This is a genomic window from Amycolatopsis benzoatilytica AK 16/65 (genome assembly GCF_000383915.1).
GTDB lineage: Bacteria > Actinomycetota > Actinomycetes > Mycobacteriales > Pseudonocardiaceae > Amycolatopsis > Amycolatopsis benzoatilytica.
Map to the genome: position 1 here is coordinate 1,810,287 of NZ_KB912942.1, position 56,009 is coordinate 1,866,295.

Genomic DNA, 56,009 nt, shown 5'->3' on the forward strand with positions numbered 1-56,009 from the left:
GCGCGGCATCTCGCCCCGGCAGCGCGCGCCGGCGGCCCGCTGCCCGATCACGTACTGGCCGCGGTCCAAGCCGAGCGCGAACCGGCGGTCCGCCAGGTTCAGGCCGCGCAAGTGCGCACCGAAAAGCGTGCCGCGGCCGCCCGCGAGACCGGACGGCCGATCGTTCCGGCCGGGTTGCTCAAGATCGTCACGATGCTGCCGGGTATCCGTCGCCGAGCCGCCAAAGCGAACGCATACGGACCGGTCCCTCCGGCACTCGCCCCGGAGATCTTGCACCGCGCGGAGACAGGAGGTCACGACAGTGCCGGCTACTGATCTGCGGGCTGCCACGGACGAGCTGCTGGACGTCCTCGCCGACCGCAGCGTGCTGATCGGCTACAGCAGGCTCGGCTACCGGCTGCGCAGCCGTACTTGGCCCGCCGACGACCCGGCACCCGGTTCGCTGGCCGGGCGGACAGCCGTCGTCACCGGGGCCAGTTCCGGGCTGGGGCAGGCCACCGCCGAGCGGCTGGCTTCGTTGGGCGCCCGGGTCGTTTTGCTGGTGCGCAACGAAGAGCGGGGACTCCGTACCCGCGAAGCCATCCGGCGCGCCGTGCCAGAGTCCACAGTGGACATCGAATGGTGCGACGTGGCGGACCTGCTCGACGTGGACCGGTGCGCGGCGCGCATGGCGGCCCGCTTTCCGGTGCTCGACGTGCTGGTGCACAACGCGGGGGTGCTGCCCGCTGAGCGCGCGGAGACCGCGCAGGGCCACGAACTGACCTTGGCCACGCACGTCCTCGGCCCGCTGCGGCTCACCGAACGGCTTCGCCCGGCGCTGGCCGCGAGCCGGGACGCGCGGGTGATCTGGATGTCGTCCGGCGGGATGTACACCCAGCCGCTCCCCGAAGACCTCGAGTACCGCGACGGCCGCTACCGCGGGGCAGTCGCGTATTCCCGCACCAAGCGTCTGCAGGTCGCGTTCGCCGGAGTGCTCGCGCGCCGCTTCGCCGCGGACGGGATCGGCGTGCACACCGTGCATCCAGGCTGGGCCGACACCCCCGGCGTGGCCGAGTCCCTGCCTGGCTTCCATCGGCTGCTCGGAGCGCTGCTGCGCACTCCGGCCGAAGGCGCGGACACCGCGGTCTGGCTCGCCGCGACGGCACCCGCCCCAGAGCCCGGCCGGTTCTGGCACGACCGCCGTCCGCGGCCGGTCTACTACCTGCCCTGGCAGCACGACGATCCGGACCGCCTCCGGCGAGCCTGGGACCGCTGCGCTGCCGCGGCGGGCCTGTCCGGCGACGGTCCGCGATCCTGAGCATCCGGCTCCTCTTTTCCCTCGGCAGCAAGGAGAATCCATGCGGTGCGTGGTGTTCGGCGCCACCGGGTACATCGGCGGCAGGCTCGTCCCGGCCTGTTGGAGGCAGGGCACCAGGTCCGGGTCGTCGCGCGCAGCCCGGCCAAACTCGCCGACGTGCCGTGGCGCGGTCCGGTCGAGGTGGTGCGCGGCGACGTCACCGACCCGGCCGAGGTCGCCGCGGCGCTGGACGGGCAGGAAGTCGCCTACTACCTCGTGCACGCCCTGCACCGGCCGGATTTCGTAGCGGTCGACCGGGCCGCCGCGCACACCGTGGCGGACGCCGCTCGCGAGGCCGGGCTGTCCCGGCTGGTGTACCTCGGCGGGATCACCCCGGCCGGCGACGAGCCGCTGTCGGACCACCTGGCCTCCCGTGCCGAAGTCGGCCGGATCCTGCTCGGCTCCGGCGTGCCGACCTGCGTCCTGCAAGCCGCGGTGATCATCGGGTCCGGCTCCGCGAGCTTCGAAATGCTGCGCTACCTCACCGAACGGCTGCCGGTGATGATCACCCCGCGCTGGGTGCGCAACCGGATCCAGCCCATCGCCGTCCGCGACGTCGTGCACTACCTGACCCGCGCCGCCACGCTCCCGGAGGAGGTGCACGGCGCGTTCGACATCGCCGGTCCCGACGTGCTGACCTACCTGGAGATGATGCGCCGCTACGCCGTCGTGGCCCAGCTGCCCCGGCGGTTCGTGCTGCCGGTGCCGGTGCTGACGCCCTGGCTGTCGGCCCAATGGGTCAACTTCGTCACCCCGGTCCCGCGCAGCATCGCGGTCCCGCTCATCGAGTCGCTGGTGCACGAGGTGATCCGCCGCGACGACCGCATCGACGCCTGGATTCCGCCGCCGCCGGACGGACCGCTGCACTACGAGCGCGCTCTCGAACTCGCGCTCGCCCGCGTCCGCGACGCGGACGTGCCGACCCGCTGGTCGGACGCCGCCTGGCCGGCCGCGCCCTCGGATCCGCTGCCCACCGACCCCGAATGGTCGGGCGGCACTCTCTATCGCGACGTGCGCGAGCACCCCACCGCCGCGGACCCGGAAACGCTCTGGCAGGTCATCGAAGCCATCGGCGGCGAACACGGCTGGTATTCGTTCCCGCTGGCCTGGACGGTGCGCGGCTGGGCGGACCGGCTCGTCGGCGGAGTGGGCCTGCGCCGCGGCCGCCGCGACCCGCGCCGGCTGCACGCGGGCGAAGCGCTCGACTGGTGGCGCGTGGAGACGCTGGACCGCCCCCGGCGGCTGCGCCTGCGCGCGGAAATGAAGCTTCCCGGCCGGGCCTGGCTCGACCTCATCGCCGAACCGGACGGGACCGGCGGTGCCCGCTACCGTCAGATCGCCCTGTTCGAACCGCACGGATTCGCCGGGCACCTCTACTGGAAGGCCATCGCGCCGTTCCACGACGTCGTGTTCGGCGGGATGGCCCGCAACATCACCGGCGCCGCCGAACAGCAGTCGAAATCCGGCGCTGCCCAGCCGTGAGCGCCGGCCGCTCGTCGAGTGGCCGGCGGCGGTGCGAATCAGGAGCAGCTCTCCGGACGGGATCGGCCACGACGCGCTGGACGGCGATCGCGGCGAGGGCGATGTCGACGGAGACGAGTTGCGGCACCGGAATGCTTTCGACGTCGCGTATCCACCTGGCGAACAGAGCGTCGAGCGTGGTGTCGGTGTCCATTGGCCACCCTGCCTTTCCCCGCTTGAGTCGGCGTCCTGGGCTGCTCGTTACGAGGCGCGACCGGGCGCGCTCCGGCCCGCAGGGGAGAAGGACACGTCGCGCGTCGGGAACCTCAGCGGCGGCCGGACCGGCGCCATGGCCAGCCCGCGAACCGGGAGGTGGCGGCCCGCGCGGCTCGCAGGCGCTCCGTCCGGAGGGTCGTGACCTCTGGCAGGTCCAGTGGTTCCAGCGGAGTGCCGAGTGCCCAGCCGAGCAGCAGGTCCGCGAACGCCGGGTTGCGCGCCAGCACTGGGCCGTGCAAGTAGGTCGCGGCGATTCGGCCGGCGACGGCCCCGTCGGTGCCGTCGCCGTTGCCGACTCCCGCGGTGACCGTCCCGAGCGGCCGGCAGCCCGGGCCGAGACGGGTGCTGCCGCGGTGGTTCTCGAACCCGGTGAGAGTTTCGAGCCGGGCGCACGCGGGCGGTTCGACGACGATCTCGCCGACCGCGCGCCGTTCGGCCGGCGCCGAGGTCAGGTCCAGCAGCTCGAGCCCAGGGTGCCGGCATCCCCCGACAGCGGTGAAGTCCGTGCCGAGCAGTTGCAGGCCGGCGCAGACTCCGAGCACGGTCGCGCCGCGGGCCGCCGCCCGGTGCAGACCGCCGTCGGCCAGGAGGTGCTTCGCCGCGAGTTCCTGCGGGTCGTCTTCGCCGCCGCCGAGCAGGTAGACGTCCAAGGAGGCCGGCACGGGCGTCCGGTGGTCGATCGAGGTGACCTCGGCGGGGATCCCGCGCCAGCGGAGTCGCTGGGCGAGTACGACCGCGTTCCCGCCGTCGCCATAGGTGCCGAGGATGTCCGGCAGAACGAGTCCGATGCGGACAGTCGATTCGCTCATTCCGGCCAGCACCTCGGAGAAGCAGACTGCGGCGTGCTTGCTCCCGTCACGTTGCGTCGTTCACGGTAGCCGCTGAGGAAACGCGCGGTAAAGGACAGGCTAGCTCAGCCGATGCCCCGCCGCTCGCATTTCCCGGTCGCGCCGAGCCTGTGCCAGCGCGCTGCGTCGTCGGGTACGGAAGGACGCGGCTCGCGATCACGGCTGCGCGCTGTAGCCGAGAATTTCTTCCGGCGACAGCGCGTTGCGCACCAGCATGGTCGCGATGGTGCTGATTTTCTGCTGTTCGCGGCGGCAGTAGCCGCGCAGCAGTTCGAACGCCTCGTCGACGGAAAGCTGGCTGGCTTGCGAGAGCAGGCCCTTGGCCTGCTCGATGACGACTCGGGTGCTGAGCGCGGTCTGCAGCTGGGCGGTCAGCCGCCGGCATTCGCGGATCTCGCGTTCGTGCACGATTCCGATGGCGGCGATATCGGTCAAGGCGCGGGCCTCGTACAGTTCCTCCGGCGGCAAAGTGGTGGTATCGCGGCCGAACAGGGTGAGCACGCCGACGGCGTGTTCTCTCAGCCGAAGCGGGAACGCGTACACCGACTGGAATCCTTCGGCGAGTGCTTCCGCGGTGAACAGCGGCCACTTCGCCGCAGTGTGCCTCAGGTCGTCCACGCGGATCGGCGCACCCAAGTGGTGGGCCTCGACCGACGGTCCGTGCTCGCTGTGCTGCTGCAGAAGGTCGAGTCGCCGGGCACCGGCGTCGGAGGCGGCAGCCGCGGTGAGCAGCCCGTTGCGGCCGGCCAGCATCAGGGCGGCCGCCGAGGTGCTGAACAACGTCGCGCACGCCGCGGCCAGGTAGTCGAGCCTGGCCGCCGCGTCGTAGTCGTCGGCCAGCGTGTCGGCCATGTCGATCAGTACGCGCAACAGCGGAGGCGGCTCGCGTGGCGGTGTTTCGAGAGTCGGCCGTCGGTTACTCCTCATGATTCCTGCCCCTCGCCTCAGTGTGCGGTCCTCCGGATTCGCCCGACGGGGTGATCCGCCTTTCCGGTCTGAAATCCTCCGTGCTGTGCTTCGCCTCGCCACGGAAGAATCGTTCCGCGGCAATGTTTCGCTACCCGAAGTTGTCCGTTCTGCGCTGATCGGCCGCTGTGGCGGTCCGCCGTCCGGGCAGGCGGACCCCGGACGGTTTCGCGGCGGGCGGCGATGCTGTTCATGCCTCTATCCGGTTCAGCCGCCAGGCGGTCAGGCCGATTGTCAGCACCAGCAGCGCGGCCATCACGGCGACCGCGCCGGTGTCCCAGCCGAGGCCGAGCCAGGGGCCGCGGAGCGCACGGGCCGCGTAGGTCAGCGGGACGGCGTCGGCCAGCCGGGCGAGCGTCGCGGGCAGGACCTCCTTGGGCGGTCCAGCGCCGCCGAGCATCATGAAGACGAAGAACAGCAGAACGCCGAGGCCCTGTGCGGCGCGTGCGGTCCGGAGCAGGATGCCCAGCAAGACGCCGAGCGCGGCGAACGCGATGCTGACGAGCAGGAACGCGAGGACGGTGCCGGGCCAGTCGTGCGGGAGGGCCCCGCCGTAGCCGGTGGCGGACAGAACCGCGATCAGGATCGCGCCGGTCACGCCCATCAGGAGAGCCACGAACACGTGCGCGGCCAGCAGCGCCGCCGTCGGAAGCGGGGAAGCTCGGAACCGGCGCAGTACGCCGCGCTCGCGGTAGGCGGCGAGGTGGACCGAGACCGACAGCACCCCGGCAGTGGCCGCGACGAGCGCGACGTAGGTGGGGGTGTAGAAGTCGATGGGGCCGAGCCCGTTGTAGACCCCGGCGCTGGTGCGATTGCCGAACACGCCGTTGAGCACGTAGAGCACGATGACCGGCAGGATCAGCACGAACAGCACGGTCAACGGCTCGCGGAAGAACAGCTTCAGCTCCACCCAGCAGAGTTCTCGCAGGCCGCGCATCGCTCACCTCGCAACCGGATCGGACCCGGCCGCGGCGGACACGCCGGTCAGCGCCAGGTAGGCGTCTTCGAGGGACGGGAGCTCTACTCGCAGGTCAGGCGGTGCGATGCCGTGCTCGACGAGGGAGTGCGCGACATGCGCCAGCAGCGCTCCGTCGCCGGTGACGCGCACCCGGTCGCCGTCCAGCGCGACCTCCCGAACGCCCGCGACGCAGTGGAGAAAACCCAGGCCGGCGGCCGGTGGCCGGCTGAACCGGACGACGGTGCCGCGAGTCTGGCCGGCCACCAGCTCGGCTGGGGTGCCGGTGGAGACGACTCGGCCCGCGGACAGCACCGCGACCCGGTCGCAGAGCCGCGCCGCCTCGTCCATGAAGTGGGTTACGAGCAGCACAGTGGCGCCCTGCTCGCGGACGGCGGCGACGAGATCCCACGCGACGCGGCGGGCGGCCGGGTCCAGCCCGGTGGTCATCTCGTCGAGGACGACCAGCCGCGGGCCGTTGACCAACGCCAGCGCCACGAACAGCCGCTGCCGCTGCCCGCCGGACAGGTCGCCGAACGCAGTGTTCCGACAGGACTCGAGACCCCATTCGGCGAGCAGCCGCTGCCACGGCGGGCCGTCCGGCGACAGCACGGAGAACAGTTTCAGCGCTTCCCGCACCTTGAGCCGTTCGGGCAGCGCCGAATCCTGCAGCTGGCTCCCGACCAGCCGGCGCACCGCGCCCGGCTCCCGGCGCGGATCGCGGCCGAAGACGTCGATGCCGCCGCCGTCTGCCCGGCGCAGTCCCTGGATGCATTCGACGGTGGTCGTTTTGCCCGAGCCGTTCGGTCCGAGCAAGCCGAAGATCTCGCCGGCCTGGACGCCGAACGACACGTCGGCGACGGCGGCCGTCTGACCGTAGCGCTTGTGCAGTCCGGAGACGCGGACGGCGAGGTCGGTCATGCCGCCTCCACGGCGGCCGGACCGAGAATCGAGGGGCGGCCGCGCTTGCGGGCCAGCAGTTCGAGCACGACCAGGACAATGCCGTGCACCGTGACCAGCGTGCTGATGACCGCGGCGAGGGCGCCCTCGGCGGCCTGGGTGCCGCCGACGGTGTTGTACACGCCGTGCCACACGACCACCAGCAGGATGCTGCCGCCGGAACGGTTGTACAGCCAGGTCAGCACCACCGCGCCGGCGGCGAGGCCCAGGAACATGCCGACGTAGGAGGCTGGACCGAAGTCGCGGTAGGTGGCGACGACGAAGAATTGCGGCAGGTGCCACAGGAACCACAGCGGGGCCAAGATCAGCGACGCGGTCAGGGCGCTGAACCGGCGCTGCAGGCGCGGCAGGGCGAAACCGCGCCAGCCGGTCTCCTCGCCGAGGCTGCCGACGAACGTGATCAGCAGCGCGACGCCGACCAGGCCGAGGGCGGGGGTTCCGCTGAAGAGCGCGAAATCGCCGGGGGCGGGCGCTGGCCGGTCGCCAGCAGCCCGGCCAGGGCGAGGGCGAGGAACGCGAGCGGGCTCAGCCCGACCAGCCACCAGCGCGGCGCGACGCGCCAGCGCGTTATCCGGGACCACAGATCGCGCAGTCCGGACCGGCCGGTCGTCCAGGCGGTGACCGCGATCGCGGCGATGGCCGGGCCGAGCAGCGCCGGGTAGTGCGTCGGCCAGCCTTGGCCGCGCTGGACGACCTGGTGGGTCAGTGCCTGGGGAATCGTCCAGGACCAGCTCAGTGCATAGGCGAGCAGGAAGAATCCGGCCAGTGCCTGCGCGTTCCGTGCGGAGCGGGTCGGCTCACGGGTCTGCCGCATTGCGGCCTCCCGCCGCTGGCACCGGTCGCGGACCCTCGGCGGGCCGCGGCGACCCGAGCTGCCAGAGGGCGACGGCGATCCAGATCAGCCAGACGAACAACAGCACGCCGTAGGCCGCGTAAGCCCAGCCGAGCACCGGCCGGAGGACTTCGGCCACGATCCCGACCACGCCCGTCGCCACGCCGAGCCAGGCCAGCTTGGCGGAGAACGTTCCGCGCACCATCAGCAGAGAGATCAGCAGCACGCCGATGGTCTGCAGCACCCCGATGACGGCCGGGACGTCGTTGAGCGCGATGAGGACTTCGGCCGCGGCGGCGAAGGGCGCTCGCGCGGCAGAGGTTGCCGCCTCGGAGTATTTGTCGCTGAGCAGGACCAGCGCGAGCGATCCGTCGCCGGTCGTCGGCCAGGCGAGCGACAGCGCCCAGGACGCGACCGAGATCAGGCCGGCGATCGCCGCGACGGACTTGCCGCGGTGGCGCAGGGCCACTGCGAGCGCGAGGAAAACGACCATCAGGAACAGGCCCGGGCCCAGCCACAGCAACTGGCGAACGAGGTAGATCGTGCGGTGCGCGTTGATGTATTCGAGCATCCGCGCGCCGTCCGAGACGGGCGGCGCTGCGGTGACGGAGAAGATGACCAATGCGGTTCCGTAGAGCAGCACAGCCAGTCCCGCGCAGACGCCCCCAATGCGGTAGAGAGAACGCCAGGCCTGGTCGTCGTCCGGCGACCGGGCGGGTCGAGTTCTCGGAGTCGGCACAATTCTGCCCTCCCCAGGCTGCCGAATCGTTGCTGGTTCCCAGTTTTCGTTCTTCCCTCGTGCACTGTCCTTTCCGGGCGCATCGGCGACGGTCCGGAACCGGACGGGCGCCGAGCCGGTGGGCGGCGCGAGGGACGAGCCGCCTGCCACCGTCGCTCGCGCACCTCGACTGCCGATAGGGACCTCCTGCCCGCAGTGGGGTGTCCGAGGTCTCTGCTTGGAGCGGGTTCCCGGCGCGAAGCAGCGACCGGACCTGGGCGCGCGAGCGGCGGCAGTGAGGACCTTCGGCTCTTCCGGCGCCGAGCGGGCGCGGCGCACGCTGCGAGGATTCTGGGAGGTGGCAGATGAGGCTGCTGGTGGCAGTGGCGAGCCGGCACGGCAGCACGCGGCAGATCGCCGAGGAGATCGGCCGTTCGGCCGCGCGTGCCTCGTTGTTGCTGGGGGAGTTCGCCGACGTGGAGGTCCGGCCGCCGGCGCAGGCCGGAGCTCTGGCGGGCTACGACGCGGTCATCCTGGGCAGCGCTGTCTACAATGGACGGTGGCTGGACGAGGCCCGGCGGCTGGCCGAGTCCGAACGCGTCGTGCTCGCGCGGTTGCCGGTGTGGCTGCTCTCGTGCGGGTTGCCCGGCACTTCAGCGGGCGAAGCGATCGCCCCCGCCGAGGCCGCGCGCCTGGAAAATCTGGTCCGATCCCACGAACACCGGGTGTTCCGGGGCAAACTCGACTGGCACGGGCTCGATCCCGGTGAACGCGAGCACGCGGTGAAGCTCCGCCTCGGCTGCGGCGACCAGCGCGACTGGGCGGACATCCGCAACTGGGCCTACACCGTGATCGGCGCGCTGCACGCGGCCGAAACGGCGGTGCCGGACCGGCTGGCCGGCTGACCCGGCCCAGCTCACCAGCGGACGCTCAGGACCAGCAGGACGACGAACAGAGCGACGACGGCGACGATGCCGACCGCGTCGCGGTAGGCCTGCCACCGGGTCACCAACGGACCCCCGGAACCGGCGTTCTGCCAGCCGCCGCAGACCCGGCAGGGCGTCGCGGGCAAGCGGACGCGGACACTGCGGCTGGCAAGCCCGGCGGCGGGGAAGAGGTCGCGGATGCCGCGCGACGGCGGACCCAGGCCGTGGACGTAGAGAGCGGTCCGTCCGGGGTCGAGAAGAGCGGTGTCGTGGGCGAGGAGCGCGGTCACTATCTGGGCCGCGCAGAGGACCGTGAGCTGGATGTCGAGTCGCGCGCCGCGTACCGCCCGCATCGCCGGCGTGGCATTGCGAAACGGGAAAGCGCAGGCGTAACAGGGTCCGCGCCGGTCGGGGGCGACCCACAGGATTTCGCCGACCTCGGCGTCGCGCACGCGTGGATCCACCCACACCGCCGGGTAGACGGCCGGAGTGCCGGCCGCGACCGCGACCTCGTTCACGCGTTGCTGGCAGCGTGGGGAGTCGGTGGCCGCGACGACGACGTCGGCCTGTTCGACGAGCCGGAGCTGTTCGGCACGGCCCAGCCGGAGGAAGTTCGCGTGGATGCCCGCGGCGTGGCACAGCGGGAAATCGCGGCGGATCCGTTCGGCCAGCGCGGGTGCCTTCGGCCGTCCGAGATCCGGCGCGCCGAGCGGGTGCCGGATCAGGTTCTCGACTTCGAGCACGTCGGGATCGAGCAGCCAGAGCGGGTCGCAGCCGGCCCGGGCGAGCTCTTCGGCGAGGAACCCGCCGACCGCGCCGGTGCCGACGACCAGGACCGCGCCCGCGCGCCGCTCGTAGCGGGCGAAAACGCGGTCCGGCGGAAGGTCGGTCAATCGAAGGTCCGGTCCGCCACCGGAACGGTCTTGCGTCGGCGGAAACGCTTCCGGCCTTCGGTGCGGTCTTGCTCCAGACGGCCGTTGCCGGGGTCAAGGGTCCACTCGGCGCCGGGGTCTTGCGCGGGCGTCTCGGCGAGGGCCGGGTCTGGACGGTGCGTTGTGACGGTCACGGGTTCTCCTCCCTGCCGGGGGATTGGGCACCTACGGTCGCAAGGCCTTCGGTCCCTCGGATAGGGCCGAAGGTCACCGCGCCGGTGGTCGCGCTCAGCCGCGCAGTTACGCGTGGTGCGGGACGCTTCCGCAGGGACTGCGGTCGAGGGCCGCCCAGCCGGTGCTCGCGCGGAACGGCAGACCGAGCCGGAATCTGGCGGACAGTGCGGCCTCGGCCAGCCTCGCCCCCGCGCGCCAGAACGCGCCGGTGCCGACGCGGTAGCGGGCGGACGACTCGTCCACGCGGCCCGGGCCGCCGTCGGCGACGAGCGGAACCTCGGCGAAGGCGGCGTCGTCGAGCATGTCCAGCACGTGCCGGACGACCGGGGCGGGACGGGCCGGCGGCGGCGTCCCGTGCAGCTCCGCCGCGATCGCGCCGGCGACCGCGTCTGCCTGGAGCATGGCCAGGAAACCCAGTTTGAGCGGGAAATCCCCGGCGTCGCCGGGTGCGTGCACCTCCGGGTGCCCGGTCACCGCGCAGGTGTCCGGAGCGCAACGCAGGAATCTTCGGTCGTCGTGCGGCAACTCGGCGCAGCCGAGGGCAGCGACCTGCGGCGGGAACGTGGCGAGCACGTCGAATTCCCGCCCGGAGCCGTCGGCGAACCCGACGGTGCGTTCGTGCGCCTCGGTCAGCGTCGTCTCGGTGCGGCCCTCGATTCCGCGCGCTGCGAACTGGCCGGCGATCAGTGCGTGCATTTTGGGGCCGAAAGCCTCGACGAAAGACCGCTCGCAGGTGTCGAAGGCGAGCTCCACGCGGTCCCGGAGCTGACGGCGGCGCAGCCAGGTGTCGAGCATCAGCGCGATCTCGTAGAGCGGGACGGTGCAGTGGTTGCCCGGCGGCACGGCGAAGAGAACGCGCTGCAAGCGGCCGTGCCGGGCGTCTTGGGCGGCCCGGCGCAGATCCGCGCCGAGCTGGTGCAGCGCCCCGGGAGCGGCGATCGAGCGCGCGTGCTCGGCGAGCCCGGCGATCTCCTCCGGGCGGGTCGCGGCCCCGGTCGCGATCACGAGCTTGTCGTAGGCCATCCGGCCGCGGGACGTGTGCACCTGGCCGCGGCCGGGGTCGATCCCCTCGACGGTGGCGATCACGGCCCCGATCCCGCGCCGGCGGAACGCGCCGGCGAGCGGAACGTGCAGCGGCGCTTCGGCGGCTCCGAACGGCAGCCGGACGGTGCCCGGGCGGGCCAGGAAATCGTCGCGGTCGGATACGACGGTGATGCCCACGGCGTCCTCTCCCGCCCTGGCCCGGAGCCGGAACGCCGTTTCGAGGCCGGCGAAACCGCTGCCGAGAACGATGACCTCGGTGGCCGCCATGAGCTCTCCCTCCCGTCGCCTCGCCCACCCTGCGCCGGACCGGACCGCGGGAGGCAGGGACGTTGGCAGGCAGGCCCGGGGACCTTCGTCCTCCCGTCGGGAACGCCGCGCTCAGCCGTTCCCGAGAGAGGAGACCGGGTGCGGCAGCGGTTCGCCGGGCCCGCGCTCCCGCGCGGCCGCCCGGACGGGTTCCGGTGCCGTCAGCCGGTATTCCGGCATCGCCGGGAACTCTCCCGGCCGGTGGGTGGCGACGAGCGCGGACCGGTCGCGGGTCGCGGCGAGCAGGTCGGCGGCGAGCGCCTGCGCGGTCGGCGCGTCGAGATGAGCGGTCGGTTCGTCGAGCACCATGATCGGCCGGGCGGACAGCAGGGCGCGGGCCACGCCGATGCGCTGGCGTTCCCCGCCGGAGACGGGCGTGCCGTGCGTGCCGAGCGCGGTGTCCAGGCCGTCGGGCAGGCTGGCGGACCACCGGCCTAGCTGGGACAGCGCCAGGGCGGCCTGGATCTCGTCGTCGGAGGCGTCCGGCCGGGCGAGGCGCAGGTTTTCGCGCAAGGTGCTGTCGAACAGGTGGGTGTCCGGGCCGCACCAGGCGATCTGGGCACGCACTGAGTCGCTGTCGTAGCTGCGGGTGTCGGCGCCGTCGAGCAGGATCCGGCCGGACGACGGGTCGAGGTATCGCATCAGAGCGGCGATGACGGTGCTTTTGCCCGCGCCGGACGGTCCGGTGAGGGCGAGCCGCAACCGGTGGCCGATAGCGAGATCTACGTCCTGCACCGCGTCGCGGGACGTGCCGGGCCAGCGAACGGAAAGCTTCGACGCGACCAGTTCCTCGGCCGCCGGGGCGCACCGCGGACTGGCCGGTTCGGATTGCGGCGCCGGCGTCGCGTCCAGCCGGGCGAGCCGGTGCGCCGCGGCACCGGCGCCAAGAAGCCGTTGCGCGGCATCGGGAAGGCCGGTCACGAGTTCGGCGGCGGCCAGCGGCGTCAGGGCCAGTACGGCGAGGGCGGGGCCGGAGATCGCGCCCGCGTGGACGGCCAGGACGCCGAGCGCCAGACAAACTACCGAGGTGAGACCCACTCCCAGTACAGCGAGTCCGCTGCCGAGACCGCGGCGCGCGGCCGACCGGCGCGCCGCGGCAGTCGCGCGGCGGTCCAGCTCGCGCAGTTCCGCGTGTCGTGCCCCGGCTGCGTCGAAAGCGATGAGGTCGGCCGATGCCTGCAGCAACTCGACCGTGCGAGCGCTGAGGTCAGTGCGCAGCCGTGCGGCCGCTCGTTCGGTACGCCGGGCAGCGACAGCGGTCACCGCGGGCGCCACTATCGCGGCGAGCGCCAGGCCCAGTGCGGCGGCGGCACCGGCCGAAGGCAGAAGGAGACCGAGCGTCACGGCTGTGCCGCCGAGCACGGCGACGGTCGACACTCCCGGGACCAGACCGCGCACAACGAGGTCCTGCTGACTGTCCACATCGGAAATCAGCCGGTGCAGCAGCTCGCCGCGCCGCTGCCGTGCGGTTACCGCCGGACCGATCCGGACCAGCTGGCTCCATACCCGCACCCGCAGTTCGGTCAGCATGCGCAGCGCGACGTCGTGCGTCAGCAGCCGTTCGACATAGCGGAGAACTCCCTTGGCGAGACCAAACGTGCGCACCGCGACGATCGCGACCATCAGGCTCAGCACCGGCGGGTGCAGCGCGGCACTCGCGATCAGCCACGACGAGGTCGCGGTGAGCGCGACCCCGCAGCCGAGCGCGGCGGTCGCGACGAGGCAGGCGGACGCCAATCGGAGCCGATGCGGGCGCAGGGCTTCCCGCAACGGCCGCCAGATCCCTGGCGAACTGTCGGCGGCGGGCTCCGCGACGGTCGTGCTCGGAGGCGGCGCGGCCGGGGGAGCGGCAGGCGCCGCCACCGGTTCGGCGGTTGGCCCGGAAACGGTGACCACCCGATCGCACAAGGCCAGCACGGCTGGATGATGGGTGACCACGACCGCGGTCCGCCCGGCCAAAACCTGGGGAAGGCGATGAAGAATCGCCGCCTCCGTCGCGGCGTCGACGCCTTCGGTGGGTTCGTCGAGCAGCACCAGCGGCCGGTCGAGCAGGATCGCGCGCGCCAAGGCGACGCGGCGGATCTGTCCGGTGGACAGTCCGGCGCCGAGTTCGCCGACTTCGACGCTGAGCGGAACGTCGAGGGCGGCCGCGGCGGAAGCGGCCCGAACCGCGGCTTCGGTCGCGTTCGGCGAGCCCAGCCGGACGTTGTCGGCGACCGTGCCGGCGACCAGGCGCGGTTGCTGAGGAACCCAAGCGATGCGGTGTCGCCACGCTTCGTGATCGAGGTCGGCCAAGTCGACGTCGCCCACGCGGACCTGCCCGCGGTCCGGGGTTCGCCACCCGAGCAGCAAGTCCAGGAGCGTCGACTTGCCCGCGCCGCTCGGGCCGACGACGCCGACGACCTGCCCGGGCCGCACCACCAGCGAAAAGCCGTCGAGAATCGCACCGGAACGTCCGGTCACCGTGACGTTCTCCAGCTGCAGCAGATTCGGTGTCGCGCCGGGCAGCACGCCGGATACTCGGCTGGCAGGTGCCTCGCCGGTCAGTTCGACGATCTCCTCGGCGGCGGCCAGCCCTTCCGCGCTGTCGTGGAAGCGGGCGCCGACCGCGCGCAGCGGCAGATACACCTCGGGCGCGAGGATCAGCACGACGAGCGCGGTCCGCAGGTCGAGGTCCCCGGCGAGCAGCCGCAAGCCGATCGACACCGCGACCACCGCGACCGACAGCGTGGCGAGCAGTTCGAGGGCGAGCGCGGAAAGGAACGCCACTCGCAGCGTCCGCATGGTCTGCACCCGGTACCGCTCGGTGATCTCCCGCAACGTTTTCCGCTGCGCCCGCGCGCGGCCGAACGCGGTGAGCACCGACAGGCCGGCGACGAGATCAAGGAAATGGTCGCCCAGAACGGAAAGCGTGCGCCACTGCCGCCGGACGTCGCGCTGGGTGAACAGCCCGATGAGGATCATGAAGGCCGGGATGAGCGGCACCGTGAGCGCGACGATCAGTGCCGCGGTCCAGTCGGCGAAGAGGATCCTGGCTCCCACCACCGCCGGCACGATCGCGGCGACGAGCAGTTGCGGCAGGTAACGGGCGAAGTACCCGTCGAGCCGGTCCACCCCTCGGGTCGCGAGCGTGGCCACCTCGGCGGGCGACCGCGTCGCCGAGCGCGGCCCGGCGCGCAGCGCGGCCCCCACGACCGCGTCGCGCAGCTGCGACAACGCCCGTGCCGACGCCCGGTGCGCAGTCGTTTCGGAAAGCCAGGCGACTCCGGCTCGCGCAAGCACCACGCCAGCCAGCGCAACGACCGGCAGCACGAGCGCGGAGAGCGCGGCACCGTCGAGAAAAGCTCGCGAAATGCTGTACGCCAGCAGTTCCGCTTGAGCCAGCACGAGCACCGCCGTCAGCCCGCCGAACGCGGCGCAGCCGAGGATGAACGGCCGTACCGCGCTGGCGAGCCGCAGCAGCCGCGGGTCCAGGGGCCGCATCAGTGCGTGCCCGGCAGCCCGGCGTCGGCCGGAATGCTGTGCCGTCCGACTCGCTTGCGGAAGACCCAGTAGGTCCAGGTCTGGTAAACGAGCACGATCGGGGTGAACGCCACCGCGACCCAGGACATGATCTGCAGCGTGTAGTGGGTCGAGGAGGCGTTGGTGGTGGTGAGGCTGAACGCGGAGTCGGTGGTGGAGGGCAGCACCGCCGGGTAGAGCGACCAGAACAGCGTCGCGGTGGTCCCGACGATCGCCAGCGCGGTGCAGAGGAACGCGAGCCCGTCGCGTCCGGTCGTCCCGAGCAGAATCCCCGCCGCGAGCAGGGCGGCCGCGGCGGCGGCGAAAACCCAGGTCCACCCGCCGTGGTCGAGTGCGGTCCAGACGAGGAAACCGCCTCCGCACAGGACCGCCGCACCGCCGAGCGGTGCGATCAGCGCCTGCGCCCGGTCGCGCACCGTGCCGCTGGTCTTGAGCGCGAGGAAAACCGTGCCGTGCAAGGTGAACACGGTGAGCGTTGCGAGCCCGCCGAGCAGCGCGTAGGGGTTGAGCAGGGTGAAGAAGGTGCCGGTGAAGTGGTGCTGGGCATCGAGCGGGACACCGTGCACGATGTTGCCGAACGCGACGCCCCACAGCAGCGCCGGCAGCGCGGACCCGACCGTGATCACCCAGTCCCAGGTATTGCGCCAGCGCGGGCTGTCGATCTTGCCTCGGAACTCGAAGGCCACGCCGCGCCCGATGAGCGCCACCAGGATCACCAGCAGCGCGAGGTAGAACCCGGAGAACAGGCTCGCGTACCAGAGCGGGAAGGCGGCGAAGGTCGCACCGCCCGCTACGAGCAGCCACACCTCGTTGCCGTCCCAGACCGGGCCGATCGTGTTGATCAGCACCCGGCGGTCGGTGTTGTCGCGGCCGAGGACGCGCAGCAGCACGCCGACGCCGAAGTCGAATCCTTCGAGGACGAAATAGCCGGTCCACAGGACCGCGATGAGCAGGAACCAGAGGTCGGTGAGGGCCATGTCGGTGCTCCGGCTCAGTAGGCGAAGGCCGCGGGCCGCGGCTCGTCGGATTCGGCTTCGTCCGCGGCGGCCGGCGGCGGCGGCCCGGCTTTGGCGTAGCGGACCATCAGCACGCCGTCGACGATCGCGAGCACGCCGTAGAGAACCGTGAAGACGATCATCGAAGTGAGCACGCTCCACGCGGGGACGGCAGGCGAGACCGAGTTGGCGGTCTTGAGCACGCCGAACACCGACCACGGCTGGCGGCCCATCTCGGTGAAGATCCAGCCCACGCTGTTGGCGAGGAAAGGAAACGCCAGCGCGATCGTCGTCGCGGGAAGGAACCAGCGGGCGCGCGGGCTGCGGCCGCGGCGGAACATCCACAGTCCGATCACCGAGATCAGCAGGCACAGGAACCCGAGGCCGATCATCAGCCGGAACGTCCAGTACGTCACCGGGATGTCCGGCCGGTAGTCGCCCGGGCCGAACTTCTGCTGCTCGGCTGCCTGAAGGTCGTTGATGCCCTCGACCTTGCCGTCGAAATGGCCGGTCGCCATGAACGAGAGCACGCCGGGAACGCGGACGCTGAACTTCTCCTGCTTACCGTCGAGCGAGCCGATGGTGAAGATCGAGAACGACGCGGGCGACACGGTGTCGTAGAGAGCTTCGGCGGCGGCCATCTTCATGGGCTGCTGCTGGGTCATCAGCCGGGCCTGCAGATCGCCGGTGACGATGACGCCGAGGCTGGCGACGAGAACCGTGACGAGGGCGATCTTCATCGACGGCCGGAACACCTCGGCGGAGCGTTTCCGCTTGAGCTGCCAGGCACTGATGCCGGCCACGAACATGCCGCCGGTGAGGAAGCAGGCGGTGATGGTGTGCGCGAACGCGCCGATCGCGGTCGAGTTGGACAGCACCGCGCCGAAATCCTTCAGTTCGGCGCGCCCGGTCGCCGGGTTCACCGCGTAGCCGACCGGATGCTGCATCCACGAGTTGGCGGCCAGGATGAAGTAGGCCGAGAGCAGTGTCCCGATCGACGCGAGCCAGATGGTGGCCAGGTGCAGCCGCTTCGGCAGCCGGTCCCAGCCGAAGATCCACAGGCCCAGGAACGTCGATTCGAGGAAGAACGCCAGCAGTCCTTCGATCGCCAGCGGAGCCCCGAAGATATCGCCGACGAAGCTGCTGTAGTCCGACCAGTTCATCCCGAACTGGAACTCCTGGACGATCCCGGTCACCACGCCCATCGCGAAGTTGATCAGGAACAGCTTGCCCCAGAACTTCGTCATCCGCCGCCAGCGTTCGTCGCCGGTGCGGACCCACGCGGTCTGCATGCCGGCGACGAGGAAGGAGAGGCCGATGGTGAGCGGGACGAAGAGGAAGTGGTAAACGGTGGTGATCCCGAACTGCCACCGCGCCAGGTCCAGGGCGTTCATGCGGGTCTCCTGCTCGCTCCGGAAGGTGTCCTGGGGATCATCGGGGCCGGAGGGCGGGTGCGGAGAGGGTCCTTGGTCATTTCGGCGACGGTCGCAGGGCCCTGCGACCGTCGCCGGACGGTTCGGGCGGCTGAAACGAGGCCGGGCTCAGCCCGCCGTGCGACGGGAACGGACGAGAGCCGGCGCGCCCAGGCCGATGGCGGCCAGTCCGAGCACTACCGCCGCACCGGCGCCGACCACGCCGTTGCCGGTGCCGGGACCGCCGTCGGCGACGGCCAGGCTCAGCACTCCGCCGAGCACGGCGACCAGCCCGGCCGACAGAGCCACGACGGCCCCGCGCCGCCCGCCGTTGCCGAGGCGGCGGCGGGAGCGGGACAGAGCCAGCCCGCCGATGACCGCGCCGGCCAGCGCCAGCAGTGCCGCGGCGGAGGCCCAAAGACGGGCCGGGGTGAAGCCGTAGGAAACCGGGTCGGCCGCTTGGGCAAGGACGTGCGCGGCCGCTGGCGCGGCTGGCCCGAAAGCGGCGGGCAAGGCGTTGAGCAGGTGATGGACGGATATGAGTAGTCCCTTCCTTTCCTCTGGACGTCGCCTGAGCATGTCCGCGGTCCCGCCGCCGGTCGTCCGGCAGCTGCGGGCAATTCGTACTGCCGCGGACGCCGCAGGATCAGCGGAACTACCGCGGGCGCGGTAGCCGGACGATGCGCCGCGGGCAGGAGGTTCCTGCGCCGATATCCGATTAGAGTCCCAGGGATGCGCAGAGAACCGATCCGGCTCCGGGACTGGGCGATCGCCGCCGGCGTGGCGGCGGCGCTGCTGGTGATCGGGTTGGCCGAGCAGCACCCGGCCGGCGGGCTCGCTCCGATGGGCTACCTGCTGCTGGCCGCCGGCGGTCTGGCACTGGCCGGGCACCGTCGTGCCCCCCGTGCCGTGCTGGCCGCGACCGGATTGTCAGTCCTGGGGTACGAGGCCGTCGGCATCGACGTGCCGGCCCTCGCGTACCTCTTCGCGGTGTACGCGGCGGTACGGGCGGGACACTGGGTGGTCGCGGTGGTCGCGTCCGTGGTCATGGTGGGGGCGCTGCCGCTCGCGCTCCTCGTCTCTCCGCACGCCTGGACGGTGAGCGAGGCGTTCGCCCACAACCGGGACGTGCTCCAGCTGGCCTGGCTGGTCGCCGCCGGTTTGGCGGGCGAGGCGTTGCGGCAGGCCGAGCGGCGAGCGGACGAGGCCGAGCGAACGCGGGAGGAGACCGCGCGCCGCCGCGCCGACGAGGAGCGGCTGCACATCGCGCGCGAGCTGCACGATTCGCTCACCCACCAGATCTCGGTCATCAAAGTGCAGGCCGAGGCCGCCGTCCACGTGGCCCGCAAGCGCGGCGAACAGGTTCCGGAAGCGCTGCTGGCGATCCGGGAGGCGGGCCGTGAAGCGGCCAGCGAACTGCGCGCGACCTTGCAGGCGCTGCGCGATGACGACCGCAGCCCGCCGCGCGGGCTCGACCACGTCCCGGACCTGGTGGCGCGGGCCCGGACGACCGGGCTGGACGCGACCCTGACGATCGCGGGAGACCTGGCCGGGCTGCCGGCCGCGGTGGACCGCACCGCGTATCGGATCGTTCAGGAGTCGCTGACCAACATCGGCCGGCATGCCGCCGCCGCGACCGCGTCGGTCCGGATCGACTGCGGCCCCGCCGCCCTGGTCATCCGGATCGACGACGACGGTGCCGGCCAGCCGGACAGCGCGCCCGCGTCGGGGGTCGGGCTGATCGGGATGCGCGAACGGGTCATCGCTCTCGGCGGCCGGTTGCGGGCTGGACCGCGCGGCGAGGGCGGCTTCACCGTGCAGGCCGAACTGCCCGTGGCGCGGCTGTCGTGATCCGGGTCCTGCTGGTCGACGACCAGCCGCTCATCCGCAGCGGATTCCGCGCGCTGCTGGACGTCGAGGAAGACATCCAGGTGGTCGCCGAGGCCGCCGACGGCAACGCGGGCCTGGCGCTGGCCAAACGGCATCTGCCCGACATCGCGCTCGTCGACATCCAGATGCCGGTCCTCGACGGCATCGAGACCACCCGGCGGATCGCCGCGGATCCGGAGCTGGCCGCGGTGCACGTGGTCATTCTCACCAACTACGGCCTGGACGAGCACGTGTTCAACGCGCTGCGGGCCGGTGCGGCCGGCTTCCTCGTCAAGGACATCGAGCCGGAGGATTTCCTGCACGCCGTACGCGTCGCCGCGCGCGGCGACGCCCTGCTCGCACCGTCGATCACCCGCAAGCTCATCGACCGGTACGTCTCCCAGCCGCTCGCCGCCGGCCGCGCCGACGCATTGCGGCAGTTGACCAACCGCGAACGCGAAGCGGTGGCATTGGTGGCGGAAGGACTGTCCAACGACGAGATCGCCGGCCGCATGGTGATCAGCCCGACCACCGCGAAAACCCACGTCAACCGTGCGATGGCCAAGGTCCATGCCCGGGACCGCGCTCAGCTGGTCGTCCTCGCCTACGAATCCGGCCTGGTCGTCCCGCGCGGCCGCTGACGTTCGCGCGCGTTTTCCTTTCCCGTTCAGGATTTGTTCCCGAACGTTTCCGGAGAGCGTTTCCTGGCTTGGGATTTCTCAGTCTCCTCACAGCGTCGCGTACTTAGCCTGCCACCGGCCAACGGACAATGCCGACGTGAGGAGCGGGCGGTCGTGATTTCAGCCGCAGACGGGAAGCATGCGCGGGCCAGGACGGCCGGAGCCGCATCCTCCCGCCGGTCCGCAGCTTGATCGCGGCGGTGCTTGCCGATTTCGGTGCCGGAGAACGAAAACGTCCGCTCCGGACGTTTTTCGCCCGTTCCGCCCGCGTTCGGCCAGTTGCGACTGATTCGCCTTCGTCCTCTCCCGAAGCCCACCGCAGAACGGAAATGTTGTGAGCGAGGATCTGTCGCTTTCCCTTGAAGACACCGCACGTTTCCGCCCGGTGTCCCGGCGTGCGCCGTTTCCGGTGCGGCTGCACGAATTCTTCGAGCGGGCGTGCGACGAAACACCGGATGCGGTAGCGCTGGAGTGCGGGCCGGACCGGCTCAGCTACCGGGAGCTGGACGAGCGCGCGAACCGGCTGGCGCACGTGTTGATCCGCGGCGGGCTCGGACCGCACCGCCGGGCGGGCCTGCTTATCCCGCGCTCCACCGACATGTACGTCGCGCTGCTCGCGGTGCTCAAGACCGGGGCCGCCTTCGTGCCGATCGATCCCGCCGCTCCCGCGGACCGCGTCGGCTACGTCGCCTCCGACGCGGCGCTCGACGTTCTGCTGGCCGCCCCCGAGCTGGCCTCTGCGACGACTGAGGTTCGCTGTCCGGTGGTCCGGCCGCAGGAGCTCGTCGCGGCGTCGGCGCGGGCGAGCGCGGCCCGGCCCCGGCTCTGGCCGGTGGACCGCGACGAGTGCTATGTCATCTACACCTCCGGGTCGACCGGACGGCCCAAGGGCGTCGCGGTGAGCCAGGCGAGCATCTGCAACTTCATCGGGGTCGTCGCGGACGTCTACCGGGTGCGCCGCACCGACCGCGTGCACCAGGGCATGACGATCGCGTTCGATTTCTCCATCGAGGAGGTCTGGCCTACCTGGGCGGCGGGCGCGACGCTGGTCGCCGGTCCGGGCGGAGCCGACCGGATCGGGTCCGGGCTGGCGGATTTCCTGGAGCGCCACCGCATCACGCTCCTGTACTGCGTGCCCACGGTCCTGGCCACGGTGGATCGCGACCTGCCCGGCATCCGCACCGTCTTCGTCGGCGGCGAGGCCTGCCCCGCCGAGCTGGTCAGCCGGTGGAGCCGGCCCGGGCGGCGGATGCTCAACACCTACGGTCCCACCGAGGCGACCGTCACCGCGACGTGGTGCGAGCTGGTGCCCGGACGTCCGGTCACCATCGGCCGGGCCCTGCCGACCTACCGGATCCGGCTGCTGGACGAGCGGCGGCGGCCGGTCCCGGACGGCGCGGTGGGGGAGATCTGCATCGGGGGGCCGGGTGTCGCGCTCGGCTACCTGAACCGGCCGGAGCTGACCGCCGACCGGTTCCTGGACGATCCCCGGATCACCGGCGGCGGCAGGCTCTACCGCACCGGCGACCTCGGGCGGGTGCTCCCCGGCGGCGAGATCGAGTACCTCGGCCGAGCCGACTCGGAGGTCAAGATCCGCGGGCACCGCATCGATCTCCAAGAGATCGAGAGCGTCCTGATGGAGCACCCCCAGGTGGCGGCGGCCGCGGTGGCGCCGCATCCCGACGCGCCGACCGAGGACCTCGTCGCGTACCTGATGTTCGCCCGCGGCAGGCACGATCGCGACGCGATCATCGCGGCGCTGCGGGAAACTCTGCGGCAGCGCCTGCCCGCGTCGATGGTTCCCGCGTACGTCGACGTGCTCGCCGAACTGCCGATGATGCCGAGCGGCAAGGTGGATCGCGGCCGCCTTCCGCGTCCCTCCGGCACCCGTTTCCACGCCGCCGCGACGGTGCCCGCCGAAACGGATGCGGAGCGCGCGCTCGCCGCGGTGTGGACCGAACTGCTCGGCACGCCGGACGTGTCGGTGACCGCCGACTTCTTCCTCGATTTCGGCGGCCATTCGCTGTTGGCCGCACGAGCGGTGTCGCTTCTGCGCGAACGGCGGGTGGCACCGGACGTGTCCGTCGCCGACGTCTATGCCCATCCCACGATCCGCGGGCTCGCTCGGGTGCTGGCCCACCGCGCGCCCGCGCAGGCGCGGCGGATTCCGGCCGCGCCGGTCGAGCGGGCCGGCCGGGCCCGGCTGTTCGGATGGGGCACCGCGCAACTCGGCACGTTGTGCGTGCTGTTGGTGCTGCTCGGGAGCCCGGCCGCGACAGTGCTCGGCCTTTCCGGGGGAGTGCTGTCCCTCGGCACGGTGTGGCAGCTGGTCGCGATTTCGCCGGTGGCCTATCTGCTGGCCCGTTTCCTGCTGCCGATCGCCGGGGTGCGGCTGCTGTCCCGGGGAGTGCGGCCCGGTGACTATCCATTGTGGAGCGCCGCGTACTTCCGGGTGTGGCTGGTGCACGGACTGCTGGCTCTCTCGCCGCTCGGTTCGATGAGCGGTTCTCCTGTGCTGCCATGGTATTTGCGGCTGCTCGGCGCCCGGGTGGGGCGGCATTGCCAGCTCGCGAGCGCGAACCTGGCGCTGCCGTCGCTGCTGAGCATCGGCGAGGACGTCAGCGTCGGGTACGGCGCGCATCTGCAGGCCGTCCGGGTCGAGGGAAACCGGGTCCGGATCGCGCCGGTCGTGCTCGGCGACCGGGTTTTCATCGGGGCCAACGCGGTCGTCGAACCGGGGGCCGAGCTGGCCGCCGGCGCGGGCCTCGCGGAGATGTCGGCGGCGACCGCCGGTCAGCGGATCCCGGCCGGGCAGTACTGGACTGGTTCTCCCGCACAGCGGGCCGCGGAGACCGACCCGCTTGTGGCGGCGCTGCGGGCCCGCCGCGGCCAGCCGCCGACGCGCGGATTCCTGGCCCGGTTCGCGGCGGCGTGGCTGGCGATCGAGCTGCTGCCGCTGCTGTTTCTCGCCCCGTCCATCGCACTCGGCAGCTGGCTCTATCTCACCCACGGCGTCGCAGGCGGCTGGTGGGCCTGCTTGCTGGCCGGGCCGGTGTCCGCGGGCAGCGTGTGCCTCGTCGTCTTCACCGGCAAGCGGCTGGTGCTCCCGGCCACCGTTCCCGGCATCTACTCCGTCGCGTCCGGCTTCGGCTTGCGCAAGTGGATCGCGGACAAACTGCTCCAGTCGAGCCTCGCCGCGACGAACTCGCTCTACTCGACGCTGTACACGCCCGGCTGGCTGCGTGCGCTCGGCGCTCGCATCGGGCCGCGCGCCGAGGTGTCGACCGCTTCCCAGCTCGACCCCGGGCTGCTGACCCTCGGTGCCGAGAGTTTCGTCGCCGACATGGCCGCCGTCGGCGCCGCCACCTACTGCCACGGCCAGCTGGCGGTCGGGCGGACGACCGTCGGAAACCGGTCGTTCCTCGGCAACGCCTCGTTCCTGCGTTCCGGCACTTCCGTCGGCGACGGCTGCCTGATCGGAGTGCACACCGCCGCTCCCGCCGCCGGCAGCCCGGACGGCACGTCGTGGCTGGGCACCCCGCCGATCCGGCTCCCGCGCCGGCAGGACAGCGGCGACTTCGCGGACGAGCTGACCTTCCGCCCGACCCGGCTGCGGGTCGCCGAGCGGCTGGTCATCGAGTTCTTCCGGATCGTGGTCCCGGGGAGCCTGCTGGCCGCCGCCGGGTACGGCGTGCTGCTGGCGCAGTTGTGGGCCGCGAAGACGGCCGGACCGCTCGGTGCGGTCCTGCTGACGCCGGTCGCCGCGCTGCTGAGCGGGTTCGGCGTGGTGCTGGCGGTGGTCGCCGCGAAGTGGCTGATCGTCGGGCGGTACCGGCCGCGCGTCGAGCCGCTGTGGAGCCGGTTCGTGCGCCGCACCGAGTTCGTGACGGCGTTGTACGAAACCGCCGCTGTGCCCGCGTTCCTGTCCTTCCTGACCGGCACGCCGCTGCTGGGGCCGGTCCTGCGCTTGTTCGGCGCGCGCATCGGCAAACGCTGCTGGATCGCGACGACCTACCTCACCGAGTTCGACCTCGTCCGCCTGGGCGACGACGTGTGCGTCGGCCCGTCGACATCGCTTCAGACGCACCTTTTCGAAGACCGCGTGATGAAGATGTCTACTGTGGACATACGCGAGGGCGCAAGCGTCGGGGCGCGTTCGGTGGTGCTGTACGACAGTACGGTCGGCAAGCAGACCGTGGTGGACGCGATGTCGTTGGTGATGAAGGGCGAACAGCTTCCGGCGGGCACCGGCTGGCGGGGCATTCCGGCGCGCGGGATCTCCCGGCTGCCGGGCACCCACCGCGAAGCGCCGGTGCGCAGAGCGGGTGCGCACCGGCGCTGATTGTTCCTCCGCTGGGCAGGAGGCCCGCCCTCAGGGACTGCCGGGCGCGACCAGGCCGGTTTCGTACGCGGCGATGACGAGCTGGGCGCGGTCGTGGGCGTCGAGCTTGGTCATGATGCGGGAGAGGTGCGTTTTCGCGGTCAGCGGGCTGACGTGGAGTTCGCGGGCGAGGTCGTCGTTGGAGCGGCCGCGAGCCACGAGAGTCAGCACTTCCCGTTCGCGGTCGGTGAGTGCGTCGATGCGGTAGGCGCCGGCACGGGGCTGGGGGCGCGCGGCGATGTCGGCGATGAGCCGCCGGGTGATGCGCGGGGAGAGCAGTGCCTCGCCGGCCGCGACGACCCGGACCGCCTGCACGAGGTCGGCCGGGTCGGTGTCCTTGACCAGGAAGCCCGACGCGCCGGCGCGCAGCGCCTCGTACACGTATTCGTCGGCCTCGTAGGTGGTCAAGATCAGGACCCGGACGCCCGCGAGGTCGTCGTCGGCGGCGATGCGACGGGTCGCTTCGAGACCGTCGGTACCCGGCATGCGGATGTCCATCAGGACGACGTCCGCGCGGGTGCGGACGGCGAGGCGGACCGCTTCGGCCCCGTCGGCGGCTTCGCCGACGACTTCGATCTCGTCGGCGGCGTCGAGCAGCATCCGGAATCCGGCGCGGATGAGGGCCTGGTCGTCGGCGAGCAGGACACGGATCACGGGGTCTCCCGAGGCAGGTGCGCGTGGACGCGGAAGCCGCCGCGGCGGCCGGGTCCGGTCGTGAGGGAGCCGCCGGCCGCGGCGGCGCGTTCGCTCATGCCGCGAATCCCGTGGCCGGTTCCGGTCGCGGAGGACGGGCCGGGGCCGGTGTCGGTGACCTCGATGTCGAGGTGGCGGTCGGTGTAAACGAGCGTGACGGTCGCGCTGGCCGGGGCGGCGTGCCGCAGCGCGTTGGTGAGGGATTCCTGGATGATCCGGTAGGCGGCGAGGTCGACCGGAGCGGGCAGCGGCGCCTCGGCGCCGGTGGTGCGGACGGTGGTCGGCAGCCCGGCGGTGGTCATCGTCTCGGCGAGCGCGCCGAGTGCGTGCAGCCCGGGGACCGGCTGGGTGGACTCGTCCTGGTCGGCCTGGCGCAGGACGGCCAGGATCGCCCGCAGTTCGCCGAGGCCGCGCTTGCTGGCGTCCTTGATCGCGGCGAGCGCCTGCGTGACCGGTTCTGGCAGGTCCGGGTGGGCGTACGCGGCGGCACCGGCCTGGACGTTGATGGTCGACATCGTGTGGGCGACCACGTCGTGCAATTCGCGGGCGATGCGCAGGCGCTCGGCGTCGACCTGGCGGCGGGCTTCCTCGTCGCGGGTCCGTTCGGCCAGCTCGGCCCGGGCTTCCAGCGCCGAGATCCGGCCCCGTCGGTTGGCGACCGCGATGCCGGTGGCGAGGGCGAGCCCGGCGGTCACCGGGAACACCGGGAAGGCGCCGCCGAAGGTGCCGAGCGGGTTGAACACCGCGGTGAGCACGCCGAGCGGGACCACCGTGGCGATGGCGGCGAGCACGGCTTCGCGCACCGGGGACAGCGCGGAAACGGTGTAGAGCGCGACCAGCGGGGCCAGCAGCGCAGCGCCGTTGACGTAGCCCAGAGCGGTGTAGATCGCGACCCCGGCGACGGACACGGCGAGCACCGGCCAGGGCCGGCTGCGCCGCCAGGCAAGCGCGAGGGCCGCGATCGCGACGAACAGGTAGGCCCACCACTGCGGGACCGGCACCGGATGGCCGTCGTAGACCTGGTCGGCGGGTTGCAGCGGGCGGGCCTCGCCGACCGAACCACCGACAGTGAGCAGCAGCATCAGCACCGCGAACAGCGTGGCCGGGAGCCATCGGGGGCGGTCGGGTGCGGGCATGGCCAGCAGCGTACGGAGGTTCGTGCGGTCGTGGCGTCCCCCGCACGGGGACCGTTGGCGTACTGCAGCCGGAGTACGCCAACGCGGGCGCTGCAGCGAGCGGAGCCGGCGAAGTGACCCTGTCGACGGGACGTGCCGGAGACCGCCCGGCCCGCACGATTCCGGGGCAACGACACATCCGAGATCGGAGAGAACGTCATGATCGGTTCCCCCGCCGCAAACGCGGACACTCTGGTACGCGTCGGGATTCTGGCGCTGCCGCTGGGAAACGCGCTCAAGCTGGTCGGAAACCTCGGTACCTTCAACAGCGTTGGCTACGGCGTTCCGGCGGCGGCCGAAGCCGCGGTCGCCGCCGGGCCGGGCTATTTCCTCGGCAATCTGGCGGGCAGCATCACGTCGGTCCTGTTCGGACTGTTCGGCCTGCTCGCCCTGTTCGGTTTCCTCGTGCGCCGGGCGAGCCGGCGGCTGGTCGTCCCGGCCCTGGTGTGCTCAGTGCTCGGTACCGGGTTCACGCTGGCCGCGCTGGGTGTGATCACCTACGCGATCCCCGCGCTGGCGCACGCCTACCAGGCCGGGAACCCCGCCGCGATGACCGTCGCCGACGGCTTCTTCGTCTGGCCGTGGGGAGCGATGCTCTATCCGGCGGTGCTCGTGCCGATCGGACTGGTGTTGTTCTGCACCGCACTGTGGAAATCCACCACCGTCTCGCGGGCCGCGATCGTCGCTGTCGCGGTGTCCTCGGTGCTGATCTCCGTCCCGGTGCCGATCCACTCGATCCGGCTGGCCGGGGGAGTCCTCGGGCTGCTGGCGGGCGTCTGGCTCGCCGGGGTCGTCCGCCGCGACCTGGTCCGGAGCCCGCGATGACCCGCCCGCTGTTCGTGGTCGCGGCGGTGGCGGCGCTCGGGGCCGCCGCGATCCAGGCCGCGACCGTGCCGACCCTCTGGTCGGTCACCCCGGCGTACGCGGCGCTGTTCGCGGTCCTCGCCCTTGGCCAGGCGATTTCGTTGGTCCGGGCGCCTTGGGCGGTATCCGTCGTGGGCACCGGGTTCGCGTTCTGGGTAATGGATCGCGTGCTGCACGTCTTGCCGGGGCCGAGTCCGTGGCGGTCCGCCGACACGGCACTCGGCGTCACCGACTGGTTCGCCGCGGTCCTGCAAGGGATCGCTCTCGCCGGTCTGCTGACCGTCGTCCTGCGGCACCCGCGCCCGGCTCGGGCGCGCTGGGCGCGGGTGAGCGGCTGGCTGGCCGCGGTGCCTGCCGCCGTCTTGGCGGTCGCTCTCGCAACGGCCGGAACGGTGACCGCGGCGGCGGGCGCGACGGCGAGCGGGAACGCCCGGACCGTCGAGTACTGCCGCCCGGACGGGATCCCGCTGCGGATGGACCTCTACTCGCCCGCGGTGCCGCGCCGGGTGCCGGTCGCGTTGTACGTCCACGGCGGCGGATTCGTCCTCGGCGACCGCAAACCCGACGGGACCGGCGCCGTGCTCGCCAACTCCGACGGCGCGCTTTTCCCGTCGCTGCAACGGGAACTGACTTCCCGCGGCTTCCTGGTCGCGTCGATCGACTACCGCCTCGCGCCGGCCGCAGCGTGGCCGGCTCCGATCGTCGACGCCAAGTGCGCGGTCCGGTTCCTCAAAGCGCACGCGGGCGAATTCGGCATCGACCCGGGCAAGATCGGCGTCTGGGGCAGCAGTGCGGGCGGAACCCTGTCCGCGCTGCTCGGCACCGCCGGTCCGGACGCCGGATTCGACACCGGCCAGTACCTGGAGCAGACGAGCGCGGTGGCCGCCGTGGTCGACATGTTCGGTCCGGCCGATCTCGCGCACCTGGAGGCCGCCGAGCCGGTCCAACGGCTCATCGCCCGCATCGGACTCGGCACCGACCCGTCCGTCCGCCGCTCCGGAAGCCCGGACAGCTACGTTTCGCGGGACGCCGCGCCAATACTGATCCTGCAGGGGGACGAGGACTTCGTCCGTCCACAATCGACAGACTTCGCCACGCGGCTGCGGGCGGCGGGCACCCGTGTCACGCTCGTTCCCGTGCACGGCACCGGCCACACCCTCGACACCCCGGGTCAGAACCCCGGCTCCGCGCGGCTGACGACGATGGTGGCCGACTTTCTGTCCGCCACCCTGTGCTAGCAGTCCGCTGGCCTGTCCGTGAAGGGCCCCTTCCGGGACTTGGATTCCCTCAAGGGGCCCTTCACGGACAGACCGGCAAGCTGGTCGCGCGGCACAGACCGGCGGATCCTCTGGTCGCGGTCAGCCGCTGCCCTCCACCACGGGAACCGTGCTGAGGCGATGGGCTTTCGGATGGGTCTCGTACATGCGTACGGCGACGACGATGCCAGCGGCGGCGGTGAGCGCGGCGACGACCCAGACCGCGGCGCGCAAGCCCCACAGGTCGGCGACGAGGCCGGAGAGCAGCGCGCCGACCGCGAAGCCGCCGTCGCGCCAGAGCCGGTAGACCCCGACTGCGCGGGCGCGCCACGCGGGGTGGGCGACGTCGCCGATGACCGCGAGCAGGGTCGGGTACACCAGCGCGGTGCCCGCGCCTAGCAGCACCGCGGCCACGATCCACATCGAAAAGGTGTCGGCGAGCGCGACCAGGGCGAGCGCGGCGGCCTGGACGAGCATGCCGGCGGTGATGAGGTGTTTGCGGCCCCAGCGGTCGGACAGCGGCCCGGTGATCAGCTGCCCGAGGCCCCAGACCGCGGGGTAGACCGCGGCGAGGATTCCGATGCGCGAGACCGAGAGCCCGGCCGTGGCGAACAGGATCGGGAACAGGCCCCAGGCGAGACCGTCGTTGAGGTTGTTCACCATCCCGGCCTGGCTGGCCGCCGACAGGGCGGGTTCGTGCAGGCTGGTGTGGCCGAAGACCTGCCGGTTGGTCAGTTCGGCGTGCAGGTGGTCGTGCTGGCCGTCGCCTCGGGCGGTGTGCCGGGTGGCTTCCAGCCGGGCGTGCTCCCGGGTTTCGCGCACGACGAGCCCGGCCAGCCCCAGGCCCAGCGCGACATAGGCGGCCCCGAGCAGGAACGGTGCGGGGCGCAGCCCGTAACGGGCGGCGAGGTAGCCGGTGGCCGCGGCGGTGACGGCGACCGCGAGGTAGCCGGCCGCCTCGTTCAGGCCCATCGCCAGGCCGCGGCGGGACGGCCCGGCGAGGTCGATCTTCATGATGACGGTCGTCGACCAGGTCATCCCCTGGTTGACGCCGAGCAGCACGTTGGCGGCCACGACCCAGCCCCACGAGGGCGCCCAGATCAGCATCAGCGGGATCGGGATCGCGACGAGCCACCCGGCGAGCAGGACGGGTTTGCGGCCGAAGCGGTCCGACCAGGCGCCGGCGAAGTAGTTGGTGGCGGCCTTGGTGGCGCCGAAAGCCAGCACGTAGGTCAGGACGAAGGTGTATCCGGTCAGCCGGAAGCTGTGCTCGGCCAGCAGCGGCAGCACCGTGCGTTCCTGCCCGAGCACGCCGCCGACCAACGCGTTGACCGCGACCAGCAGGCTGAACTGAGCGAGGTTGGCACGAATGCCCAGGCGAAGGCCGGCGGCGGGGCGGATCATCGGCCGGTCGCTGCTGCCCAGGCGGCGTAGCCGCCCGTCAGGTCGGAGACGTCGGCCCGGCCGGACCGGCGCAGCAGGCTGGCGGCGATGGCCGAGCGGAAGCCGCCGGCGCAGTACACCACCACCGGGGAGCCGTCCGGGACTTCGTCCAGGCGGCGCGCGAGCTCGGCGAGCGGGATGTGCTGCGAGCCGTCGATGGCGCCCGTGGCCAGCTCTCCGGTGTTCCGGACGTCCAGCACGACCGGCCGCGGCGTGCGCGCCAGTTCGGTGCGCAGGTCGGCGGCGGTGAGCCGGCTCGCGCGGTCCACCTCGCCGGGCACGGTGAGGAATGCGGCTTCGGCGTCGGACAGGTAGCCGGCGACGGTGTCCAGTCCGATCCGGCCCAGCCGGGTCACGACCTCTTCCTCGGCGCCGTCCGGCGCGATGACGAGGATCTCGTCCTCTGGCCGCAGGACCATTCCGGCCCGTTCGGCGAAGCGGCCGTCGGCCGGGACGTTGAGCGAGCCGCGCAGGTGCGCGGCAGCGAACTCCTGCGGGTCGCGCGCGTCGAGCACGACCGCGCCCGCGGCCCGCCGGGCGAAGAAGTCTTCGGCGGCCAACGCCTTGAGATGCCGAGGCACGTCCAGCAGATCGCGCCGTTTCCGGTTGAGCACGGCGTCGTGGCCGAAGTAGTCCGGAGCGGACGGCTGCGCTTCGGTCACGAGGGCGATGAACTTGTCCTCGCTCATCGGCGCGCACGCGTAGTTCGTCAGCCGCTGGATGCCGATCGTCGACTGCCGTTCGGTGGAGAGGTTCTTGCCGCAGGCCGAACCCGCGCCGTGGGCCGGGAAGACCCGCACCTCGTCCGGCAGCGCCATCAGCTTGTCCTGCACCGTGTGATAAAGCTCCCGTGCCAGATCGTCGGCCGAGGAACCGAGCGAAGACAGCAGGTCCGGGCGGCCGACGTCGCCGATGAACAGCGCGTCGCCGGTGAGCACGCCGTACGGGACTTCGTCGTCCGCGTGCTCGTAAACCAGGACGCTGATCGACTCCGGCGTGTGCCCGGGGGTTTCGAGAATCTTCAGGGTGACGTCGCCGAGGCTGATGATGTCTCCGTCGCCGAGCCGGTTGATCGGGAACTCCACGCCCTCGGCGCGGCGGCCGTGCCCGATCCAGGCGCCGGTGCGGGCGGCGATTTCCAGGTGCCCGGCGATGAAGTCGGCGTGGAAGTGGGTGTTGATCACGCCTTCGATGGTGAAGCCGCGGGCCTCGGCGTCGTTGAGGTATTCGGTGATGTCGCGGCGCGGGTCCACGACGACGGCGCGGCCGGTGGTCTCGTCAGCGACCAGGTAGGAGGCTTGGGACAGGCAGTCGAGGTAGTGCTGGGCGAAATACACGGCGGAAGCTCCAGGTTTTCAGGCGGGTCCGGTCGGCAGCGCGTGCCGCCCGAAGACGGCTCCAATACCCAGGGGGGTATCTGAATCCGAAGGTAACCGCTTCCGAGACACCTCGCAACTTGCCTCGCCGGGCGGAGCAACGCGGGCGGATCCGGGCGTGCGGACGGCCGGCTCCGGCCTGCCCCGCCTGGTCCTGCTTCGTTTCCGCCGGGCAGGCGCGCGGCGGGAACAAACCCGGCGAGCGGTGAGTTGTGATATACGCCGGGGGGTATCTGAGAGCTAGGAGGGTCTCGTGGCCACCATCGAACTGACCAAGGACAACTTCACGGAAATCGTCAACGGCCCGGGCACGGTGCTCGTCGACTTCTGGGCGTCGTGGTGCGGACCGTGCCGGATGTTCGCCCCGGTCTTCGAACAGGCCGCCGCCCGGTACCCGGACATCAAATTCGGCAAGGTCGACACTGAAGCGCAGGTCGAACTCGCGCAAGCGTTCGGCATCTCGTCGATTCCCACGCTGATGGCCGTGCGCGACGGCGTCATCGTCTATTCGCAGCCGGGTGCGCTGCCCGCGGCCGCGCTCGAGGACCTGATTACTCAGGTGCAGGCGCTCGACATGGCCGAAGTGCACGCGGAAGCCCGGTCGCGCTCGTGAGCGGGTACCCTAGGGGGTACCAGAGGAGGTCGGTGTGGAGCTGAACGAAGATGTGCTCGCGGATGTGCGCAAACGGCTGCGGCGGGCGCAGGGCCAGGTCGGCGGCGTGATCCAGATGATCGACGAAGGCCGCGACTGCCGCGATGTCATCACCCAGCTGGCCGCGGTGTCGCGAGCCCTGGACCGGGCCGGCTTCCGGTTGATCGCCAGCGGGCTGGAGCAGTGCCTGGTGGACGATTCCGAGGAAGCCGCGGCCAGTCGTGAGCAGCTGGAGAAACTGTTTCTGGCGCTGGCGTAGCCGAGTCATCGTGGCGGCAGCGGGAGCTGCGGCCACAATGCCGCCGGAGAGTGCACTGCCGACGTCCGTGAAGGGAACATTGAGGGACTCTGATTCCCTCAATGTTCCCTTCACGACGTCTGTGGGCGAAAGGTGAGGTCCGGCTCGTCTCGGCCGGTGCTCTGCGTCGTACTGGCGCGCATCGCGTAAGCGAAAGCCGCCGCGCGCTGTGTTGTTGTGGTGAGGATCGCGCGAGCGAAGACGTCGCGCGCCGCGTTGCTGTGGCGAGGATCGCCCCGTGAGGCCGCTGCGTTGTGGTGGCGAGGATCGCCCCAGTGGGGCCGTCGCGCGCCGAGTTGTTGCGGACCCTGCTCTGGCGCTGAGCCGAGTTGCCGTCGCGGCATGCCTGGTTGCGACACGGGAAGCGGTCGTGCGGCACGGGAAGCGGTCGGCAGCGCGGAAGACCGCCTCGGCCGCGGAAGCGGCGAAAGAAGGCCGGACAGGTGCGTCGTGCGCACCTGTCCGGCTTTTTGGTAACTGCTGCGGCCAGTTCGGCGGCTTCGCGTCGACAGGTTCACCTGGCCGGTCGACGCTTCAGCGCGGGCCAGTCCGCCTGACGGTCAGCGGCGGAACAGCCGCCAGGACTTGCGCTCGGGCCGCTCGGCCGCGCAGGAGCAGCGCTTCGAGACCGGCACATTGCCGAGTACTTGTTCGACGTGGTTGCCGCAGCCCCGGTAGCTCGGCTTTCCGCACTTCGAGCAGGTGATCCGTTGGCACATGGGCTTTCCTCCGTGAGGGTAGATCCGGGATCCGGTGCCCTCACTATACCCCGGGGGGTACCTGGTGGCGGCGGGGCCGGCGAGGACCAAATCCTCTGCCGGCTCCGGCGGAACGCTGCGATGCTGGCCGCGGCTGCGGTTTCGGTGCAGGTTTCCGTTATGCCCCCAGGGGTACCCGGCGCCGGGTGCGAACCTGCGCTACCCTGGACCCAGATACCCCTGGGGGTATAGGGAGAGAGGAACTGATGATCGAGATCATCGCGATCGACACGCCGAGCCTGGGCGACCGCTGCTACGTCGTCGGCGACGGGGCGACGGCCTTCGTCGTGGACCCGCAACGCGACATCGACCGCGTCCTGGACGTGGCCCGGCAGCGGGAGTGGCGGATCACCGACGTGTTCGAGACGCACATCCACAACGACTACGTCACCGGAGGACTCGCCCTAGCCCGTGCCACCGGCGCGGCCTACCACGTCAACGCGGACGACCCGGTGTCGTTCGAGCGCACTCCGATCGGCGACGGCGACGTGGTCGAGGTGGGTTCGGCCATGCGGGTCCGGGCACTGGCGACCCCCGGGCACACGTTCACCCATCTGTCGTATGCGCTGGAGGCGCCGGGGCGGGTCGCGGCGGTGTTCACCGGTGGTTCGCTGCTCTACGGCTCGACCGGCCGCCCGGACCTGCTCGGCCCGGAACACACCGGTGAACTGGTGAAACGGCAGTACGCGTCGGCACATCGGCTGGCCGACGTGCTGCCGGACGACGCCGAGATCTATCCGACCCACGGTTTCGGCAGCTTCTGCTCGGCCACCCAGTCCACCGCCGAGCGGTCGACGATCGGCCGGGAGAAGCAGGTCAACCCGGTGCTGACGCACGACGAGCAGGCGTACGTCGACGAGTTGCTGGCCGGCCTGGACGCCTATCCGGCCTACTACGCGCATATGGGCCCGGCCAACAGCGCCGGACCGGACGCTCCCGATCTGAGCCCGCCCGAGGCCGCGGATCCGGCCGAGCTGCGCAAGCGCATCGAGAACGGCGAATGGGTCGTCGACCTGCGTTCGCGGATCGCGTTCGCGGCCGGGCACGTCGTGGGCACGCTCAACTTCGGCGCGGACGGCAGCTTCGCCACCTACCTGGGCTGGCTCATCCCCTGGGGCACGCCGCTGTCGCTGCTCGGCGACACGCCCGAGCAGATCGCGGACGCGCAGCGCGAACTGGTCCGGATCGGGATCGACCGGGTCGAGTCCGCCGCCGACGGCGCCCCGGACGCGTGGACCGGCGACACGCCGCTCGGCTCGTTCCCGCGCGCGGACTTCGGCGAGCTGGCGATGGTCCGCCACCACCGCCCGGTCGTCGTCCTGGACGTGCGGCGCAACCAGGAATGGACCCAGTCCCACCTCGACGGGGCCGTGCACGTCCCGCTCCACGAGCTGCTGGACCGGCTCGGCGAGGTGCCCGCCGGCGAGGTGTGGGTGCACTGCCAGGCCGGCTACCGCGCTTCGATCGCGGCCTCGGTCCTCGCCGCGGCCGGACGGAATGTGGTCGCGGTCGACGATGACTTCGACCGGGCCGCCCGAGCCGGTCTGACGCTGGTCGCGAGCGCGTCGTGACGCTCCTGCTGGCCGCGGTGTTCGGCGTGTTCATCGGAGCGGCGCTGGGCCTGCTCGGTGCGGGCGGCTCGATTCTGGCCATTCCGGCGCTGGTCTACGGCGTCGGGTTGCCGCTCAGCTCGGCGATCCCGACGTCGCTGCTGGTCGTCGCCGTTTCCGCGGCCGGCGGTCTGATCGCCCGGCGGAAGTCGAAGGTGATCCGCTGGCCGGTCGCGCTGGTCTTCGCCGCGGCGAGCGTGCCGGCCGCGTTCGGCGGGACCGCGCTGGGCAAGCTGCTGCCGGACCGGTGGCTGCTGATCGCCTTCTCGGTCCTGATGGCGGTGGTCGCCGTCCGGATGCTCACCGGCGCGCCGGAGCGGGACGGCGCCTGCCGGGCCCGCTCGGGCAGGGTGAACTGGCGCAGCTGCGTTCCCAAGGCGCTGGCCGTCGGTGCGCTGGTCGGCGTGCTGACCGGCCTGTTCGGGGTCGGCGGCGGGTTCGTGATCGTGCCCGCGCTGACCATGCTGCTCGGCCTCACCGCACCGGAGGCGGTCGCGACGTCGCTGGTGGTCATCGTGCTCACCTCGCTGGGCGGGCTGGCCGCGCACGCCGCGACGGTGTCGAATCTGCCTTACGGTGTCGCGGTGGTGTTCGCTGCTGTCGCGTTGCTCGCTTCGGTGCTGGCCGGAAAGGTCGGCGACCGGCTGCCGGCTCGGGTTGTCCGGCGAGCGTTCGCTTCCCTGGTGCTCCTGGTCGCCGCCGCTGTCGCGGCCGCGGCCGTCTTCGCTCCCGCCGCTCTGCACGGCGGCTGAGCCGTCACGAAAGGAAAAGTCATGAAGTACGACCTGACCGTCACCGTGGACCTGCCCTACGAGAAGGCCGTCGCCGCGGTGCGCGCAGCGCTGAAAGAGCAGGGATTCGGGGTGCTCACCGAGATCGACGTCCAGGCAACCATGCGCGAGAAGCTCGAGGTCGACATGGAGCCCTACGTCATCCTCGGGGCCTGCAACCCGCCACTGGCACACCGCGCGCTGACTGCCGACCGGATGATCGGCCTGCTCCTGCCGTGCAACGTCGTCGTCCGCGCCGACGGCGACGAACGCAGCCTCGTCCAGGCGCTCGACCCCCGGGTGATGATCGAGGTGCCCGAACGCGAGGAACTCCGGCCGGTCGCCGAAGAGGCGGGCAAGCGGATCCGTGCCGCGCTGGACACCCTTACCGAGGGGTGATCGGACCCGCCCGGGTCCGCGCGGCCGGAGCTCGCGACGCGGGGCGCGGGGCCAGGCTCCGCCGCGTTCTCCGGGCGGCTCACCAGGTGGTCTTGATCTTCCGCGCCAGTACGAGGCATTCGTGCTCGGCCTTCCCGTCGAACGCGGTGAGATCGTTTTCGACAATTCCGCGCGCTCCCGGATGGGTCTGCTCGTAGCGGTCTTGATCGCCGGAGGAAAAGCGTGAGTAAAGGGCGCTGAACAGGGCGGCCGCGGAGTTCTTGACGCGGCTGTCCTCATCCGGTCTGCGCGCGCAGTCGAGCCAGGCGTCCAGGGGAAAGCTGGGCAGGCCGCGCCCGTCGGACCACCAGTCCGGGGACTCGGAAAGAAGCACGTCGGCCATCGCCTGCAAGACGAAGTATTTCGCTTCCGGCGGGACGCCGCGGCCCGCTTCCCAGCCGTCCATGAAATGGCCGGCGAACTCGTAGTCGCCCCGGGACGCGTGATTCGTCAGGCTTTTCGCGTGCTGCAGCAGAATGATGCTCGCTTCTTTGATCGTGGCGCGATCCGAGGACTCGCCGTCGGAGTGGGCCGGGCGGTCCGCGGTGCCGTTGCCGAGGATCTCGTCGATGATCCAGGTGGCGGTCGCGTTGTCCACCTCGTCGGCTTTCCAGGCGGGTTCGAGCATCCGGATGGCGATGCGGGGCTGGCCCAGCAACAGTGCCGTGGCGAGCACGCCGGCTACTCGCTGCTTCCCGGGCGGAATAGCCTCCAGGCTCTTGGTGATCGTCTCGAAATCGAGCCGCTTGCGTTCGCGGGCATTGTGTTCGGCCGTGAGCAGCGCACCGAACATCGTCGCGGCGGTGGCGAGGCCGCCGCCGATGAACGTGGCGAAGGTCGGCAGATCCTGGCTCGTCGGCGGGCTGCCGGCGGAGAACCCGAACAGGCCGGTGCGCAGCGCCAGCGCGACCGCCATCCACATCATTCCGAAGGTGATGGCGGTCAGGACGATGAACGCGAGACTCTGGACCGGGTTGCGGCGCACCCAGCCGGTGAGTCTTCGCACCGGCCGGCCCGCGGCGCTCGTCATGCCTTCGGCCCTCCGTCCGGCATCAGCTGTGCGTGACCCGCCCGGCCTGGGCTTGTGCGTGACCGCTGCCGGCATACCGGTCCCAGGCCCCGGATTGCGAATCTCCGTTCTTGAGCCCCCGATACCACGGCTCGACCTTCTTGGCCTCGTCTTTGCTGAGGAAGCCCACGAAGTCTTTCCGGTTGCAGCTTTCGACGACCGCCGCCGCCCGGTCGTAAACGTCCTTCTTCATCAAACTCGCCGGCAGCCCGATCCGGTCCGCCTCCTGGCAGTCGATGGGGAACAGGTGGTGGGTGTACTGGAAGACGAGTTTCCTGGCGACGTCCTCGATGCGTTTTTCGTCGACTTCTTCCAGTCGCATCCGCAGCAGCCGGCGGGCGTAGTGCTCGCCGATCCGCAGGCTCCGGCCCCAGCCGCCGAGGTTCAGCGCGGTCACGCTCTCCATCATGGGCCGCACTATGCCCAGGGTGTAGGTGCTGGCGATTTTGAGGAGTTCCTCGACCGCGATCTTCCCGCCGGTCTGCTTGAGCAGCTCGGGAAGCACCAGCTGAAACGTCCGGATCGCGAAATCGCTGACATAGTCGACGCTCTGGTAGCAGTCCAGCGCCGACATGAGGCTGGCCGGGTTGCGCGGATCGGCGATCTGCGTGTCCAGGGGGCCGAGCTCGCCGAACGGCGACAGATACAGTTCGTCCGCTCCGAGCGCCAGGAGCGTGCTGGCGCTCTTGGCGCGGTTGGGCACGTAAACCTTGACCGTCTTCGCGTACTTCGCCAGGTACATCGCCGAACTGTAGGCGCTGTCCAGGCTGCCGCCGGGCGAATCGAGCAGGACGTGCAACGTTGTTTCCGGCGCGGCGTCCTCCGGCTCCGGATAACCGAAGGCGCCGCGGAGCATGTCCTTGAGATGCCCCTCGGTGCCCTTCTCTTTGTTGTCCGAGACGAACTTGCCACTGATGAGCAACCAGATCCCGGGCTCGCACTGCGCCAGGTCGTGCCCCGCCTGCACGACCCGCTGGTACTCCTCGAAAGTCATCTTTTCGGCTTCCGCTCGCAAACCGACGTCAAGTGCGCTCGCGCGTTCGTCGGCCGCCGCGGTACCGCCTGCGTGCTCGTCGTTCATCGGACCCCGCCTCCGTCGCTGCCTGTGCGCTGTCCCTTCCGCGATCCGGTGCCCAAGGGCGTCGCGCAATCTTCAGCATCCGCCACGTACCGCGAATGTCATCAGGTCACAAGTCACTGGCGAAGCAACCTAAGGCACTAATCGGGAAAGAGCGGACCGGTTCGGGCGCGGAGATGGCGGGCGAAAAACCGCTGCGAACTTTCCAGCTCGAAGAACGGGATCTCGTGGTGGCGTCCGGGATTCGCGTGCAGGCTCTTCTCCTCGGACGCGAACGCATCGAACAGTGCGAGACCCGCCTCGCGGGGCACTAGGTCGTCGTTCCATTGGAGCAGGAATTCGATGGGTATCGTGATCGAGGCGGCGAGGGGGAGAAGCGCGCGGCCATGGGCCAAACCGAGCACGGCGGCGGTGATGCGGGGCTCGGCCGCCAGCAGGCGGATACCGATAGCTGTCCCCATCGACACGCCCCAGTAGCCGACCGGCTCGGCGATCTCGTCGAGGGTGAGCAACGCGTCCAGCATCTCCTGCCATTCGGGGACCGGCTGCGCCGCGAGTTCCGCGTTGTAGCGCCGTACCTCGCTGGCCCTCGGCGCGCCCTCGGCCGCGTTATCCCGGATCGCGGCGAGCAGCTGCTGATAGCGCTCGGTCCGCGGGCGCGCGCCATGACCGGGCAAGTCGATCGCGGCGACGGCGAAACCGCCGTCGGTGACATAGCGGCGGGCCCGGGCCGCCAATGCCTCGGAACCCTGGTGCTGACCACCGCCATGGCCGAGCAGAATCAGCGGGCTGGCGCTGGGCGTGCCGGCCGAAGTCCACACGGTGCCGCGGATGTCCCCGACCGTGAACGAGCGCTCGGCGACACCGCCGGACGTCGTCTCCGAAGTGACCTGCATAGCCGCGTTCTACTCCATCGCGCCCATCTCTGCGACGCGCTGGCGCATCAGATGCAGCGAATGCCACATTGGGTGCGTGCGATGCACCCAATGTGGCATTGGGGTGCGACCGGCTTGATCGCGCGGGCGCGCCGGTGCCCTCAAGAGCGGTCCGGCCTGGCTGGTTCGAGCGGTGCCGGGTGAGCCGCGGCACGGTAGTAGTCCCGCCAGATGAGCCGGTGCAGCGGCACGAGCCGGGGTATCGAACGCAGGCCCGGGATGAACGGCAGCAGGATCAGGGCCAGCGTCAGGACCAGCATGATGAGCCAGACCTGGGCGTCGGCGTTGGGGGAGGACGAGAACGGCGGGATCTGGTACCAGAACGTGTACAGCCACATCCACGGCTGGCCGGGATAGTTCCCGACCTCGTTCATCATGCCCCACTGCCGGCCGCCGAGGTTGCTCGCGTTGGCGCGATCCTCGAGGTAGGCGCCGTCGGCCAGGAGCAGCAAGCCGCGGGTCGCGTCGCCGCCGTAGAACGTGCCCGAGGAGTCCAGGGAGCCCTCCAGCCCGCCGGAACGCGCCAGGTCGAGGAATTTCGCGCTGAGGACGGGCACTGGGCCGTAGTCGCCGGGTTTCACCGCTGCCGGGCTGCCGTCCGGGGCAGCGGCGAGCGCGGTCACATAGGCGTTGCTCCATGCCGACTGCGCGGTAGCCGATGCGCTGTTCCACTGGGACAGTGCGGCGGTCAGTGCGGCGTCGCTCCGGATGCGGTTCAGCGGCGTCAGCACGAGATCGTTCGCGGGGTCGACCGGGATGGTCACGCCTGCCCAGTGCTGAGGCGCGAACGGACCGACCTGTTGCCCCGAGCCGGCGGTGTTGTAGGGAGCGCCATAGCCGGCGCTCGTGGTGGTGCCGGCCAGTTCGCCGGCCGCGGTGGCGACGACGTCGGCGGGCGCGTTGTTCGCCCAGTCGGCCATGGTGATCGGTTTCTCGTCCGGCGAAGAGAAGACCGCGGCCAGCGCGACGGCCAGGACCGTCACGACGACCAGTGCGATGGTGAATTCCCGGACCAGGTCGTACGGCCGGGTGGGGAAGTCGTGGGAGTCGGGAGTGGCAGCGCGGCGGGAGCGGGCGGACATGGCGGTCACCGGCTCTCGGACAGGTCGGCGGCGGCCTGCTCGGGGTCGCCGGCCGGCTCGTCGTGCGCCGGCGGGTTCGCGTCGAGGGGCGGCACCACGCCGTGCCGGCGCACGAGGACCAGGTGCGCCACGGTGAGCAGTCCGACCGCGAACGGCAGCAGCGCGACGTGCCAGAGCAGCATCTGTCCCGGGTTCAGAGTGTTGAAGAACGAACCGATGCCCACCGAGTTGAGCCCGTCCTTGGCCTGGGTGCTGATCCACTGGGAGTCGAAATCGGTCTGCGACAGATAGCCGGTGAAAGCCGTCCCGATCGAGCCGACGAATGCGATGGCGCCGGTGATCCAGGTCAGCGCCCGCCGGCCGCGCCATGCCGCCATGAAGAACTTGCCCCAGAGGTGGATCACCATGGTGGCGAAGAACAGTTCGACGCTCCACAGGTGCACCGAGTTCACGAAGTGGCCTAGACCGGACACGTGCCACCAGGTGATGCCGCCGAGGGTGAGAACCAGACCGGAGGCCAGCACGACCAGGAACGAGGCGAGAGTCGCGACGCCGAAGACGTAGGTCCAGGACGACACGTACACCGGCTGCCGATCAGGCAGCCATTGTCCCGGGGGGACGGCCCGCCCGAGCCGCTTCCGCAGCCCGACGGTCCAGTTGCCGCGTGCGCCGTCCTCGGCGGCCGCGGTCATCGGCCTTCCCCTCGGTCCCGGCCGTGCCGCCCAGGGAACGGGATCAGCAAAGCCAGCGCGAACACGACCAGCATGATCGCGATGATCAGCAAGTTGGCCAGGGAGATCTGGATGACGCCCCAGTGCAAGTAGGTCCCGCTCATGGTATTCACCTCCGCCTCACGGTGCGCTGGCCGGCTACCCGCCGGGAGGGTCTAAATCCTCTGCCGCGAAGGCCGATGGTCATCGGGGCAGATCAGCACGGCAGGTGCTCGGTGTCCCCGGACGTGCGCCGGGCGATCGAGGTGCCGAGCAGCGCGTAGGGCAATGCCCCGCCGAGTGCGGCGTGCAGGCCCGCCGCTCTGCGGACCGGTCCGTGAAGGGCCCGTTGGGGGAATCTAATTCCCTCAAGGGGCCCTTCACGGACCAGCGGCGGCGCGAGCTGCGGAAGAAGGGAGTCTGAGCTGGCTTACGCTCAAGGCCGGGTCGGCGGGACAACGGCCACTGGGCAGGCGGCGTGATAGATCAGGGCTTGGCTGGTGGATCCCAGAAGCAGGCCGCGGAAACCGCCTCGGCCGCGGGAGCCGACCACTGCCAGCTGAGCGTGCTGAGTCTGTTCGAGCAAGGTGCGCGCCGGGCGATGGCGCGTGATCACCAGCTCGACCGGCACGTCCGGATGGTCCGCTTGGCACGGGGCGAGCCACTCGCTCACCAGTGCCTGCTGCTCCTGCCGGATCGCCTCCCAGTCCGCACTGTCGCTGGGCCAGGCCGGCCTCGGCAGCGACGTGTCCAGGCAGGTGTGGACCGCCACGAGCGGAACGCCGCGCGAGGAGGCGGCCCGGAACGCGAACGGGATCGCCGCCGCGCTGACGGCCGATCCGTCGACGCCGACGACTACCGGGCCCTCTCCCGGCGGTTCGGTGTCCGGATCGGCGCTGCGCACCACGACGATCGGGCATTTTCCGTGGCTGGCGACGGCCACCGCGGTCGAGCCCGCGGCCAAGCCGGTGAAGCCGCCCAGTCCCCGCGAGCCCAGCACCACCAGTTCGGCTGCCTCGGAACGCGCGATCAGCTGCTCCGCGCCCCAGCCGCCGACCAGGTCGGTGCTCACCCGGACCTCGGGCGCGGTTTCGCGGGCCGCCGCCGTCGCCGCCGCGAGCCACTCATGGCCGTACCGCAGTTGCGCCTCATGGTGGGCAGGCAGCAGCGCCTGGGCGTACGGCACCGCCATCGGCACCAGGGCGCAGGCGTGCACAAGCACCAGGGGGCGGTCCCGCCGGACCGCCTCGTGCGCGGCCCAGCGCACCGCGCGGGTCGCCGCGGCCGAACCGTCCACCCCCGCCACCAGCGGCTTGACAGCCGATTCGGTCATGGCCACTCCCTCCGAGCCGTCGTCGGATGACCGGCCCCAGACTCCGCGGACCGTCGTCGCCGGGCCGTTGCGGCTCCGCGGTAAACGATCACCCCGACAATGGCCGGTCCGCTCGCCCGCCGGCCAGAGCCCTCGTGCCCGCCCGCCGAGGGCGTTGGTCCTCGCCTGGACCCGCCTGCCGTCCGATGCCCAAAGTCGCCGTCCGGAGGACACAATTTCCCTAGCCGTGCGACGTCCGGCCGCCCGACGCTTCTGCTGGGTGACGCTGCGGAGGACCGATGGCCACGGAGGACGAAACCAGGAGCGAGGCCGTACGGCGGCGCGAGCAACGGGGCTGGGTCTGGTACGACTGGGCCAACTCGGTGTTCCCGACTTCGGTCACGACCGTTTTCGGAGCGCTGTACCTGACCGCGGTGGCCGCCGAGGCGGCGCGGCGCGACACCGCGCTCAACGGCCCCGATCCGTGTCCTGCCGACGCCGCCGGCAATCGCGACAAGCTGCACCACTGTGCGATCGGAGTGTTCGGGCTGCATTTCCCGGCGGGTTCGCTGTGGGGCTACCTCCTTTCGGCCGCCACGGTGATCCAGGTGCTGGTGCTGCCGATCATGGCGGCGGTCGCCGACCGCACCCGCGCGAAACGGCGGATGCTGGCCGGGTTCGCGTTCGGCGGCGCCGCGGCGACCGCACTGATGGCCTTCGTCGCCGGCACCGACTGGCAGCTCGGCGTGGTCCTGTTCGTCCTCGGGAACATCGGCTACGGGACGTCCGTGGTGATCTACTATTCGTTCTTGCCCGAGATCGCCACCGCCGACGAGCGGGACGGGGTGTCCACCCGCGGCTGGGCGTTCGGCTACCTGGGCGGCGGGCTGGCGTTGGCGATGCAGCTCGCCGTGTACGTCTTTCACGACTCGCTCGGCCTGAGCACGGCCAACTCCGCGCAGATCGCCTTCGCGACCTCTGGGCTCTGGTGGGGGTTGTTCACCCTCGTCCCGTTGCGGGCCTTGCGCGGCCGCTCGGCGCCCCCGTCCCGCCGCGGCGGCTCCCCGGTCCTCACCGCCGGTTTCCGGGAGCTGGGCGGCACTCTGCGGGCGGCGAAGGCTTTCCCGCTGACCCTGGCGTTCCTCGGCACCTATCTGGTGTACACCGACGGGATTTCCACCGTGACCAACGTTTCCGCGCAATACGGGAGCGAACAGCTGCGGTTCTCCGACACGGTGCTGATCACCACGATCCTGGTGGTCCAGTTCGTCGCGTTCGCCGGCGGGATGCTGCACGGCGTCCTCGCCCGGCGGCTCGGCGCCAAGAAGACGATCATGCTCAGCCTGGCCGTCTGGGTGCTCGTGGTCACGTCGGCCTATTTCGTCCAGCCCGGCGCGCTGGTGCAGTACCTTCTGCTGGCCGCGGGAATCGGGCTGGTGCTCGGCGGCACGAACGCGCTGTCGCGGTCGCTGTTCAGCCAGATGATCCCGGCTGGCCGGGAAGCGCAGTACTTCTCGGTTTACGAGGTCGGCGAACGGGCGACGTCGTGGCTGGGCCCGCTCCTGTTCGCCGCAACGGCGCAAGCCACCGGTTCCTACCGGTACGCGATCATTTCGCTGGTCGTGTTCTTCGTCGCGGGCCTGGTGCTGATGTCGCTGGTGCCGGTCCGGCGGGCGATCCGGGCCGTGGGCAACAAAGAGCCCAACGTGCTGTGAGCGGCACCCGGGCAAGGCGGCGCTAACTGGTCATCCGGCCAGGTCCCGGCGGCGAAACCCCAGCACCGCCACGACGACCAGCACGGCGACGGTGACCACCGCGGTCAGGATCGCCGGTGCCGAAATGCCGTTCCGGAGCGGGTCGTGCCCGAGGTACTGGAAGAACGGGGAGAACTTCTGGGCGGGTTTCAGCCAGGACACCACCGGGGCAAGGCCGTTCAGCACATACGCCACGACGGCGACCACCGCCGGGATCGCCCGGCTGGCTCCTCCGTGTCCGGTCAGCCCGCCGATCGCGGCGGCGAGCGCACCGAAGACGAGCGCCAGCAACGTCAGGTGGAGCATCGCGGCCGCGACATTGCCGACCGGCAGGTCCAGCCCGGCCAGCCGGCCCTCGAGCACCAACGCCAGCCCCGTGGCCAGGCCGAGCAGCGCCGTGCCCACGACGAGCGCGCCGAACTTTTCGAGCACGACCCGGGTCCGGCTGACCGGGTTGGCCATGAGCAGTTCGAGGGTGTGCCGGTCCTCCTCGCCCGCGACTCCGGCCGCACCGGTGGTGATCGCGTAGATCAGCAGCAGCATCGGTCCCATGAAGGAAAGCAGTTCGACCTGCACGTAACCGGTCGGCGTGGACATGTCCGCACCCGACGAGGCGAACAGCGCGCGCATCGCCTCGGGCATGTTCTGCAGGAACTGGCTCATCGACGGCTGGTCGCGGATGCTGGGCCACAGCGCCGCGTACATGGCCACGAGCAGAACCAAGCTCACGGTCCAGGCGAGCAGCCCGCGCCGCTGGTCGTGCAGGGTCTTGAGCAGGATGTCACGCAACATCGCCGGCACCCGGTCCGTAGTAGGTCAGGAAGGTTTCTTCGAGATCGGCCTCGACGCACTCGAAATCGACCAGCTGGTGCTGCGCGATCTGCTTCACCAGCGCGTCCAGGGCAGGCTCGGGCGCGCTGCAGGTGAGCACGCGGCCGGCGACGGCGACGTCGCGCACGTCCGGCACCTGGGCGAACGCGGTCGCCGGCACCTCGTCGGCGAACCGGGCGCGAACGTGGTGCAAGGATTTCGCCCGCAGTTCGTCGACTCGGTCCACCGCGACCAGCCGCCCGGCCCGCAGCACCCCGATCCGGTCCGCCACCCGCTGGACCTCGGCCAGCACGTGCGAGGAGAACAGCACGCTGCCGCCGGCGGCGGTGTGCTCGCGCAGCAACGCGTGAAACTCGTTCTGCACCAAGGGGTCCAGGCCGCTGCTCGGTTCGTCGAGGATGAGCACGCGGGGCGCGGACATCAGCGCGAGGACCACCGCCAGCTTCTGCCGGTTGCCTTTCGAGAGCGACCGCGCCGGCCGGCCCAGATCGAGATCGAGCCGATCAGCCAAGGCGGCCGCGCGTTTCCCGTCCGGGTCACCGCGCAGGCCCCCGAAGTAGGCAACGTGCTGGCGGCCGGTCAGCCGGTCGTACAGTCGCGTCTCGCCCGGCAGGTACCCGACGACCCGGTGCACCGCCACCGCGTCGCGCCAAGAATCCATCCCGAGCACCTCGGCCCGGCCGGCGGTGGGCCGGATCATGCCCGTCAGCAGACGCAGCGTGGTCGTCTTCCCGGCGCCGTTGGGCCCCAGGTAGCCGAACACCTCGCCCAAGGCGATCTCGAAGCTCGCCTCGCGCAAGGCCAAGGTCCGGCCGAACGTCTTGGTGAGCCCATCGACTCGGATTGCGGATTCGGCAGCCATCGCCCCAGGATCGCCCCGACCGCACCGGGCTCGTAGAGAATCTCGGCCCCGGTGCCGGGGCGAAGGTCCTCGGCCCGGCGGTGGCACCCGCCCGCCGGTCTCAGCGCCCGCTCATCCGGGCACCGGCGACCGCTGCCTGACCGTAACTGATGCCACCGTCGTTCATCGGGACACGTTCGCCGGCGAGCGCGCGCAGGCCGGTCGCGGCCAGACCGTCGAGAACCTGCGCGGTCAGCAGGGCGCTCTGGAACACGCTGCCGCCGAGACAGACCACGTCGACGCCCAGCGAGGCCGCCGCTTTGGCCGCGAGCGTGACCACGACCTCGGCTACCGTGCGGTGGAACCGGGCGGCGACCTCGCCGCTCGGCGAGTCTCGCGCGGACCGCAGCGCGTCGCACAAGGTGGGCACGGGGTCGTAGACCCACAGGCCGTCCTGTTCGTGCAGTTCCCAATCCAGCGGCGTGCGTGCTTCGTGGCCGGCCGCGGCCGTTTCGAGCCGGGCAGCCGCTTCGCCCGGATAGCTGTTGTCGTCGCAAAGACCGAGGAACGCGCTCGCGGCATCGAAGAGCTGGCCGGCGCTGGATGCCCTGGGACAGTTCAGATTCCGCGCGATCGCGGTCCGCGCGAACCAGCGCTCGCGATCGTCGAGCCGGGACAGCAGCGCACCGGCGAGGCGCTGCGGGATCGAGGCACCGAACGACTCGGCGCCGTAGAGGTATCCCAGCGCCATCCTGGCCGGGCGGTGCACTGCCGCGGCACCGCCCGGGAGCGGGGCCGTCGCGAAGCGGCCGAACCGGCGGAAATCCCGATGATCGGCGATCAGCACCTCGCCGCCCCAGAACGTCCCGTCGGAACCGAGTCCGAGACCGTCGAGGGCGATGCCGACGAACGGGCCGGTCACGCCGTGCTCGGCGGCGGTAGCCGCGACGTGCGCGTGGTGGTGCTGCACCGCGATCCGGCGTTCTTCGGGCCAGCGGCGTGCGTACTGTGTGGACCGGTAGCCGGGGTGCAGGTCGTGTGCGCACCACGACGGCTCGGTTTCGTGCCATCGGACCAGATCCCCCGCGGCGCGTTCGAAAGCGGCGAACGCCTCGCTGGTCTCCAAGTCGCCGGTGGGCGGCCCGAGATGCGCCAACCGGCCTCGGGCGAGCGTGCACGTGTGCTCCGACTGCGCGCCGAGCGCCAAGAGCGGTTCAAGCGCGGCGACCGGCAGGGGGAGTGCGGCGGGCGCGTACCCCCGGGCGCGGCGCAGCGTAGTGGTTCGGCTGGAGCGGGTGCGCACGACGGAATCGTCGTGGCGAGACCAAATTGGCCGGTCGTGGCTGAGGACGCCGTCGGTGATCGGCCCGAGCGTCGCGCGCGCGTCGGTGTCGTCCACGACGATCGGCCCGCCGGAACGGCTGCCGCTCGTGACGACGAGCGGCCGGGAGAGGTCGGCCAGGAGCAGGTGATGCAGCGGCGTCGTGGCGAGGAATACGCCCACCTCGTCCACCCCGGGTGCGACCCCCTCGGCGAGCGGAGCGTCGGCCCGGCGGGGGAGCAGCACGATCGGCGCGGCGGCCGACGTCAGCGTTTCGGCGCCAACGGCGTCCATCACGGACAGCCGACGGGCGCCGGCGAGACCGTCGGCGAGGACGGCGAGCGGTTCGGCCGGTCGCTCCGTGCCCCGGCGGAGCCTGCGCACCGCGGACTCGTCGGCGGCGTCACAGACGAGCTGGTAACCCCCGAGCCCCTTCACCGCGACGATCCCGCCGCCGGCGACGACCGCGCAGGCGGCGGCGAGCGCTGCTTCGCCCCGAGAGCGGTCCGGCCAGCTCAGCTGCGGGCCGCAAGCGGGGCAGGCGATCGGTTCGGCGCGGAACCGCCGGCCGGCCGGGTCCTCGTACTCCGCGGCGCAGGCAGGGCAGAGCGGGAACGATCCCATGGCGGTGCGGGACCGGTCGTAGGGCAGCCGCGACAGGATCGTCGCCCGGGGACCGCACGCGGTGCAGGACAGAAACGGGTAGCGGTACCGGCGGTCGGCAGGGTCGAAGAGTTCGCGGGCGCAGGCCGGGCACGTCGCCAGGTCGGCGGGCACCTCGCCGTCGCGGCCCGCGGTGCTCGCCGCGACCAGGAAGCCAGGCGCGAGGAGATCTCGGGGCGAGAGTGCGGTGACGTCGACCGCGGTGATCCGCGTGTGCGGCGGCGCGGACTGCGTGAGGCTCGCGACGAGGTCGCGGACGCGGTCGCCCGCCGCGCGGATCACGACGGCACCGCCGGCGTTGCGCACGTCGCCGCTGAGCCCGAGTTCGGAGGCCAAGCGCTGGACGAACGGCCGGAACCCCAATCCCTGCACCGTGCCGCGCACTTCGATCCGCACCCGGTGGTCGTTCGGGGTGTCCGCCATGCTGACCTCCCACCGCGTACTCCGGGCGTCACGGTCTCTCCGCCGGCTCTGTGCGGACAGAGCAGGAAGTACTGGCGGCGGAGTCTTTGGTCCCTTGCTCAGGGACATCGATGACCTTCGGCCCTAGCCCCACGCCCGAACCGCCCCAATGTGGCATTGGGTGCATCGCACGCATCCAATGTGGCATTCGTTGCATCTGACGCACCCAATGCCACATTGGGGCGCGGCGGGACTTGCTGGAACTTCAGCGGCTTCGTTGCTGTCACTGGGGCTTCTCGTCCGCGGGCGGGCCGCCGGGCTCGGCGGGGCTGATCGCCAGCTTCAGGTAGTGCTTGATGGGCGTGCGCTTCAGGATTCGCGCGTGTGCGGGCGGGAGCTGAGGGAGCGCGACCGCCGCGTCGATGATCTCCGGCGCGCTCACCTGCCAGGTTTCGCCGTGGAATTCGAGCGTGGCGTTTCCGGCGGCGCGGACATTGAGCAGCCAATCGGTCCGCGTTCCGTACGGCAGCGCGATGATGAAGCCGGTCTCCACCCGGTCGACGGTCACCGGGGTGGCGTAAGCGGTGCCAGTGCGGCGCCCAGTGTGACGGATCACCGCGAGCCCGAAACGCCCTCCGGCGAACCGCATCACCGCCGGGTTAAGAACGTGCTTGTTGAACGAGCGGATGGCCTCGCTGCCGTTATGCCGCAGGGCCGTCGCCCGAAGTCGGTCTCTCGCGGACATCGGATCCTCCCATTCTCGGATTGTCCCGTCCACGATCGGACCGGCACCGGCCTCCGAACAGGAGGCCAAAGGCCTGTCCAATCGGGACTTCCGGGCCTTCGGACAGTCGATTCGCTCAGTCGGTTTCCGGTTGCTGCCAGGCTCTTCCGGCCCGCTGGGCGGCGATGCGCACCTCGTCGCCGTGCTCCTGCCAATTCTGGTCGGCCGGATCATGGTCGCCGGTCCAGCCGGGGCGAACGGCCTCGGCGCGGCCGCCGTCCGGCAGTGGTTGTCCAGTTGTTCGCGTCATGGTTCCTCCATCGCCTGCGCGGCGCGCTCGCGCCCGGATGCCCGGTGCGAGTGCGCCGGAGCTGGCTGCGAGCCAGGTGCGGCGACTGCTCGCCGCACCTGGAACCTCGCATCTGGCAAGACACCCGGCCTCGCCGCCTACGACTGGCCGACAGTGATCGCGCCGTCCGACGCGTTCCAGCTGATCCAGCCGTGCTGGAAGTCGTTGCGCCTGCCGCCGGGGATTCCGTATTCGCTGCTCGTCGGATAGCCGAGGAACGACCGTTCCCAGCCCATTGATGCCCACTTGGCGCGGATGGCGCCGTAAATGGCCTGGGCACCGGTGTCCGGTGTCCAGTAGATCGACGCGCCGCCGGTTCCGGTGAAGTGGTTGTAGCGGCCGACGCCGTCGGGGGTGCCGGTTTCATCAGTGGTGGGGTAGCCGAGGACGGACCGTTCCCAGCCCATCGATGCCCACTTGGCGCGGATGGCGCCGTAGATGGCTTGCGCGCCGGTGTTGGGCGTCCAGTAGATGGAGGCACCGCCGGGTCGGGAGAAGTGGTTGTAGCGGCCGACGCCGTCGGGGGTGCCGGTTTCATCAGTGGTGGGGTAGCCGAGGACCGATCGTTCCCAGCCCATCGATGCCCACTTAGCCCGGATGTCCCCGTAGATCGCGTGCGCGCCGGTGTCCGGTGTGAAGTAGATGGAAGAGCCGCCGGTTCCGGTGAAGTGGTTGTAGCGGCCGACGCCGTCGGGGGTGCCGGTTTCGTCGGTGGTGGGGTAGCCGAGGACGGACCGTTCCCAGCCCATCGATGCCCACTTGGCCCGGATGGCGCCGTAGATCGCGTGCGCGCCGGTGTTGGGCGTCCAGTAGATGGAGGCACCGTCAGGCCGGGAGAAGTGGTTGTAGCGCCCGACGCCGTCCGGGGTGCCGGTTTCGTCGGTGGTCGGGTAGCCGAGCGCTGACGCCGGGCCGCCCAACTGCAGGTACTTCGCCAGGATGTCGGCGTGTACTGCGTGCGCTCCGCTGGCCTGCGTCCAGTAGATGGCGCCGTACTGGTAGTCCTGCGCTTTGCCGCCGCTGGTCGGCACGTACTCGCTGCCCACCGGTTTCCCGAGGTAGCTGTTCGCGCCGCCGAGCTCGTTGTAGTGCGCGACGATCGGATCCGCCGCCGTTGCCGGGAGCTGGTCCATCAGGCTTTCCAGCGCGCTGCTGATCTGGTCCGGGGGAGCGGACGTGACAAGGTAGTGCTGCGGTTTGACGGTCGCGGTGTCCCACTTGTCGCCGCCGTCCGAGGCCACCTTGACCGAGCCGGGGTCGGGGTTGTCGGCGAAAAGCCCGCTGTGCCCCATGCCCGCGTCGTACATCGCGATGGGGTCCCAGCTGTTCATGCTCGCGCCGGCGCCGATCATCCGTTCGTAGGCGACCCGCACCGGGTTGGTCGTGGGCGTGCCGCCGAGCCCGGCACCGGTCGAGACGGCGGCGCCGACCTCGTAGCCTTCGAACTCGGCCGGCACTGTCGTCGGCCAGTTGTTGACGACCTGGGTGGCGGCGGACGCGTCGGCCTTCCAGTTGTACTCCGGTCCGTCGGTCGCGTTGCTGGCCGGGAACTGCCCGCCCATCATGGTGAGCGACTTGACCTTCTGCGCGATCAGGTGCATGCCGTCCAGCGGACTGTAGGCGTCCGCCGGGGAGTTCATCAGGTTCGCCAGGTTCGTTTCGAGCCCGATCGCGACGATCACCACGCTGTGGTCGGCGGCACCGGCCAGCAGTTTCCGGTACAGCGCGACCGCCTCGGGCGCGGTGTTGCCGTCGGTGATCTGCGTCGGGAAATTCTGCGCGAGATACTTCGCGTAGTCCTGGCTCGCCACGTCACCGGCGGCAGGCTTGATGCTGCCGACCGGGATGTTTCCGTGACCGTAGTAGGTGTTGATCGCGGAAACGGCGGGAGCGCCCCATTTGCTCGGGTAATTCACCATCACCCCGAGAAGGTTCACCTGGCCGTTGTCCTGCATGGCGTTGGCGATGGCGAGCGCGCCCGCGTCGTCGGCACTGCCGTAGATGTCGGTGTCCACGATCATCGGCACCGCCGCCGTTGACGCGCCGGGCGTCGCCGCCTTGGGCGCCGCGGGCGGCGTGGCGGGCTTCGTCACCGAAGGCGCCGGCTGGGTGGCCGTTATCTTGGGCGGCGCGGGTTCCCACGGTTGCTTGTTCGTCGGCGGCGGCGGGGAACCGGTCGCCGCCGAGATCGGCTGCCCGGAGGTGAGGGCGGCGGTGACGGCTCCGGCCGTCAGCACCGAAATCGCGGACAGTGTGCAGAACCGGGACCATCCCCCGGGTTTCCTCTTCATGGAACGCTCCTCCCGACCCGCTGGCGAATCCGTCGCGATACCGATATCGGGAAAGCGGGCCGGGGTGCTACAGCATTCGAGTTTCCGCGCTATTTCCGTGATCTGCGGAAAACAACTTTCGATCGCGGCCAAGGGCGCGCCGAAACCGCGCACGCCGTTTCGGCGGCGCGTTTCAGCGGCCGGCCGCGGTGCGGGCGGAAGGAGGGGTCAGCGGGGGTTCAGCGGCGCAGGAGGCGGAGCATTCTGGCTAGGAGCCCGGGTCCGCGGAAGCGGTGGCACTCGCCAGCCGGGCATAGGGCGCACTCGGTGCCGCCGCGATAATGCGCATGAGCTTCGCGAGGGTGTCCGCAGCGGCACAGGTCGCGCCCTGCCGTGGGGGAGCTGATGGCGGCCCTCCAGATGTCCCGGTGTCGCGGTCAGCATAACCCAGCGCCTCAGCTGACCGCGTTCACGACGCGGAGCACCGCGGCGGCGACAAGGAGGACGGTCACGAGGACGCCGGAGAGATCGAGCCAGCGCACCAGATGGGAGCCGGCGGGCCGGATGCCGCGGTCGCCGGCGGCCCGCTCCGCCACCACGGTACGGACGAGGACCAGCACGACGAACGCGCCGGACAGGAGCACTAGCAGCAGGACCAGTACCGAGTCGATCATCAGTGCCCCCTCCTCCGTGCAGGAGCCAGAACGGCGCAGGTCATCGCGGCAGCCCCCGATCGGCGCGGGCGAGCAGCTGGGCTCCGCTCTGGTCGAACACGACGCGGTACTTCCCGCCGTAGAGCAGGTCGGCCACGATCCGCCCGGTCCACCCGTCGGCGAGACCGTAATAGATCCGGCCGTAGTTCTCCTGAGACGGCGAAACCACCAGGTAGTCCGGGGCCGCATCGAGGATGCACTGCGCCGCGCGGACGAACCGCGGGCAGGTGCGTTCCACATCGACCTGGTGCACGGTTCCGATCTTGTCGAAGCCCATCGGGGTGGCATCGGCGCTGAGCGCGCTGATCGTCTGGCCGGGCTCGGCAAGCCGGTAGGCGTCGGCGACCGCGGCGACATCGGCGCGGCTGTAGCTGAGATAGGCGTCGCCGCCGCCCCGGGCGGTGACGGTGCCGAGCCCCAGCACGGTGAGCGCCACCGCGACCGCGACCGGGCCCGCCCGGCCGGAACGCGGGCCGACCCGGGCGACCGCACGCATCGCGCCCGGGCCGCTCGGCCGCGGCAGAAGCGCGTCCAGGCAGCAGCCGCCCAGGATCGCCGCGAACGGCAACGCGAACAGGAAGCAGCGGACGAACACTTCGCCCCCGTAGGACTGCATCGCGGCCAGCGCGAGCGGGGAGAGCGCGAGCAGCACGAGCGGGACCGACCGCAGTCCGCGGCGGCGGCGCACCCACCAGCCGCCGAGCGCGAGCGCCCCGACCGCGCCGGTCAGGCAGACCCGCAGGAACAGGATCGCCGTGCGGCCCGCGTCGCCGGTGAACCGGTCGGTGATGCCCTGGTCGACCGACGAGCTGACCTGTCCGAAATCGCCGATCACCATGCTGAGCTGGCCCTGCCAGAAATCCTTGGCCCCCAGCGTGAACCACACCAGCGCGGGCACCAGGACCAGCCACGGCAGCCAGCCCGGCCACAGCCGTCCGGTCAGCACCATCACGAGCAGCAGCCCGGCCAGCAGGAACGGGGTCAGCTGGTGCGTCGGCGCCAGCGCGAGCGCGAAGAGCAGGATCAATCCGTGCGCGACCAGCCGCTCGCGGACGAGATTCGGCGGGGGAGCGCGGTGCGCCGGACTGGACTTCCCTCCGTGCGCCAGTCCCGGCCGCACGAGGTACCGGGCGACGAGAGCGAGCGCGGCGAGCATGATCAGATAGGTGACGGCCTGCGGGGAGAAGTAGTCCTGCTCGGTCCATTCGGCGAGCAGGAAGATCCACGTCGCGAGCCAGCCGGCGCGCCCGGTGCCGAGCACGGCGACCGCCAGGACTCGAACCCCCAGCACCGCGATTCCGGCGAGCACGGCCGGTGCCCACTGCAGCAGCGGAGTGGCGTCGGGCGCGTCGCTCGCCTTGGTGAGGAACGCGATCAGCGAGAAGAACCCGGGCCACGAGAACCGGGCGTCGTAGCCCTGCAGCGGTTGCCCGTTTTCGGCGATGTAGCGGGCGAATCCGGTGTGCAGCCAGGAGACGGTGATCCGCGCGGTCTGTTCGCTGGCCGGCTGCAGGCCGTAGACGAGCAGCACGCCGAGAACCGTGCACCACGTCAGGACGCGAGGGCGCGGACGGCGGCGGACCAGCTCCACCACCACCGCGGCCGCCAGCACCGGATACGCGGCCAGCAGGACCGGCGACAACGCGGTGATCAGACCGAGTCCGCCGAGTTCCGCCGGGACCACCGGGTGCAGACCGATCAGCCACAGCGCTCCGGAGATCGCCGCCAGCGACGGCGCTAGCGCGTCTTTCGGGTCGGCTGGCAGCCGGAGCCGGAGCAGCTTCAGACGCGCCAAGGTTCCGGTCGCGGACGGCCGGAACCCGGGCGCGGGCTGAGCGAGTCTCGTCACCGGCTCGACCCCGCTCGCCGGGGTGCGGTCAGCTGGCGCAGCAGCTCGAAGAGGGTGGCGCCGGCAAGCACGGCGAACGCCTCCCACGGATGCCACCAGTGCAGTGCGGTCATGAGTTCGGCGAGCAGCAGCGTTCCGGAAAGCCCGACCGCGATCGCGACGAGCCATTCCAGCGACTGGGTCGCGAGGCGCAGGTGGGCGACCACCGCCCAGCCCGGCGCGAGCAGGATGAACGCGGTGTCCAGGTACAGCCGGGCCGCGCCGGTGAGCTGCCAGGCGCTCAGCACCAGCACAGTCGCGCTGAGCGCCGCGAGGAGCCAGCCGATCGTCCGCCGGTCGCTGCGCATCGGCGTCACCGGTCCTTTCTCTGGATCCACGCCGACCAGGCGCTCCACGCGAGTGCGAACGGCCCGGCAGCGAGCCCGCCCGCCTGGGCGAGCAGCAGCCGGGCGCGCGGGCCGCCTTCCGCGTGCCGGGCCGCACGGGGCGCGATCACCCCGCTGGCCCGCCTCGCCGTCGCGGTCGCGACCTGCCACGTGTCTCCGGGTCGGCGCAGGAGGTGCCGGACGAACATCGCCGACAGCCCGACGCCGTAAGCGTGCAGCCGGCCGCGCAATGCGGCCCATTCCGCGCCGTGTTCGTGCCAGGCCACCGCGTGTGGCGTGTACACCACGGTGCCGCCGGAGCGGGCGAGCCGCAGGAAGAGCTCGAGGTCCTCGCCCGCGCGCGTGGGAGTGCCGGGGCCCAGCAGCGGATCGAAGCCGCCCAGCCGGTCCAGCGTGGATCGCCGCCACATCGCGCAGCCGCCCGGCCCGAACCGGCCGGGGGCGAAGGCGCTGCGCGGATCCTTGGCCACTCGCGCCGGGCCGAACACCGTGCGGCTGGCGCCGTGGCCGAACCCCTTGAGCTCCTCGAACTTCCGCTGGGCCGGAGTGTCCAAAGAGGCCGGCAGGACGAGACTGGTCGCGCAGTCGACGCCGGTGCCGGCGAATTCCGCCGCCAGGTTGGCGGCCCACCACCGGTCGACCTCGATGTCGTCGTCGACGAAGGCGATCAGCTCACCGCGCGCGGCCGCGACGCCGGTGTTGCGGGCCCGGCTGACCCCTGCCGCGGGCTCGGCGACGTACCGGACGCGCGGATGGGCGGCGGCCAGCTCGGCCAGCCCGGCGGACGCGGCCGAGCCGGGCCGATTGTCCACGAGGACGACTTCGAGATCCGGGTATTCGGTCGCCAGCAGCGATTTCACGCACCCGCGGACCTGCTCCGCCCGGTCCGCGGTCGGCACGACGACGCTGACCGGAGGGGCGAAACCGTCCGCGGCCGGCCGTTCCGGCGGCGCGGCCGGCTGGACCGCGGAGGGGGCCAGGCGGGCTCTGGTCACCGGCAGCCGGGTCACGTCCAAGGTCCAGCGCCCGTCGCGGACCAGCACCAGCGCGTCGCGGTACCGGGGTTCGGCGTGCGCGGGAACCGGCAGCGGCACCGGGCCCCGGTGGACGTCGAACTCGGTGACGGCGATGGCGGCGCCGACCGGTCTTTCCCGGCGCCGGGCGGACTCGCGCAGATAGCCGCCGCCCGCGGCGAGCAACGCGGAGGCGATCGCGGCGACGCCCTGCGCGGCAGCGGCCGGGTGACCGTGTGCGGCGCGGACGACCTCGCGGCTGACGGAGGCGGGCAGCACGCGCGTCACGTAACTGCGCTCGGTCGACACGGCGTCGCCAGCCCCGGCCATCCGGCTGACCAGCGCTTTCGACACGCCTTCCGCCCAGCTGCGCCGAACGAGGTAGGACCAGGTCATGCGTTCGGCGCCGACCTGGTGCCGCACGATCGAGCGGGGTTCGAACAGGATCCGTGCGCGCGGCAGGCGCTGCCGGGCCCGGATGCACAGCTCGGTTTCCTCGCAGCCCAGCGGAAGAGCGCCCAGCCGGCCGATCCGGTCGGAGAATCCGCCGATCGCTTCGAACACACCGCGGCGGAAGGACATGGAACAGCCCATGACGTTGCGGACCTCGGCGAGGCCGGCGGGCAGCCCGCGGTAGGTGCATCCGACGACCCAGTCGAGCACCCGGTCCCCAGGCAGCCAGCCGGGCCGGCCGGTCCCGGCCGGCCAGACCGGATCCGCCGCGCCGCCGACCGCGATCACGTCCGGATCGGCGTACGGCGCGAGCAAGGCGGCGAGCCAG

Annotated in this window: 51 protein-coding genes and 1 pseudogene (2 of these 52 cut by a window edge); 15 read left to right on the forward strand and 37 right to left on the reverse strand. The window is 71.3% G+C overall.

The features are described 5' to 3' along the window. The 3 genes and pseudogenes from AMYBE_RS0108575 to AMYBE_RS41135 form a co-directional block, all read left to right on the forward strand. A protein-coding gene (locus tag AMYBE_RS0108575; protein WP_020658953.1) for an FAD-dependent oxidoreductase crosses the window boundary here: on the forward strand, positions 1–315 show its final stretch. 948 nt of this gene lie to the left of the window's left edge; the window shows 315 of its 1,263 coding nt (coding positions 949–1,263); its start codon lies beyond the left edge, outside the window; its stop codon occupies positions 313–315. Then, on the forward strand, positions 302–1,297 hold the full coding sequence (locus tag AMYBE_RS0108580) for an SDR family NAD(P)-dependent oxidoreductase (RefSeq protein ID WP_020658954.1): 996 nt from the start codon (positions 302–304) through the stop codon (positions 1,295–1,297). The genes AMYBE_RS0108575 and AMYBE_RS0108580 overlap by 14 nt, the downstream gene beginning before the upstream one ends. Positions 1,298–1,337: 40 nt before the next feature. Then, positions 1,338–2,818: pseudogene (locus AMYBE_RS41135) on the forward strand (SDR family oxidoreductase). Here the strand turns inward: AMYBE_RS41135 and AMYBE_RS44685 are convergent. The 8 genes from AMYBE_RS44685 to AMYBE_RS0108620 form a co-directional block, all read right to left on the reverse strand. Beyond that, positions 2,769–3,011 (reverse strand): hypothetical protein, encoded by a 243-nt coding sequence (locus AMYBE_RS44685; protein WP_154676147.1) that lies wholly within the window; start codon positions 3,009–3,011, stop codon positions 2,769–2,771. The pseudogene AMYBE_RS41135 and the gene AMYBE_RS44685 sit on opposite strands and share 50 nt — an antisense overlap. A gap of 112 nt (positions 3,012–3,123) precedes the next feature. Beyond that, on the reverse strand, positions 3,124–3,882 hold the full coding sequence (locus AMYBE_RS0108590) for a type 1 glutamine amidotransferase (protein WP_020658956.1): 759 nt from the start codon (positions 3,880–3,882) through the stop codon (positions 3,124–3,126). Positions 3,883–4,077: 195 nt separating this feature from the next. Then, positions 4,078–4,848 (reverse strand): GAF and ANTAR domain-containing protein, encoded by a 771-nt coding sequence (locus tag AMYBE_RS0108595; protein WP_051124654.1) that lies wholly within the window; start codon positions 4,846–4,848, stop codon positions 4,078–4,080. Between the two features lie 229 nt (positions 4,849–5,077). Next, complete coding sequence (locus AMYBE_RS0108600) at positions 5,078–5,824, reverse strand: ABC transporter permease (protein WP_020658958.1); 747 nt, start codon at positions 5,822–5,824, stop codon at positions 5,078–5,080. Between the two features lie 3 nt (positions 5,825–5,827). Beyond that, positions 5,828–6,763: an ABC transporter ATP-binding protein gene (locus AMYBE_RS0108605; RefSeq protein WP_020658959.1), complete on the reverse strand. Its 936-nt coding sequence runs from the start codon at positions 6,761–6,763 to the stop codon at positions 5,828–5,830. After that, positions 6,760–7,224 carry a CPBP family intramembrane glutamic endopeptidase gene (locus AMYBE_RS43825; protein ID WP_245573368.1) on the reverse strand — a complete coding sequence of 155 codons (465 nt, stop codon included), beginning with the start codon at positions 7,222–7,224 and terminating at the stop codon, positions 6,760–6,762. Before AMYBE_RS43825 ends, AMYBE_RS0108605 begins: the two co-directional genes overlap by 4 nt. Continuing rightward, positions 7,203–7,616 carry a hypothetical protein gene (locus AMYBE_RS46050; protein ID WP_020658961.1) on the reverse strand — a complete coding sequence of 138 codons (414 nt, stop codon included), beginning with the start codon at positions 7,614–7,616 and terminating at the stop codon, positions 7,203–7,205. The genes AMYBE_RS43825 and AMYBE_RS46050 overlap by 22 nt, the downstream gene beginning before the upstream one ends. Continuing rightward, entirely contained in the window at positions 7,600–8,277 is a 678-nt protein-coding gene (locus AMYBE_RS0108620; RefSeq protein WP_020658962.1) for a cytochrome c-type biogenesis protein, read from the reverse strand. The genes AMYBE_RS46050 and AMYBE_RS0108620 overlap by 17 nt, the downstream gene beginning before the upstream one ends. Before the next feature lie 440 nt (positions 8,278–8,717). Between AMYBE_RS0108620 and AMYBE_RS0108625 the strand changes: the two genes are divergently transcribed. After that, positions 8,718–9,257 (forward strand): flavodoxin domain-containing protein, encoded by a 540-nt coding sequence (locus tag AMYBE_RS0108625; protein WP_020658963.1) that lies wholly within the window; start codon positions 8,718–8,720, stop codon positions 9,255–9,257. An 11-nt stretch (positions 9,258–9,268) separates the two neighbouring features. Here the strand turns inward: AMYBE_RS0108625 and AMYBE_RS0108630 are convergent, their stop codons facing one another. From AMYBE_RS0108630 to AMYBE_RS0108660, 7 genes are all read right to left on the reverse strand, one after another. Beyond that, positions 9,269–10,171 carry a HesA/MoeB/ThiF family protein gene (locus AMYBE_RS0108630; RefSeq protein ID WP_020658964.1) on the reverse strand — a complete coding sequence of 301 codons (903 nt, stop codon included), beginning with the start codon at positions 10,169–10,171 and terminating at the stop codon, positions 9,269–9,271. Further along, the gene (locus AMYBE_RS44690) at positions 10,168–10,344 is read right to left on the reverse strand and encodes a hypothetical protein (RefSeq protein WP_020658965.1); all 177 of its coding nucleotides are present in this window, start codon (positions 10,342–10,344) and stop codon (positions 10,168–10,170) included. Before AMYBE_RS44690 ends, AMYBE_RS0108630 begins: the two co-directional genes overlap by 4 nt. 106 nt (positions 10,345–10,450) lie before the next feature. After that, entirely contained in the window at positions 10,451–11,695 is a 1,245-nt protein-coding gene (locus AMYBE_RS0108640; protein ID WP_020658966.1) for an NAD(P)/FAD-dependent oxidoreductase, read from the reverse strand. Between the two features lie 111 nt (positions 11,696–11,806). Continuing rightward, on the reverse strand, positions 11,807–15,217 hold the full coding sequence (gene cydD / locus AMYBE_RS0108645) for a thiol reductant ABC exporter subunit CydD (RefSeq protein ID WP_020658967.1): 3,411 nt from the start codon (positions 15,215–15,217) through the stop codon (positions 11,807–11,809). Beyond that, positions 15,217–16,233, reverse strand: a complete 1,017-nt coding sequence (gene cydB, locus AMYBE_RS0108650) for a cytochrome d ubiquinol oxidase subunit II (protein ID WP_020658968.1) — start codon at positions 16,231–16,233, stop codon at positions 15,217–15,219. The genes cydD and cydB overlap by 1 nt, the downstream gene beginning before the upstream one ends. A 14-nt stretch (positions 16,234–16,247) precedes the next feature. After that, positions 16,248–17,645 (reverse strand): cytochrome ubiquinol oxidase subunit I, encoded by a 1,398-nt coding sequence (locus AMYBE_RS0108655; RefSeq protein ID WP_020658969.1) that lies wholly within the window; start codon positions 17,643–17,645, stop codon positions 16,248–16,250. 147 nt (positions 17,646–17,792) lie between these two features. Then, positions 17,793–18,176 (reverse strand): DUF6223 family protein, encoded by a 384-nt coding sequence (locus AMYBE_RS0108660; protein ID WP_020658970.1) that lies wholly within the window; start codon positions 18,174–18,176, stop codon positions 17,793–17,795. A 219-nt stretch (positions 18,177–18,395) separates the two neighbouring features. Here AMYBE_RS0108660 and AMYBE_RS0108665 point away from each other — a divergent pair, with 219 nt between their 5' ends. The 3 genes from AMYBE_RS0108665 to AMYBE_RS0108675 all read left to right on the forward strand — a co-directional run bounded on the left by AMYBE_RS0108665 (position 18,396) and on the right by AMYBE_RS0108675 (position 24,554). Then, the gene (locus AMYBE_RS0108665; protein ID WP_020658971.1) at positions 18,396–19,514 is read left to right on the forward strand and encodes a sensor histidine kinase; all 1,119 of its coding nucleotides are present in this window, start codon (positions 18,396–18,398) and stop codon (positions 19,512–19,514) included. After that, entirely contained in the window at positions 19,511–20,173 is a 663-nt protein-coding gene (locus tag AMYBE_RS0108670) for a response regulator (protein WP_020658972.1), read from the forward strand. Before AMYBE_RS0108665 ends, AMYBE_RS0108670 begins: the two co-directional genes overlap by 4 nt. 373 nt (positions 20,174–20,546) lie before the next feature. Further along, the gene (locus AMYBE_RS0108675) at positions 20,547–24,554 is read left to right on the forward strand and encodes a Pls/PosA family non-ribosomal peptide synthetase (protein ID WP_020658973.1); all 4,008 of its coding nucleotides are present in this window, start codon (positions 20,547–20,549) and stop codon (positions 24,552–24,554) included. 30 nt (positions 24,555–24,584) lie between these two features. On the opposite strand, the gene AMYBE_RS0108680 is transcribed toward AMYBE_RS0108675, so the two are convergent. Beyond that, the gene (locus AMYBE_RS0108680; RefSeq protein WP_020658974.1) at positions 24,585–25,247 is read right to left on the reverse strand and encodes a response regulator; all 663 of its coding nucleotides are present in this window, start codon (positions 25,245–25,247) and stop codon (positions 24,585–24,587) included. Next, a complete protein-coding gene (locus tag AMYBE_RS41145) occupies positions 25,244–26,422 on the reverse strand; it encodes an ATP-binding protein (protein WP_020658975.1) in 1,179 nt (392 codons plus the stop codon). Before AMYBE_RS41145 ends, AMYBE_RS0108680 begins: the two co-directional genes overlap by 4 nt. 198 nt (positions 26,423–26,620) lie before the next feature. Here AMYBE_RS41145 and AMYBE_RS0108690 point away from each other — a divergent pair, with 198 nt between their 5' ends. Then, the gene (locus AMYBE_RS0108690; protein ID WP_154676148.1) at positions 26,621–27,286 is read left to right on the forward strand and encodes a hypothetical protein; all 666 of its coding nucleotides are present in this window, start codon (positions 26,621–26,623) and stop codon (positions 27,284–27,286) included. Beyond that, positions 27,283–28,563 (forward strand): alpha/beta hydrolase, encoded by a 1,281-nt coding sequence (locus AMYBE_RS41150; RefSeq protein ID WP_020658977.1) that lies wholly within the window; start codon positions 27,283–27,285, stop codon positions 28,561–28,563. Before AMYBE_RS0108690 ends, AMYBE_RS41150 begins: the two co-directional genes overlap by 4 nt. Positions 28,564–28,683: 120 nt before the next feature. On the opposite strand, the gene AMYBE_RS0108700 is transcribed toward AMYBE_RS41150, so the two are convergent. Then, positions 28,684–29,985 carry an MFS transporter gene (locus tag AMYBE_RS0108700; RefSeq protein WP_020658978.1) on the reverse strand — a complete coding sequence of 434 codons (1,302 nt, stop codon included), beginning with the start codon at positions 29,983–29,985 and terminating at the stop codon, positions 28,684–28,686. After that, on the reverse strand, positions 29,982–31,361 hold the full coding sequence (locus AMYBE_RS0108705) for an MBL fold metallo-hydrolase (RefSeq protein ID WP_020658979.1): 1,380 nt from the start codon (positions 31,359–31,361) through the stop codon (positions 29,982–29,984). Before AMYBE_RS0108705 ends, AMYBE_RS0108700 begins: the two co-directional genes overlap by 4 nt. A 292-nt stretch (positions 31,362–31,653) precedes the next feature. Between AMYBE_RS0108705 and trxA the strand changes: the two genes are divergently transcribed. Both trxA and AMYBE_RS0108715 read left to right on the forward strand, forming a co-directional pair. Next, on the forward strand, positions 31,654–32,013 hold the full coding sequence (trxA, locus tag AMYBE_RS0108710; RefSeq protein WP_020658980.1) for a thioredoxin: 360 nt from the start codon (positions 31,654–31,656) through the stop codon (positions 32,011–32,013). 34 nt (positions 32,014–32,047) lie between these two features. After that, positions 32,048–32,311 (forward strand): metal-sensitive transcriptional regulator, encoded by a 264-nt coding sequence (locus AMYBE_RS0108715; protein WP_020658981.1) that lies wholly within the window; start codon positions 32,048–32,050, stop codon positions 32,309–32,311. Between the two features lie 599 nt (positions 32,312–32,910). Here the strand turns inward: AMYBE_RS0108715 and AMYBE_RS45400 are convergent. After that, positions 32,911–33,069 carry a hypothetical protein gene (locus tag AMYBE_RS45400; RefSeq protein ID WP_020658982.1) on the reverse strand — a complete coding sequence of 53 codons (159 nt, stop codon included), beginning with the start codon at positions 33,067–33,069 and terminating at the stop codon, positions 32,911–32,913. 245 nt (positions 33,070–33,314) lie between these two features. Between AMYBE_RS45400 and AMYBE_RS0108725 the strand changes: the two genes are divergently transcribed. Genes AMYBE_RS0108725 through AMYBE_RS0108735 form a run of 3 tightly spaced genes read left to right on the forward strand, consistent with a single transcriptional unit; the run spans position 33,315 to position 35,887 of the window. Beyond that, positions 33,315–34,679 (forward strand): MBL fold metallo-hydrolase, encoded by a 1,365-nt coding sequence (locus tag AMYBE_RS0108725; protein WP_020658983.1) that lies wholly within the window; start codon positions 33,315–33,317, stop codon positions 34,677–34,679. Then, entirely contained in the window at positions 34,676–35,470 is a 795-nt protein-coding gene (locus AMYBE_RS0108730) for a sulfite exporter TauE/SafE family protein (RefSeq protein ID WP_020658984.1), read from the forward strand. The genes AMYBE_RS0108725 and AMYBE_RS0108730 overlap by 4 nt, the downstream gene beginning before the upstream one ends. Before the next feature lie 21 nt (positions 35,471–35,491). Beyond that, a complete protein-coding gene (locus tag AMYBE_RS0108735) occupies positions 35,492–35,887 on the forward strand; it encodes a DUF302 domain-containing protein (protein WP_020658985.1) in 396 nt (131 codons plus the stop codon). 79 nt (positions 35,888–35,966) lie between these two features. On the opposite strand, the gene AMYBE_RS0108740 is transcribed toward AMYBE_RS0108735, so the two are convergent. The 7 genes from AMYBE_RS0108740 to AMYBE_RS0108770 form a co-directional block, all read right to left on the reverse strand. Continuing rightward, positions 35,967–36,956 carry a hypothetical protein gene (locus AMYBE_RS0108740; RefSeq protein WP_020658986.1) on the reverse strand — a complete coding sequence of 330 codons (990 nt, stop codon included), beginning with the start codon at positions 36,954–36,956 and terminating at the stop codon, positions 35,967–35,969. 22 nt (positions 36,957–36,978) lie between these two features. Next, complete coding sequence (locus tag AMYBE_RS0108745) at positions 36,979–38,076, reverse strand: SDH family Clp fold serine proteinase (protein ID WP_020658987.1); 1,098 nt, start codon at positions 38,074–38,076, stop codon at positions 36,979–36,981. Positions 38,077–38,213: 137 nt separating this feature from the next. Further along, positions 38,214–38,969, reverse strand: coding sequence for an alpha/beta hydrolase (locus AMYBE_RS0108750; protein WP_020658988.1), 756 nt, complete (start codon positions 38,967–38,969; stop codon positions 38,214–38,216). A gap of 140 nt (positions 38,970–39,109) precedes the next feature. After that, on the reverse strand, positions 39,110–40,090 hold the full coding sequence (locus AMYBE_RS0108755) for a hypothetical protein (RefSeq protein WP_034286863.1): 981 nt from the start codon (positions 40,088–40,090) through the stop codon (positions 39,110–39,112). A 5-nt stretch (positions 40,091–40,095) separates the two neighbouring features. Further along, positions 40,096–40,782, reverse strand: coding sequence for a cytochrome b N-terminal domain-containing protein (locus AMYBE_RS41155; RefSeq protein ID WP_020658990.1), 687 nt, complete (start codon positions 40,780–40,782; stop codon positions 40,096–40,098). Beyond that, entirely contained in the window at positions 40,779–40,925 is a 147-nt protein-coding gene (locus AMYBE_RS44695) for a hypothetical protein (protein WP_020658991.1), read from the reverse strand. The genes AMYBE_RS41155 and AMYBE_RS44695 overlap by 4 nt, the downstream gene beginning before the upstream one ends. A gap of 311 nt (positions 40,926–41,236) precedes the next feature. Further along, entirely contained in the window at positions 41,237–42,133 is an 897-nt protein-coding gene (locus tag AMYBE_RS0108770; protein ID WP_020658992.1) for a universal stress protein, read from the reverse strand. 278 nt (positions 42,134–42,411) lie between these two features. Between AMYBE_RS0108770 and AMYBE_RS0108775 the strand changes: the two genes are divergently transcribed. Continuing rightward, a complete protein-coding gene (locus AMYBE_RS0108775; RefSeq protein ID WP_020658993.1) occupies positions 42,412–43,827 on the forward strand; it encodes an MFS transporter in 1,416 nt (471 codons plus the stop codon). A 30-nt stretch (positions 43,828–43,857) separates the two neighbouring features. Here the strand turns inward: AMYBE_RS0108775 and AMYBE_RS0108780 are convergent, their stop codons facing one another. The 10 genes from AMYBE_RS0108780 to AMYBE_RS43645 form a co-directional block, all read right to left on the reverse strand. Further along, positions 43,858–44,658 (reverse strand): ABC transporter permease subunit, encoded by an 801-nt coding sequence (locus AMYBE_RS0108780; RefSeq protein WP_027927495.1) that lies wholly within the window; start codon positions 44,656–44,658, stop codon positions 43,858–43,860. Next, positions 44,648–45,559 (reverse strand): ABC transporter ATP-binding protein, encoded by a 912-nt coding sequence (locus AMYBE_RS0108785; RefSeq protein WP_020658995.1) that lies wholly within the window; start codon positions 45,557–45,559, stop codon positions 44,648–44,650. Before AMYBE_RS0108785 ends, AMYBE_RS0108780 begins: the two co-directional genes overlap by 11 nt. Positions 45,560–45,659: 100 nt before the next feature. Further along, complete coding sequence (gene hypF / locus AMYBE_RS0108790; protein ID WP_020658996.1) at positions 45,660–47,945, reverse strand: carbamoyltransferase HypF; 2,286 nt, start codon at positions 47,943–47,945, stop codon at positions 45,660–45,662. Positions 47,946–48,207: 262 nt separating this feature from the next. Then, a complete protein-coding gene (locus AMYBE_RS0108795) occupies positions 48,208–48,669 on the reverse strand; it encodes a nitroreductase family deazaflavin-dependent oxidoreductase (protein WP_020658997.1) in 462 nt (153 codons plus the stop codon). A gap of 115 nt (positions 48,670–48,784) precedes the next feature. After that, entirely contained in the window at positions 48,785–48,958 is a 174-nt protein-coding gene (locus tag AMYBE_RS44700; protein ID WP_020658998.1) for a hypothetical protein, read from the reverse strand. 137 nt (positions 48,959–49,095) lie between these two features. After that, positions 49,096–51,288, reverse strand: a complete 2,193-nt coding sequence (locus AMYBE_RS43280; RefSeq protein ID WP_020658999.1) for a nucleoside hydrolase — start codon at positions 51,286–51,288, stop codon at positions 49,096–49,098. A gap of 434 nt (positions 51,289–51,722) precedes the next feature. Then, positions 51,723–51,941, reverse strand: coding sequence for a hypothetical protein (locus AMYBE_RS0108810; RefSeq protein ID WP_020659000.1), 219 nt, complete (start codon positions 51,939–51,941; stop codon positions 51,723–51,725). Positions 51,942–51,981: 40 nt separating this feature from the next. Further along, positions 51,982–53,829, reverse strand: a complete 1,848-nt coding sequence (locus AMYBE_RS41165; RefSeq protein WP_154676149.1) for a hypothetical protein — start codon at positions 53,827–53,829, stop codon at positions 51,982–51,984. After that, on the reverse strand, positions 53,826–54,176 hold the full coding sequence (locus tag AMYBE_RS0108820) for a hypothetical protein (protein WP_020659002.1): 351 nt from the start codon (positions 54,174–54,176) through the stop codon (positions 53,826–53,828). Before AMYBE_RS0108820 ends, AMYBE_RS41165 begins: the two co-directional genes overlap by 4 nt. A gap of 5 nt (positions 54,177–54,181) precedes the next feature. After that, positions 54,182–56,009, reverse strand: partial view of a glycosyltransferase gene (locus AMYBE_RS43645; protein WP_020659003.1) — the 3' portion only. The gene runs 299 nt beyond the window's last position; the window shows 1,828 of its 2,127 coding nt (coding positions 300–2,127); the start codon falls outside the window, past its right edge — the gene reads right to left on this strand; the stop codon is at positions 54,182–54,184.

What these genes read in the sequence shown, in the direction of transcription:
- AMYBE_RS44685 (WP_154676147.1), bottom strand. Translation starts at nt 3,011, where the DNA reads ATGGACACCGACACCACGCTCGACGCTCTGTTCGCCAGGTGGATACGC.
- AMYBE_RS0108590 (WP_020658956.1), bottom strand. Translation starts at nt 3,882, where the DNA reads ATGAGCGAATCGACTGTCCGCATCGGACTCGTTCTGCCGGACATCCTC.
- AMYBE_RS0108595 (WP_051124654.1), bottom strand. Translation starts at nt 4,848, where the DNA reads ATGAGGAGTAACCGACGGCCGACTCTCGAAACACCGCCACGCGAGCCG.
- AMYBE_RS0108600 (WP_020658958.1), bottom strand. Translation starts at nt 5,824, where the DNA reads ATGCGCGGCCTGCGAGAACTCTGCTGGGTGGAGCTGAAGCTGTTCTTC.
- AMYBE_RS0108605 (WP_020658959.1), bottom strand. Translation starts at nt 6,763, where the DNA reads ATGACCGACCTCGCCGTCCGCGTCTCCGGACTGCACAAGCGCTACGGT.
- AMYBE_RS46050 (WP_020658961.1), bottom strand. Translation starts at nt 7,616, where the DNA reads ATGCGGCAGACCCGTGAGCCGACCCGCTCCGCACGGAACGCGCAGGCA.
- AMYBE_RS0108625 (WP_020658963.1), top strand. Translation starts at nt 8,718, where the DNA reads ATGAGGCTGCTGGTGGCAGTGGCGAGCCGGCACGGCAGCACGCGGCAG.
- AMYBE_RS0108640 (WP_020658966.1), bottom strand. Translation starts at nt 11,695, where the DNA reads ATGGCGGCCACCGAGGTCATCGTTCTCGGCAGCGGTTTCGCCGGCCTC.
- cydD (WP_020658967.1), bottom strand. Translation starts at nt 15,217, where the DNA reads ATGCGGCCCCTGGACCCGCGGCTGCTGCGGCTCGCCAGCGCGGTACGG.
- cydB (WP_020658968.1), bottom strand. Translation starts at nt 16,233, where the DNA reads ATGGCCCTCACCGACCTCTGGTTCCTGCTCATCGCGGTCCTGTGGACC.
- AMYBE_RS0108655 (WP_020658969.1), bottom strand. Translation starts at nt 17,645, where the DNA reads ATGAACGCCCTGGACCTGGCGCGGTGGCAGTTCGGGATCACCACCGTT.
- AMYBE_RS0108665 (WP_020658971.1), top strand. Translation starts at nt 18,396, where the DNA reads ATGCGCAGAGAACCGATCCGGCTCCGGGACTGGGCGATCGCCGCCGGC.
- AMYBE_RS41145 (WP_020658975.1), bottom strand. Translation starts at nt 26,422, where the DNA reads ATGCCCGCACCCGACCGCCCCCGATGGCTCCCGGCCACGCTGTTCGCG.
- AMYBE_RS0108690 (WP_154676148.1), top strand. Translation starts at nt 26,621, where the DNA reads ATGATCGGTTCCCCCGCCGCAAACGCGGACACTCTGGTACGCGTCGGG.
- AMYBE_RS41150 (WP_020658977.1), top strand. Translation starts at nt 27,283, where the DNA reads ATGACCCGCCCGCTGTTCGTGGTCGCGGCGGTGGCGGCGCTCGGGGCC.
- AMYBE_RS0108700 (WP_020658978.1), bottom strand. Translation starts at nt 29,985, where the DNA reads ATGATCCGCCCCGCCGCCGGCCTTCGCCTGGGCATTCGTGCCAACCTC.
- AMYBE_RS45400 (WP_020658982.1), bottom strand. Translation starts at nt 33,069, where the DNA reads ATGTGCCAACGGATCACCTGCTCGAAGTGCGGAAAGCCGAGCTACCGG.
- AMYBE_RS0108725 (WP_020658983.1), top strand. Translation starts at nt 33,315, where the DNA reads ATGATCGAGATCATCGCGATCGACACGCCGAGCCTGGGCGACCGCTGC.
- AMYBE_RS0108735 (WP_020658985.1), top strand. Translation starts at nt 35,492, where the DNA reads ATGAAGTACGACCTGACCGTCACCGTGGACCTGCCCTACGAGAAGGCC.
- AMYBE_RS0108740 (WP_020658986.1), bottom strand. Translation starts at nt 36,956, where the DNA reads ATGACGAGCGCCGCGGGCCGGCCGGTGCGAAGACTCACCGGCTGGGTG.
- AMYBE_RS0108745 (WP_020658987.1), bottom strand. Translation starts at nt 38,076, where the DNA reads ATGAACGACGAGCACGCAGGCGGTACCGCGGCGGCCGACGAACGCGCG.
- AMYBE_RS0108750 (WP_020658988.1), bottom strand. Translation starts at nt 38,969, where the DNA reads ATGCAGGTCACTTCGGAGACGACGTCCGGCGGTGTCGCCGAGCGCTCG.
- AMYBE_RS0108755 (WP_034286863.1), bottom strand. Translation starts at nt 40,090, where the DNA reads ATGTCCGCCCGCTCCCGCCGCGCTGCCACTCCCGACTCCCACGACTTC.
- AMYBE_RS41155 (WP_020658990.1), bottom strand. Translation starts at nt 40,782, where the DNA reads ATGACCGCGGCCGCCGAGGACGGCGCACGCGGCAACTGGACCGTCGGG.
- AMYBE_RS44695 (WP_020658991.1), bottom strand. Translation starts at nt 40,925, where the DNA reads ATGAGCGGGACCTACTTGCACTGGGGCGTCATCCAGATCTCCCTGGCC.
- AMYBE_RS0108770 (WP_020658992.1), bottom strand. Translation starts at nt 42,133, where the DNA reads ATGACCGAATCGGCTGTCAAGCCGCTGGTGGCGGGGGTGGACGGTTCG.
- AMYBE_RS0108775 (WP_020658993.1), top strand. Translation starts at nt 42,412, where the DNA reads ATGGCCACGGAGGACGAAACCAGGAGCGAGGCCGTACGGCGGCGCGAG.
- AMYBE_RS0108780 (WP_027927495.1), bottom strand. Translation starts at nt 44,658, where the DNA reads ATGTTGCGTGACATCCTGCTCAAGACCCTGCACGACCAGCGGCGCGGG.
- AMYBE_RS0108785 (WP_020658995.1), bottom strand. Translation starts at nt 45,559, where the DNA reads ATGGCTGCCGAATCCGCAATCCGAGTCGATGGGCTCACCAAGACGTTC.
- hypF (WP_020658996.1), bottom strand. Translation starts at nt 47,945, where the DNA reads ATGGCGGACACCCCGAACGACCACCGGGTGCGGATCGAAGTGCGCGGC.
- AMYBE_RS0108795 (WP_020658997.1), bottom strand. Translation starts at nt 48,669, where the DNA reads ATGTCCGCGAGAGACCGACTTCGGGCGACGGCCCTGCGGCATAACGGC.
- AMYBE_RS44700 (WP_020658998.1), bottom strand. Translation starts at nt 48,958, where the DNA reads ATGACGCGAACAACTGGACAACCACTGCCGGACGGCGGCCGCGCCGAG.
- AMYBE_RS43280 (WP_020658999.1), bottom strand. Translation starts at nt 51,288, where the DNA reads ATGAAGAGGAAACCCGGGGGATGGTCCCGGTTCTGCACACTGTCCGCG.
- AMYBE_RS0108810 (WP_020659000.1), bottom strand. Translation starts at nt 51,941, where the DNA reads ATGATCGACTCGGTACTGGTCCTGCTGCTAGTGCTCCTGTCCGGCGCG.
- AMYBE_RS0108820 (WP_020659002.1), bottom strand. Translation starts at nt 54,176, where the DNA reads ATGCGCAGCGACCGGCGGACGATCGGCTGGCTCCTCGCGGCGCTCAGC.